A 57082-nucleotide genomic window follows, 5' to 3' on the forward strand; every position below is an offset into this window, starting at 1 on the left:
CGCGCCGGCCCCTAGCGGCCGACGCGGATGAAGCACTGCAGATCAATGCAATTCAATGGGAGGAACCGAGGATGCATAGACGTACACTTCTGGCCCTGGCGCTGTTCACCGGGCTGACCGCGCCTTCGATGGCGCTCGCCGCCGACGACGCGATCAAGATCGGCCTGCTGGCCACCTTCGAAGGGCCGTTCACGGTGCTCGGCGAGGATGGCGAACGCGGCGCCATGACGGCCGTCGCAGAGACCAACGGTACGGTCGCCGGCAAGAAGATCGAGATCGTCAAGGGCTCGTCCGACGCCTCGCCCGACAGCGCCGTGCGCGCGGCGCGCAAGCTCGTCGAGCAGGACGGCGTGAAGGTGCTGGTCGGTCCGCTTTCGGGCGATGAAGGCCTCGCCGTCAAGGATTATGCCAAGACCAAGCCGAACGTGACGTTCATCAATGGCACCTCGGCCGCGCAGGACACGACGCTGCGCAATCCGGCCGAGAACTTCTTCCGCTTCTCGACCGACGGCGCGCAATGGATGGCCGGCCTCGGCACCTATGCCTTCAACGACAAGGGCTACAAGAAGGTCGCCACGGTCGCCGAGGATTACTCTTTCCCCTACACGCAGGTCTTTGGCTTCATGGCCGAGTTCTGCAAGGCCGGCGGCCATGTGCCGTCGAAATCCTGGGTGCCGATCGGCAACAAGGATTTCTCCTCCGTCATCGCGGCGATCCCCGAGGATGTCGACGCCATCTATGTGGCGCTCGGCGGCGCCGATGCCGTCAACTTCCTGACCCAGTACCAGCAGGCCGGCGGCTCGGCTCCGCTGATCGGCGGCTCGATCACCGTCGACCAGACCGTGCTGACCTCGAAAGGCAAGCTGCGCGACGTGCTCAAGGGCACGCCCTCGGCTGGGCCGACGGCCGACACCAATGACGCGCCGGCGTGGAAGGCGTTCGTCGACGCCTACAAGAAGCAGCCGGGCGCTTTCCCCTCGCCCTCGCTCTTCGCCCATGGCTACTATGTGAACATGAAGGCGGCGCTGCTGGCGCTCGACCAGGTCGGCGGCGACCTTTCCGACAGCGGCAAGAAATTGCGCGAGGCCTTGTCGAAACTGTCCTTCGACACGCCGACCGGCAAGGTGTCGCTCGACAAGAACCGCAACGCCGTCGCCGACATCTTTCTGACCGAGGTCACCGAAGGTTCGGACGGCAATCTCCTGAACAAGCTTGTCAAGGTCGTGCCGCAGGTCAACCAGACGCTCGGCATTTCCGAGGACGAGTTCATGAAGCTGGGAGCTGTCAACCGCGACAATCCGAGCTGCCCGTAACGGCACGCGCTAAGAGCATCGTCAGTGACCGAAAACCTGGCCGCGAACCGTCTGCAGAGCTCCGGCGCCTACGCGCTGGAGCTCGATGGCGTAGCGCGGCATTTCGGAGCGCTGGTGGCGCTCTCGGGCGTCGACATGCGGATCGCGGCCGGCGAGCGGCGCGCGGTCCTCGGCTCCAACGGCGCCGGCAAGACCACGCTGTTCAACGCCGTGACAGGCGACTTCCTGCCGACCGCCGGACGCATCCGCTTCTTCGGCGAGGACATCACCGACCTGCCGCCGCATGAGCGCATCCGGCGCGGCCTGCGCCGCACATATCAGATCTCGCAGCTGTTCAAAGGCTTGTCGGTTCTCGATTCCATCTTTCTCGCCTGCCGCGGCGTCTCGCGCCGGCGATTTTCGCTGTTGAGACCCGCCGCCGCCGACGTCAACATGGTGCAGGCGCGGTCGATCCTCGAGGCGGTCCATCTCGAAGCTCATCGCGACGCCCTGGTGGCGACGCTCAGCCACGGCCAGCAGCGCCAGATGGAAATCGCGCTGGCGCTTGCCGGCGCGCCGCGCTTCATCCTGTTCGACGAGCCGGCGGCGGGTCTTTCGCCGACCGAGCGGCGCGATCTCGTCGCTATCCTCAACGCGCTGCCGAAGCATATCGGCTTCATCATCATCGAGCACGATCTCGACGTCGCGCTGCGTGTGGCCGACTACGTGTCGATGATGCACAACGGGCATCTGTTCAAGGAAGGCACGCCGCAGGAAATCGAGGCCGATCCGGAGGTCCAGCAGATCTATCTCGGAGGCAAGCATGGCTGAACGCTCCGCCGGCAAAAGCGCCAGGGCGGTGCTGAAGATAGAAGACCTCCAGGTCTTCTATGGCGAAAGTCATGCGCTGCAGGGGATTTCGCTGACGCTGGAGAGCGGCGTGCTCTCCGTGGTCGGCCGCAACGGCATGGGCAAGTCGACGCTGTGCAACACCATCGTCGGATTGAAGCGGGCGAAGTCCGGCTCGATCCGCGTCGACGGCCGCGAGATCACCGCGCTCGAGCCGCACGAGATCCATCGCCTCGGCATCGGCTATGTCCCGCAAGGACGACGCGTCTGGCCGAGCCTGACGGTCGACGAGCATCTGCGCCTTGCCGCCGGGAACCGGCGCGACGCGAGCTGGACCGTCGAGCGCGTCTACCAGACCTTCCCGCGCCTGGCAGAGCGCCGTCACCACGGCGGATCGCAGCTCTCGGGTGGCGAGCAGCAGATGCTCGCCATCTCGCGCGCCCTGCTCAGCGATCCGAAGCTTCTGGTGATGGACGAGCCGACCGAAGGCCTGGCGCCGATCATCGTCGACCAGGTCGAGAAGATGCTGATCGACCTTGCCGCCGAAGGCGAGATGGCGGTGCTCGTGATCGAGCAGAATATCGGCGTCGCGACCGCCATCTCCAGCCAGGTCGCGATCATGGTCAATGGCCGGATCAACCGGCTGATGGACGCGGCCGCGCTTGCCGCCGACCGCGAGCTGCAGCAACGCCTGCTCGGCGTCGGACGCCACGCCGAGGAAGCGCCAGTCACGCCGACGGAAGCGGCGCAGGCAAAGGAGCAGCTGGCGGCCGTCTATCGCGTCGAACGCGCGGCGGTCGGATCGATCGATCCGCTGGCGCGCGACGGCGTCTACCGGCCTGTCACCCAATTGCCCAACCGCTGGAACGTGCCAGTCACCGAATTGAGGCAGGCGGCCGTCTCGAAGAACCTTCCGCAGGAAGACCCTAAGAAGATCTTTGCCATGCCCTTTGCCGAGCGCATCGGCAGAACGGTGCTGGTCGCGGGCACCTTCGACACCAAAGGCAAGGAGCTGCGTTTCATCGCAGAGCGCCTGAAATCCCTCGGCGTTCCGGTCCGCACGGTCGACCTGTCGACATCGGGGAAGCCGGCGAGCGCGGACGTGCCCGCCATGCAAGTTGCCGGCATGCACCCGCGCGGATCCTCGGCGGTCTTCACCGACGATCGCGGCGGCTCGGTCAGCGCCATGGCGGAGGCTTTCACGCGCTGGATCGAGCGGGAGCCGCGCATCGGCGGCGTCATCTCGGCGGGCGGCTCCGGCGGCACGACACTGGCGACGGCTGGCATGCGGGTCCTGCCTGTCGGCATCCCCAAGCTGATGGTCTCGACGGTGGCGGCAGGCGATGTCGCCAAATATGTCGGCGGCGCCGACATCATGATGTTCCATTCAGTCGCCGATGTTCAGGGGCTGAACTCCATCACCGAGCAGGTGCTTGCCAATGCCGCCCACGCCATGGCCGGCATGGTCGCGCAACTGCCCGGCGCCGAGGCGTGGGAAGCAAAGCGCAAGCTGGCGCGACCGGCCGTCGGCATCACCATGTTCGGCGTCACCACGCCCGCCGTGCAAGCAGTGACGAAGCGGCTCGAAGCCGATTATGACTGCCTCGTCTTTCACGCCACCGGCATCGGCGGCCGCGCCATGGAAAAGCTCGGCGACTCGCGCCTGCTGTCGGCCTTCCTCGATCTCACCACGACCGAAGTGGCCGACATGATCGTCGGCGGCGTCTTCCCCGCCACAGAGGATCGTTTCGGGGCGGCAATCCGCACAAGGCTGCCCTATGTCGGCTCGGCCGGCGCGCTGGACATGGTCAATTTCGGTCCGCGCGAGACGGTGCCGGAAAAGTTCCGCGGCCGCAAATTCGTCATTCACAATCCGAACGTCACGCTGATGCGCACGACCCGCGACGAGAACAGCGCCTTCGGCGAATGGATCGGCGCGCGGCTCAACGCGATGGATGGGCCTGTACGCTTCCTGCTGCCCGAGGGCGGCGTCTCGATGCTCGACGCGCCCGGCCAGCCCTTTCACGACCCGGAAGCCGACAACGCCTTGTTCGAGGCTATCGAGAAGACGGTGCGCCAGACGCCGCTGCGCCATATCGAGCGGGTGCGCGCCAACATCAACGACACGCCTTTCGTCGATGCGGTGATCAGCGCTTTCCACGCGATCGGCCCAAAGCTGCAGAGGCGGGCATGAAGAATTGGACTTTGCCTGACGGCGGACGGATCTTTGAATTGGTGCCGGGCGCCTGGCGCTGACCGGATTGTGTAGGGGAGAATAAATCATGGACGCGCAGAGCTTTGGCGCTTTCCTGTTGTGGCTGATCGTTGCCGCGGTCGTCGTGGTGATCGCCGTCTACATCCTGCGGTGGCTCTATCGCCGCTCGACGAAGGAGACGGCGTTCGTGCGCACCGGCTTCCTGGGCGAGAAGGTGGTGGTGAACGGCGGCGCCTTCGTCATCCCCGTCCTGCACGAGATCACCCCTGTCAATATGGGTGTGCTGCGCATCGAGGTTCGCCGCGAGGACGCGCTGGCGCTGATCACCAGGAACCGCATGCGCGTCGACCTCATCGCCGAGTTCTTCGTCCGCGTCGGCGCGAGCCGCGAGCTCGTTGCCGCCGCGGCGCAGACGCTCGGCCGCCGCACGCTGCAGCCCGACAGCTTGCGCGAATTGCTGGAAGGCAAGTTCGCCGGCGCCATGCGCACCGTCGCCGCGCAGATGACGCTGGAAGAGATGCATGAGCTGCGTGGCGACTATGCCGACAAGGTCCGCGCGCTTGCCTCGGACTCGCTGGCCGCCAACGGGCTCGAGCTGGAGAGCGTCGCCATCGTCGACCTTGACCAGACCAGCCTCGAATATTTCGATCCCTCCAATGCCTTCGATGCCGAAGGCCTGACGCAGCTGACAGAATCCATTGAGACCAGGCGCCGCATGCGCAACGAGATTGAGCAGCGCACCCTGGTCGATATCCGCAACCAGAACCTCGACACGCAGCGCAAGGTGCTGGAGATCGAGCGCGACACGGAATATGCGCGGCTGGAACAGGAGCGCGAAGTGGAGATCCGGCGCGCGGCGCAGCGCTCCGAGCTCGCCAGGGAACGGGCCGTGCGGGACCAGGAGGCCGAACAGGCGCAGCTTTCCGCGCGCGAGGCGGTCGAGAAATCGCGCCTCGCCCAGGAGCGCAGCATCACCGAGGAACGCATCCGCAGCGAGGAAGACACGCAGCGCCGCGAGATCGCGCGCCGCCGCGCGCTCGACGAGGCCGAGATGAAGATGCGCGAACTGACCGAGCGCGAGCAGATCGCTCTCGGACTTTCGCTGGAGAAGGCGCGCATCGAGCGCGAGGGCACGCAGAGCGGGCTTGAGATCGAGCGCAAGAAGTCGCTCGAGATCGCCGAGCTCGAACGCCAGATCGCGCTCGCCGAAAAGGCGCTCGAAGTGACCAGGGCGGAGGCGGAGAAGCGCCGCGCCGAGATCGTCGAGAACCAGGCGACCGAGACCGCGCGGATCGAGCAGGAGCGCGCGGTCGACGAGGTGCGGATCGCCAGGGAGCGCCACCTCGAAGCGCTGCAAATCGCCAAGCGGCAGGCCTTCGAGGAAGCCGAGATCTCGGCCGGCGAAGAGGTCGAGCGGGCCCGCATCACCACCGAGCGCGGCATAGAGGAGGCGCGCCTCATCAAGGAACGGGACCTGCGGCAGCTCAGCGTCGACCGCGACCAGAAGATCGAGATTGCCGAAATCCAGAAGGCTATCGACATCGCCAAGAAGACACAGGAACGCTCCTCGGCAATCGCCGCTTCGGAGGCCGTCCGCGCCAAGGCCATCCAGGCCGAGGAACAGGCCCTGACCGCGCGCGAGCGCGAGATCGCCGAGCGCCGCAAGCTGACCGATCTGATCGGCGCGCAGCGCGAGGCCGAGCGCGAGGCACTGCGCATCACCGCCGCCGCCGATGCCGAGATGAAGGCGGCAAAGAGCCTGGCCGAAGCGCAGAAGATCGCGGCGCTCGCCGCCGCCGAGGCGGAGAAGATCCATGCGCTCGCGGCAGCCCAGCGCTACGAGGTCGACGCAACTGGCCATCGCCAGCTCAACGAAGCGGAAAACCTGTTGTCGAGCGAAGCCCGCGCCGGCCGCCTGCGCAGCAAGCTGCTTGAGCACATGGAAGGCATCATCCGCGAGAGCGTCAAGCCGATGGAGAAGATCGACGGCATCAAGATCCTGCATGTCGACGGCATCAATGGCGGCGCGGGCGGCAACCGCAACGTCACCGATGAAGTGATCGATTCCGCGCTGCGCTACCGGGTACAGGCGCCCATGATCGATAATCTGATGAAGGACATCGGCATCGAGGGCGGCTCGCTCGGCCGCATGACCGACGTGCTGCGCGACGCCAAGGACATTTCCAGCCTGACCCGCGACAAGAAGGGTAAAGGCAAACCCGCCAAGGACGATGATGACGACCGCGATCACTGATGGGATGATCATGCGGCTCGAAATATCGACGGCTTGCCAGAAATGACCAAGGTCTATGTCTCCTCCGTCATCCCGGCGCCGGCGGCGGAGGTGTGGAAGCTGGTGCGTAACTTCAACGGTTTGCCGGGCTGGGCGCCGTTCGTCGGCGAGAGCCGCATCGAGCAGAATGCACAGGCCGACCAGATCGGGTGTATCCGGAATTTCACGCTCAAGGACGGCGGACGCGTCCGTGAGCGATTGCTGGCGCTGTCGGACTACGACCTGTCCTGCAGCTACGCCATCCTGGAAAGCCCGATGGCAGTGGAGAATTATGTCGCCACGTTGTCGCTGACGCCGGTCACCGACGGCAATCTGACCTTGGCCGAATGGCAGGCGGAGTTCGACTGCGCCCCCGACCGCGAGGCGGCTCTGATGCATCAGATCGGCAATGGCGTGTTCCAGACCGCCTTGACCGCGCTAAAACACCGGTTCAGGCGCTGACGCCAGCCGATGGTCAAGCTTTGCCAGAGCACGATCATCGATGCGCCGGTCGACGCCGTCTGGGAGATCCTCCGCGACTTCAACGGCCATGACCGCTGGCATCCGGCAATCGCCTTCAGCGAGATCGTAGGCGGCGAGCCTGTCGATGCCGTCGGCGCGGTGCGTCACTTCCGGCTGAACAATGGCGGCGAATTGCGCGAGCAATTGCTGGCGCTGTCCGACAAGGACCGGCGACTGAGCTATTGCCTGCTCGAAGCGCCGCTGCCGCTGATGGGCTATGTCGCATCGATCCGGTTGAAGCCGGTGACCGACGGCGATGCCACCTTCTGGGAATGGCGGTCCGAGTTCGACCCGCCGGCACATCGCCGCGACGAGCTGGTCAAGCTGGTCAGCGAAGGCATCTATCAGGCCGGCTTCACGGGGGTACGCAATCTTCTGAAACGCCGAAACCCCGGCATGCCGATCGGGCCGTCTCCGGTAATGGCCGTGACGCCCTCGCCCGCCAGCACGCCCCGCATCGCGCCAATGGCTGCCGCAAGCCATGTCGAGACGACCCGCGCGATCCTTGTCAAGCGCTATGGCGGACCGGAAGTGCTGGAGCTCAGGGAAATCGCCCTGCCGCCGCCGGCGTCCGGTGAGGTGCGGGTCCGCCATACAGTGATCGGCGTCAATTTCATCGACGTCTATTGCCGCACCGGCTTTTTCGATCTCCTGCAGTTGCCCGGCGTGCCGGGCATGGAGGCGGCAGGTATCGTCGAAACAATCGGCTCGGCCGTATCGGGCGTCTCGGTCGGCGATCGTGTTGCCTATGCCTGCCCTCCGATCGGCGCTTACTGCGAGCGCCGCAACATGGCGCCGGACCTTCTGGTCAAATTGCCGGATGACATCTCGGACGAAATCGCCGCCGCCGGCCTACTAAAGGGCGTGACCGCCAGCTTTCTCCTGCACGACGTCCACGCTGTTAAACCCGGATCGGTTGTGCTCATTCATGCAGCAGCAGGTGGCGTCGGCCAACTACTGGTGCAATGGGCTTGCCACCTCGGCGCGACGGTGATCGCCACTGTCTCGAACGATGACAAGGCCCAGATCGTGACCCGGCTCGGAGCTCACCACACAATCGTCTATTCTAGAGACAATTTCGCCGAGTCGGTGATGCGGCTGACGGAGGGCAAAGGCGCGGATGTCGCCTATGATGCCGTCGGCAATGACACCTTTGGCGGATCGCTGGCAGCGCTCGGTGTCCGAGGACACCTTGTTAGTTTCGGCCAAGCCTCCGGGCCCGTGGGAAATTGGGATATTGGGCGGTTTTCGTCAAAATCGATTACCATTTCCCGTCCCAACTATGCACACTATACGGATAGCCCAGATAAACTTGATCCCCACATCAAACGGCTTTTCGCAGCTCTGCGACAGGGTGTAATTAGGATTGCGCCTCCCAAGACGTACAATCTGGGGGCGGCGGCACAGGCTCATCGAGATCTGGAATCTCGATTAACAACCGGCGCGCTTGTCATAAAGGCGTAAGCTTAGTTGCCGCTATCGGCCGGTTAGCTTGCTCGCGCTCCCGTTTCGCGTGGTCTACCTATGATTTGCTGCGACGCTATATGCCGACCTCAAAACGCGAAAAACCGTCCCGGTTAGACTGAGACGGTTATTGATTTATGATAGATCTGGTTGCGGGAAGGCGCAGCATTGTATCGTCCATAAGAAAAATAGGCCATCTGTGGGCCGCGGCGACAGTGCCCGAGCCGGGCGGCTTTGCGCCGCCAATCGGAAATAGAGGCACCTCAATGCTTTCCCGGAAACGGACATTTCACCGTGACTGGTGGCGATTGAGATAACGCTCGGCAAATACGATCGGACCATCCTGGTTTGCGGCACCGGCATCGGCGTCTGCATCTCGGCTAACAAGGTGCCGGGCATCCGCGCGGCGCTGACCCACGATACGTATTCGGCCGAACGCGCCGCGCTCTCCAACAACGCCCAGATCATCACCATGGGTGCGCGCGTGATTGGCACGGAATTGGCGAAAGCCATCGCCGATGGGTTCCCCAAGGAGACATTCGATCCGCAGGGCCGGTCGGCCCGGCAATGTCGCCGCGATCGACCAGATCGACGCAAAGTACAACGCCCGATGAGCCCTTCAAGCACCTGATCGAGGGCGTCAGAGCCTCGCTCGGCGGCGCCAGATCGAAGCCGTTCGAGAATCAGAGACAAAACCACCGGATCCTCATTGCCTATAAAGAAGGGTTAGGCGGCTTTCATGGCGTTGCAGATTTCTTCCACCAGCATGGCGGCCGAAATCGAGCCCGGGTCCGGGTGGCCCAAAGAACGCTCGCCGAGACGTGCGGCGCGGCCGACGGTTGCGACCATGTTGCGTGTCGCTTCTGCTCCCTGCTGGGCTGCTGCGACTATGGCATCGGCACTCTGACCGTCCACTGCGGTGTCTGCGGCCGGCCCCCAGGCATCGAGCATTGTCTTCTGGCCGGGTTCGGCCTTGCCACGCTGGGCGATGCCATCGCGCATCGCCACAATAATCGTCCGCAACTCAGCTCTCGGCATGGCTGCGCGTGAACCCGCCGCCTTGCCGGCGCGCAGAAGGGCGGTTGCGTAGAGTGGCCCTGAGGAGGCGCCGACTGCATTGAGAAAGCCCTTGGCAGCGGCATTGAAGACGTCCTGCAGCGTGCCTTCGGCCGCTTGCGCCGCATCGGCCGCAGCCTTCATGCCTTGCTCCATGGCGATGCCGTGATCGGCATCGCCGATCACCCCGTCAAGCGCGCATAGCCTGTCGCGCTCGGCCGCCATCCGCTGCGAGAAGGCGCGAAGAAGGGCTCTCAAATCCCCGATCGTGAACTCCATCTCGCTCAGCTCCGGAACATAGCGCAGTCGCAAGGATGGTCGATCATGCGCTGCAATTCCTCGTCGAGATGCATGATGGTGATCGAGGCTCCGGCCATGTCGAGCGACGTGCAATAGGGGCCGACAAGGGTCTTGTGGACGACTAGCCCGGCGGCCTTCAGGCGTTCCGCGATCCGCGCGTTCAGGATATAGAGTTCCATCAGAGGCGTCGCGCCGAGCGAGTTGACCAGCACCGCGACACGATCGCCGGCCGGCGCCTTCATTTCCGCCAGGATGGCGTCCATGATTTCGTCGGCCACATCGTTGGCCTGACGCAACGGCCCGCGCCGCACGCCAGGCTCGCCATGAATGCCCATGCCGATCTCCATCTCGCCAACGGGAAGATCGAAGCTTGGCTTCCGCGTCTGCGGCAGTGAACAGGACGAGAGCGCCACGCCCATGGTGAAGGTGCGGTCGTTGGCGTGGCGGGCGATTCGCTCCACCTCGTCCAACGGCATCATCATGTCGGCGGCAGCACCAGCGGCCTTGAAGATGAACACGTTGCCGGCCACGCCGCGGCGCTTTTGCCGCTGGTCGCGCGGCGCCGACGCGATGTCGTCGGTGGTCAGCACCGTGCGTGCCTCAATGCCTTCCATCTCCAGCAATTCGGCAGCCATGTCGAAGTTCATCACGTCGCCGGCATAGTTGCCATACATGAACAGGACACCTGCACCGCCGCTCGCAGCCATCGCCGCGTCGACCGCCGGCTGCGGAGGGGGCGAGGCGAAGACGTTGCCGATCGCTGCGGCATCCGCCAGTCCCTTGCCCACATAGCCCAGGAAGGTCGGCTCATGGCCTGAGCCGCCGCCGATGACCAGCGCCACCTTCCCGGTACGCGGACCGTGTTTGGCGACGACCGCGCGCGGCGCGCTGTCCGGACGCCAGAGATGCTCGGGATGCGCGGCCATGATGCCAAGCAGCATTTCGTCGACCGCCGCATTGCCGTCATTGATCAGCTTCTGCGTCAGGCTCATTCGCACCTCCCTGCATCGTCGTCGGTCGTCAGACTAAAGCATGTCTCCCGAAAGTGGGAACCGGTTTCGGGACAAGGCATGTGTAAAATCAAAAAGCTAAAGCGCACGGAGCGAATCCGAGGACGCGACGCGCTTTGGAGCGTTTCGCGGCTGCGGGGAAACGGCCTTTTTCTGATACGGCCAACGGCCGCGAACGCAAGAGTATCGAACGTTCAGCGGGCGTTGTATTTGGCGTCGATCTGGTCGATGGCGGCGACATTGCCGGCCGACCGTCCTTTCGGATCGAATGTCTCCTTGAGGAAGGCATCGGCGATCGACTTTGCCAGTTCAGGTCCGATCACGCGCGCGCCCATGGTGATGATCTGGGCATTGTTCGACAGCGCGGCGCGTTCGGCGGAATAGGTGTCATGGGTGAGTGCCGCGCGGATGCCCGGCACCTTGTTGGCCGAGATGCAGACGCCAATCCCCGTGCCGCAGATCAGGATGGCGCGGTCATATTTGCCGCCCAGCAGGTCGCTCGCAACCCGTTCGGACAGATTGGCGTAGAAGGGGTCAGGACCGTCCTCGGTGCGCGACACTTCCGACACCTCGTGCTTGTCCTTCAGGTAATCGGCCAGAATCTTGGCCAGGCCTTCGCCGGCGCTATCGCCTGCTACCGCGAGCTTCATGATCGTCTCCTTCTAGAGTTTGGCCGCGCATCTGGACAGGATGTCGAGATAGCCCTCGACGGCCCATGCAGCGCGTCCGATGAACAACCCGTCGATATGCGGGCATGCGATGAGTTCGGCGCAATTGTCCGGGTTGACCGAACCGCCATAGAGGCAAGGGATGCGCAGGCCCAGCACATCCTCTGCGGTGGCGATGATCTCCGCCTGGCGGGCGTCGGCGTAGTCCGAGGTTGCCGGAATGCCGTTGATGCCGATCGCCCAGACCGGCTCGTAGGCGAGCAGGATCGGCGCGGTCTTCTGCGCGGCGCCGAGCCCGGAGAGTGCGCCGCGCACCTGCCTGGCAAGCACCTCGCTGGCAAGGCCGGCCTCGCGCTCGGCCAATGTCTCGCCGACGCAGATCAGCGGAATGAGGCCGTGGCGCGTCGCGGCTTCCGTCTTGAGGCCCACGGTTTCGTCGGTCTCGCCGAAATGCTCACGGCGCTCGGAATGGCCGAGCTCGACGATATCAAGATCGCAATCCCGCAGCATCACCGGCGAGATCTCGCCGGTCCATGCCCCTTCGTCGGCCCAATGCATGTTCTGCGCGCCGACTTTCACGGACGTATCCTCAAGCATCGCCTTGACCTCGCGCGCGGCGGTGAAGGGCGGGATGACGAAGCGTTGGATGCGCGGATCGCCTTGCGGATCGGCAAGCAGCCCGCCGGCGAAGGCCCGCGCCTCGGCAAGCGTCTTGTTCATCTTCCAACTCGTGCCGATCCAGATTTGCTTAGGCTGCGTCATGCGATGGTCAGTCCGTTTCGTTCACCAGAGCCCTGGCCGTCGACTCATCGGTGATGAGACCCTTCAACCGCGCGCTGTTGAGCACCGCGCGCACCGCCTCGATCTTCGACGGTCCGCCGGCGATCGCGATGATGCGGCTATCCGCCGGCCCGTCCAGATCGACAGCAAGCGTACGGGCGGTAAGCGTCGTTTCCAGCACCCGGCCGCGCGCATCGAAGAAGTGGCCGAGCATTTCGCCGACGCCGCCGACGGCGGTGATCTCACCAATCTCGCGCGGCTCGATCATGCCGGTCGCCACGAGCTGCGCGTCCGCATCCGCCGTGCCGATGCCGACGAATTTCAGCGTTGCCCGGTTCGACATCTCGAAGATTTCCCGCACGCCGCGCTGCGCCAGGAGCACTTCGCGGTCTTCCGCGGAATTGGCAAAGAAGGGCACCGGCATGACGTAGGCCTGTGCGCCGGTCTTTTCGGCGAGTCGGTGCATGACGTCGTGCGGATTGGCGGCATAGTTGCGGGTCAGTCCGCCGAGCAGCGAGACGAAGCGTACGCCGGCTGCCTCGAAGCGCGGCAACTGATGCACCGCGGCGGCGAGCGTGCGACCATGCCCGATACCGATGACCCCGTCTTCGCCGCGCTCCATCTCGCGACGCAGGAAACTGGCGCCCGCCAGCCCCAGCGCCCGCAGCGGCAAGCCTTCCTCGCCCAGATCCGGCGCAACCTCGCAGAGATCCAGCCCGAACCGATCGCAGAGCTGGTTCTCCAGCAGGACGCATTCGACGATCGCGCCGTCGATCGAGACTTTCACCACGCCGTCGGCCACCGCCCGGGCGATCAGACGATGCGCCTTCACCGAAGGCAACCCGAGCCGCTTGGCCACCTCGGCCTGAGTGAGACCGCCTGCATAGTGCAGCCAAGCGGCGCGGATCGCGAGCGACCCTTCCGCGTCCAGTTGACTAGGTCGTTTCAAAACATGCAGTCCTTTATCGCGCGTTTGGGTGTCATCGGCAGCCGGCTCAGATATTCAGGCTTTGCACGCCGGTATCGATATGCGGCGCCCAGAAAGCTATGCTCTCGGCGATCTGAGCGATGACCTGCCGATCCTCCGGCTCACGCTCCTTGAAACTCAGCTCCAGGCAGATCTCGTTCTCGACGGCGCCGCCTTCGGCCAAGGCCTGCAACAGCGGCTTGGGTTGGATGCGGCCCCTGCTGTTGAACGCGGCGGTGAAGGGGCGGTGTCCACCCTTGTCCATAAGGCTTTGTTTGATATGGATGATCGGCGACACTTTGGGCACCGCGCGCGCCCAGGCATAGGGATCGTAGTCGTCCGGATTGGCGCTGGTCACGTCGCCGTGGTCGATGTCGGCCATCATCCACATCGGCACCGCCATTTCGGCCCTGGTCAGCCTGTCCTGCAACTTGAGGCATTCGGCGATCGTCTGGCCGAACTCTCGCCCGATGCTCATCGGCTCCCAAAAAACGTGACGCAACCCGGCTGCCTTGGCGTGTTCGGCCACCTCCGCCCAGCAGTCGACGGCGATCCGGATCAGGTCCTCGCGACGGGCCGGATCGTCGTAGTCCTTGAAGGTGAAGATGGCGAACTGGGTGCCGACCGAGACGCCGCCCAGGTCGGCGATGATATCGGCGAAGCTCTTGAACCAGTCGACATAGTAACGGCGCACCTCGCCGTCGGGATGGCCAAAATGATTGAGCCGGCCATAGGGGCCGGTCATGCCGCTCGTGACGCGCACGCCGGTACGCCGCAGGGCCGCGACCATCTGCCTGGTCAGGCGCCGGGTCACCGACGCCGGCCAGCTCGGATTGATGAATTCATGCGTCAGCTGCAGGTCGCGCAGCCTGAGGTCGCGCGCGACGGTCTCGATGAGGTCGTCCGGATCGGCGAAACGGTTGACCAGCGGATTGGTGTTCAGGGAAAGCGTCAGCGCCATCACGCGGCCTCGGCCAGGCGCTCGGCGTCAAACCACATGGCGAAGGCGTCCCGTTCGGCCTCGGTGAGATGCAGGTGGTGCTTGGTGCGCCGCAGCAGGATGTCGGCGGGCGTGCGCGCCCATTCCCTGGCGACGAGATAGCGCACCTCCGCCTCGTAGAGCAGGCCGCCGTGATGACGTCCAAGGCCATCGAGCCCGGCCGCGTCTTTGACGAGGTCCCGGGTGCGCGCACCGTAGAGCCGCCCATAGTGATGGACGAGATTGCGCGGCATCCACGGATAGGTCTCGCGCAGACCGTTGGCGAAGGTCTCGTAGTCGGCATTGGGGATTTCGCCGCCGGGCAGCGGCGCGGTCTCGGTCCAGTCCCCGCCCATCTTCGGGAAAATATGCTTCAGCCGGTGCATACCGCGCTCGGCCAATTCGCGGAAAGTGGTGATCTTGCCGCCGAAGACGTTGAGCAGCGGCGCGCCGCCGCTCTCGTCGAGGTCGAAGACATAGTCGCGCGTCACCGCGGAGGGATTGCCCTTGCCGTCGTCGAACAGCGGCCGCACGCCGGAGAAGGAGTAGAGCACGTCCTGGCGCCGCAGCTTCTCCTTGAAATAGCGGTTCACCGCCGCAAGCAAATAGCCGATCTCGGCCTCGTCGGCCCTGACGTCCTCGGCGCGGCCGTCATAGGCGATGTCGGTGGTTCCGATCAGCGCCATGTTCCCCTCATAGGGATTGATGAAGATGACGCGCTTGTCGTGGTTCTGCACCAGATAGGCATTGGCGCCCTGCCAGAACTTAGGCACGATGATGTGGCTGCCTTTGACCAGCCGCACATTGCGCGATGAGTTCGATCCCGCGACACGGCCGATGACATCCGAAACCCACGGACCGGCGGCATTGACGAGGCAGCGGGCGCGAAAGACGCGCGTTTCCCCCGTCATCGCGTTTCTCACCGTCACCATCCAGGCGCCATTCTCGCGGCGAGCTGAGACGGCAGGCGAGCGGGTGAGCACCTCGGCCCCGCGCTCGGCGGCGCCGACAGCGTTGAGCACCACCAGCCGCGCATCGTCCACCCAGCAGTCGGAATATTCGAAGCCGCGCGTATATTGGTCGAGCAACGGCGTTCCTTCCGGATCGCGCTCGAGGTCGAGCGTGCGCGTGCCGGGCAGCCGCTTTCGGCCGCCCAGATGGTCGTAAAGGAACAGGCCGAGCCGCACCAGCCAGGCCGGCCGATCCCGCGGGCTGTGCGGCAGCACGAAGCGCATCGGCCAGATGATATGGGGCGCGGCCTTGAGTAGAACCTCGCGCTCGATCAGCGCCTCGCGCACCAGCCGGAACTCGTAATATTCGAGATAGCGCAGACCGCCATGCACGAGCTTGCCGGAGCGCGAGGACGTGCCCTCGGCAAGGTCGTCCTTTTCGCACAGCACGACCGACAGGCCGCGGCCTGCTGCGTCCCGCGCGATGCCGGCGCCGTTGATGCCGCCGCCGATGACGAAGAGGTCGACCGTTTTCGACTCAGGCCCCATCCTATGCTCCTTGTGGCGTTTCGGCTGCAGCCGTGTTGCGGCGCTGGGCGGCGAGCATGTCCCACGCTGGCCCCAGGGCATGGCGTGCCGCGCCGAATGCGGGAAACAGCCTGTCATAGACGCTGATCAGCGCCGGATCGGGCGCCTCGGCGGGCCCGAGCAGCGGCGTGACCCAATCGGCAATGCAGGCGCCCATGTCGGCGTAGGCGCCGATGGCGACCGCCGCCATCATCGCGCAGCCGGCGGCACCCGCCTCCTGGCGCGATGAGACGCGCACCGGCGCGTGAACCGCCGCCGACAGGATGCCGCGCAAACCTTGCGAGCGGGCCGCGCCGCCCGACAGCCGCAGCTCCGACGGCAGGTCGCCCATGGCAGCGTAGCAGTCGCGCATGGCAAGCCCCAGCCCCTCGATGACGGCACGCACCAAGCTCGGGTAGCGATGGTTGACAGACAGGCCGACGAAGCCGGCGCGGGCGTTGGCGTTGACGAACGGCCCGCGCTCGCCAGCCTCCGAAATATACGGGTGATAGACGATCTGGCCGGGTTGGCTGTCGCCGAGCCAGTGATCGATGCGGGCGACCAGATCGCGATGACCGGCCTCCTGTCCGAATTCCTTCAGCACATCCGCGGCAAGACCGAGAACCCAGTCGATGTTGAGCGTGGTCGCCATGTTGGTCTGGACCTGCGTCACCAGATCCGGAATCGGGAGGGTGATGACGTAACCGGAGCCCTCCTTGTTGAGGTGCACGGCGCCCGTCGGCACGGCACGCATGTGGACGCCGGTCGAGCCCACGATCGAGCAGGCGACATCCCCCTCGCCGCCGCAGACCCCGGCGCCGAGCGCGGTCATGACCATATCGACATAGCCGAGGCTGACGGGAGTGCCGGCTTTCAGTCCGGTCTCGGCCGCTGCGGCTGCCGTCAGCGGATGGGTCACCATGGTGCCGTCGATGATCTCGGGCAACAGCTTGCGCCGCCCGGAAAGGCCGAGCGCCTCGATGACGGCGTCGTCGTAGCGGCGGGTACGGAAATTGCCGAAGGTGAAACTTGACTCCGAAGGATCGGTGGCGCGCACGCCGGTCAGGTTCAGATAGAGCCAGTCCTTGCAGTGCAGCGCCACTTCGGCACGGTCGAGAAGCTCGGGCGCGTGGCGGTCCATATGGGCCATCTGACTGCCTTGCTGGCAGGTGTTGAGCCCGGTTCCCGTCGCCTCGAAACGGGCGCGGCTAAGCGGGCCGGCAGCCAGGCGCTCGACGGTGGGCGCCGCGCGGGCATCGAGCCACAGCCATGCGTCGGCGACCGGCGTGTCTTGCCGACCGACGAGCCAGGTGCCGTCGCCTTGCGCGGTCACCGCGAGCGCCGCGGTGCGCGCCACAAGGCTTTCAACCTTGTCGCCGAGCCCTCGAAGCGCAGCGGTGCAGTCGCGCCAAGTCTGGGAGAGCGACTGCGTCGCCGAACCGTCGGCGCCGGACGCGTACCGGTTCGGAACCGAAGCGGACGCGATCTGGCGGCCGTTCAGCTCGAAGGCGACCGCCTTGATCACCGACGTGCCGGAATCGATACCTATGATTACGTCAGCGCCGGCCACGGATCTCTCCGCTTCCGATGCGACGATGCCTGGATCGGCAACAGGGCAATGTCTGTCTCCTCCTGATTTTCCCGCCCGAAGCCACCGGCGAAGGGTGGCGCCGTTGCGCACTCCTCCGTAACGGCGCCTGCACTTCATTCTAAGTTATCACGGAAATAACACAATGCATGATTTTTTTTGCAGACAACGAAAATTTTTTCAGTTACGCTGATATCAGTCAGGAGGAACTCGACGATCCGCCCTCCGTTGTCTCCGGCAGGCGGACAGGAAAGCAGACAAACGGCGACCGGATGCTTCAGGCTTGTTTTCAACTTGCGCTGCAGCACAGTACGGCGTGCGCAATGGCTATATAAATCAATTGTTTACCTCTGATAAATTGGCCGCCGCGGCATGTTTCTGCCGTCATAGGATCAATCGAATGCGCGAGGCTGTTCCAGAGATGCCGGTTTGAAAATCGTATGGCTAAAAGCCCCTTTCGACGGGCCACTATCGGCACCGAAGCGGAATTCCGATCTATCATACTTGACGCAAAAGATAACACGAATATAACATAGCGGTCGTAGAATGGACGTCGATGCAGCGGGAGGAAGACGCCGCATCGCCGGTCAACGGTGGAGGAAATCGATGCAAGCAAGCGACCCGACCATGCGGCAGGCCTGCGTCGTGCATCCGCGACCATCGTTGCATCCCCTGCCCGCCTCGTTTCATCGTCGGCAAGGCTCTGAATGATGAACGCCATGTCGACCCCGAAGGCCCCCGCCGCGCCGCGCCGCAGTCTCACGATCGCGATCGGTCTCGGCGTCGTGGTCCTTGCCGCGATCGCGCTCGACACGAAGGTGGTCCGGATCGGATCGTCTGCCGACGTCGGCCAGGAGGCGTTTTCGCCCGACCGGTTCGGCGAAAAGGAGTTCCCGCGCATCCAGGCCTTCGTCGTCGAGCACGCCGTCAACGCCGCCACCTTCGGACCGGCGGTGATGGCCGACAAGAACGCGGCCGCCAAGCAATACGGAACCGCTTCGTCGACCGGCGCGATCATCCCGATCAGGCTAACGGCGGTGGCGGGCGAAGCGAAATCCGGCGTCTACGAGCTCAAGGCCGACGGCGTACCGGCCGACATCCATGTTCGGGTGCAGGCCGGCCCGGCCATCAACGGCACCGATCTGCGCGATGTGACCGGTGACATCGTCTTCGGCAAGTTCAAGAACCAGATCGAATACCAGGACGCCGGCTCGGGCATCAACCGCGCCATGAAGAAGGCGACCCTGGACGCTATCGACACCGCCGGCCTCTCCGGCAAGACGCTGGAGATCTTCGGCGTCTTCCGCCTTATCAACCCTAAGAACTGGCTGATCACGCCGGTGAAGGTCACCGTCAAATGAGCGACGCCGCGACCTCCCGGCCGGCCGGCGAAGTGATTCTGGCGGCGCGCAACATCGCCAAGTCCTACAACGGCGTGAGGGCGCTGAAGGGCGTCAATTTCGACATCCACCGCGGTCAGGTGACGACGCTGTTCGGCGAGAACGGCGCCGGCAAGTCGACGCTGATGAAGATCCTCTCCGGCGTGGTGCAGCCGACCTCCGGCGAGATCGTTCTCGACGGCCAGCCCATCGTGTTTTCCTCCTCCACCGACGCGCGGAACCACGGCATCTCGATCATTCATCAGGAGCTCAGCCTCGCGCCCAATCTGTCGGTTCGCGACAACATCTTCATGGGGCGCGAGATCACCGGCCCGACCGGCGTCAACTACGCCGAGGAGGAACGCCAGGTCCGCAGGCTGCTGGCGGAACTCGAGGAGGACATCGATCCACTCACCCCTGTCGAGGAACTGCGCCTCGGACAGCAGCAGATCGTCGAGATCGCCCGCGCGCTTTCGGTCGACAGCCGTATCCTCATCATGGACGAACCGACATCGGCGCTTTCCGCCACCGAGGTCGAGGTGCTCTTCAGCGTGATCCGCGACCTGACCGCCAAGGGGGTGTCGATCGTCTACATCTCGCATCATCTGGAGGAGGCGCTGCAGATCACCGATCATGCCGTGGTGCTGCGGGACGGCAACATGACCGCCTACGCGCCGCGCGCCGATATCGATCTCGAATGGATCGTGCGCAACATGGTCGGCGAGAACTATGATCTGGGCAGTCCGCCGATCGGCCATGATTTCGGTCCGGTCATGCTCTCGATCCGCGAACTGACCGTGCCGGATCCGGCCGGCGGCGGCTACAACGTCGTCGATCGCATGTCGCTCGACGTCAGGGCCGGCGAGATCGTCTGCATCTATGGCCTGATGGGGGCCGGCAGGACGGAACTGCTCGAGACCGTCGCCGGCAAGCTGAGTGCGACGTCCGGCGAGATCGTGCTCGAGGGCAAAGAGATTTCCCACCTCCCCATCGGCGAGCGCATCTCCCGCGGCCTTGCGCTCGTGCCCGAGGATCGCCAGCGCTACGGTCTCGTCCAGACGATGTCGGTCGGGCAGAATCTTTCGCTCGCCTCGATCATGGAATTCACGCGCGGGATCTTCACCTCGGTCAAGCTCGAGCGGGCGCTGGTCCAGAAATCGATCCGGGACGTGACGGTCAAGACCGATGGACCGGACGTGCCGATCGGGTCCCTGTCCGGCGGCAACCAGCAGAAGGTGGTCATCGGCAAGATGCTCGCCACCGGTCCAAAGGTCATCCTGCTGGATGAACCCAGCCGCGGCATCGACATCGGCGCCAAGGCCGAGGTGTTCCGGATTCTGGCTCACCACGCGGCGGCCGGGCAGGCCGTCGTGTTCACGACGTCGGAAGTCAACGAATGCCTGTCGATCGCCCACCGCATCATCATCATGCGGCGCGGGCGGATCTCGGCCGAGTTCACTTCGAACATCACCAAGGAAAAGATCATGGCCGCCTCGGGCGAGGCCGTGGCGGCCTGAGCGGAGCACGGGAAAGAACAATGACGCAACCGAGCGCCAATGGCATCTCTTCCCCGGCCGCGGCCGTGAGGGGGACGACAATCAGCCCTATCAAGCTCTTGCTGAAGGGCCGCGCCTTCTTCGCGCTGATCACCATCATCATCGTCTTCTCGTTTCTGTCGCCGAACTACCTCACCGTCTCAAACCTGCTGATCATGTCTTCGCATGTCGCCATCTACGGCATCCTGGCGATCGGCATGCTGGTGGTGATCCTGAGTGGCGGCATCGACCTGTCGGTGGGCTCGATCTTGGCGCTGTGCGGCGTGGTTGCCGGCGCGCTGATGCAGGGTGTCGAACTGACGCCGCTCGGTGTTATCCTGTTTCCACCTGTATGGGCGGTGGTCGTGCTGACCTGCGCGCTCGGCGCCTTGCTCGGCGCGCTCAACGGCATCCTCATCGCTTGGTTCAGGGTGCCCGCCTTCGTCACCACGCTGGGCGTCATGTACATGGCGCGCGGCATCGCGCTGCTGCAGACCAACGGCCTCACTTACAACAACCTCGCCGGCCGGCCGGAGCTCGGCAACACCGGTTTCGACTGGCTGGGCTTCAATCGGCTCTTCGGGGTGCCGATCAGTGTGCTGGTCCTGGCCGCCCTCGCCGTGCTGACCGGGCTGATGCTCAGCCGCTCCTCCTTCGGCCGCTGGCTCTATGCCGCGGGCGGCAACGAGAACGCAGCCGATCTGTCGGGCGTGCCTGTCAAGCGGGTCAAGATCACGGTTTACACACTCTCCGGGATCCTGTCGGCCATCGCCGGCCTGGTGCTCTGTTCGCAGTTGACGTCGGCCGGGCCGACCGCCGGCACCACCTACGAGCTGACCGCGATCGCGGCGGTCGTCATCGGCGGCGCCGCGCTGACCGGCGGCCGCGGCACGGTGCGCGGCACCATGCTGGGTGCCTTCGTCATCGGCTTTCTTTCGGACGGCCTCGTCATCATCGGCGTGTCTTCCTACTGGCAGACCGTATTCACCGGCGCCGTCATCGTGCTCGCAGTGCTCATGAACACCATCCAATACGGGGCCCGCGGCGTCCGACAGTGACGCCGCGCCCCGCCCAAGAGCTTCTCCGGGACCGCAAGGAGACTGTGCCGGAAAGAAGGCCGAGACAAATCGGCAACCGCAATCCGAAACCGCAATCTGTAGAGGGAGTGAGAGAAATGATCGATAAGACCAGAAGGATCCTGTTGGTCGCCGCCGCGGCGCTGCCGTTGATGGCAAGCCAATCCTGGGCGGCCGGCTTGATCAGCATCATCGTGACCGATCCGGCCAATCCCTATTGGCTCACCGAAGGCCAGGTCGCCAAGGCCACGGCCGAGAGCCTCGGCTACACCGCCAATGTCAGCGCCCACAAGGGCGACACCAACACCGAAAGCACGATGATCGACACCGCCATCACCAACAAGTCGGTGGCGATCATCCTCGACCCGGCCAATGCCGACGGTTCGATCGGCGCGGTCAAGAAGGCAATCGCCGCCAACATCCCGGTCTTCCTGGTCAACGCCGAGATCAACCAGGACGGTCTCGCCAAGGCGCAGCTCGTCTCCAACAACGCCCAGGGCGCCGCGATCGGCGCGCAGCAGTGGGTCGAGGCGATCGGTGACAAGGGCAACTATGTCGAGCTGTTCGGCAACCCGGCCGACAACAACGCGGCGACGCGCTCGAACGGCTACGAAACCGTGCTCACCCAGTATCCGGATCTCAAGAAGGTCGGCAAGGAAGTGGCCAACTGGGACCGCACCCAGGGCTACCAGAAAATGCAGTCATTGCTGCAGGCCCATCCGGACATCGTCGGCGTCATTTCCGGCAATGACGAGATGGCCCTCGGCGCCATAGCGGCGCTGAAAGAAGCCGGCAAGCTCTCCCAGGTGAAGGTCGGCGGCTTCGACGGCTCGCCGGACGCGGTCGCCGCCGTCAAGGCGGGCGAGATGCAGTACACGGTGCTGCAGCCGGTGGCGGTCTTCTCCGCCGAAGCCGTGAAGCAGGCCGACAAGTTCATCAAGACCGGCTCCACAGGTGCTGCCTCCGAGAAGCAGCTTTTCGACTGCGCCTTGATCACCAAGGACAATGTGGACAAGTACACCGGGCCGTTCACGCTCTCCCAGTGAACCTGCGGACTAGGGCGCGCGGCGTTGCGCGCCCCTTTTCCTGCCGCGCAAAGGCATTCGATGCGCAAAACCCTGCCCGCCCCCGAGGTGCCCGCTTGCCATCGGCGCCAGATATGCGAATGGCATCGGCAGGAGAGGCTTGGATGACAGATCGCGAGATTCGGCACGAGCAGGCCTTGAAGACCCTTGCCGGGGATCAGGTGCCCGCCGACAGCCGCCACGCGCGCCAGCTGGCGCGCCGCCGGATGATTGCCGAGGCCGTCATGGCCGAGGGCACGATGCGCATCGAGGATCTCACCGAGCGCTTCGGCATCAGCCTGATGACCGCGCATCGCGACTTGGACGAACTGGTCGAGAAGGGATTGCTGCGCAAGACGCGCGGCATCGTCTCAGCCGCCCCGACCAGCCTCATCGAATCGAGCGATGCCTACCGCTCGTCGCGCCAGGCGGCGGAGAAGCGCGCGATCGCGCAGGCAGCCGCGGCCTTCCTGGAACCTGGCCAGGCGATCTTTTTCGACGATTCCACCACCGTACTGCAGCTCGTCCCGCACCTTGCCGCGCGCGTGCCGCTGACGGCGATCACCAATTCCATCACCCTGATGAACGCGCTCAAGGACACGCGCGACCTGACGCTGCTCGGGCTCGGCGGCCAGTTCTACAACTGGTGCAATGCCTTCATGGGGCCGGTGACGGTCACGGAGATCCGGCGGCTGCGGGCCGATCGCGTCTTCATGTCAATGTCGGCCATCACCGACGGCATGGTGTTCCACCAGTCGCCCGAAATGGTCGAGACCAAGCGCGCCATGTTCGACAGCGCCGCCATGCGCATCCTGCTGGCCGATCACACCAAATTCGAGCGCCGGGCGCTGCATGCCATGTGCGCGCTGAACGAGTTCGACGTCATCATCGTCGATGAGGGAACCCCACCCCGGCAGGTCGAGGAGATGAAGGCTGGCGGCATGACGGTCGTCGTCGCCGCCGCGCGAAAAGAAGATGTTACAGTCGCCTGACTGTAACATCCGTTGATGTTAATTTCACATGATGCTATGCGAGAACCTCGGGAGATGTACGCGACGTGCATGGCGAGGAACGCATGCCCTGTCTGCTGGGGATCGATAGCGGCCTGACCGTCACCAAGGCGGTGGTTTTCGACGAGGCCGGCGCGCCGCTGGCCGTGGCCCGCCGCCGCTTGCCGCAGATCATCTCCGAACCGCGTCATGTCGAGCGCGACATGGACGAGCTGTGGCGCGCCGCTGCCGAGGCGATCGCCGAAGCGCTCTCCGGCTGCGGCAGACCGGCCTCGGACATTGCCGCCGTCGCCGCCACCGCGCATGGCGACGGGCTCTATATGCTGGGTCGCAACCGCCGGCCGCTCGGACACGGCATCCTGTCGCTGGACAGCCGGGCCGGAGACGTCGCCGCCCGCTGGCAGACCGACGGTACGGCCGCCAAGGCATTGTCGCGGACCGGCCAGACGCCGCACGCCTCGGCGCCATCTTCGCTGCTGGCCTGGATGCGCGAGCGCGAGCCGCAGCGCTTTGCCCGCATCGGCCATGTGCTTGCCTGCAAGGACTGGCTGCGCTTCTGCCTTACGGGAAGCCTGGGCACCGACCTCACCGAGGCCAGCACCTCGTTCACAGCCGTCGACAGCCAGGCCTACGCGCCGGACATCCTGCAGATCTTCGGTCTCGAAGCGCTCGGCGATGCGCTGCCGCCGGCGGCGCGGCCGGACGAGATCGTCGGAGCCGTCACGGCGCAGGCGGCCCGATCCACTGGCCTGCTTGCCGGCACCCCGGTCGTGGCCGGCCTGCACGACGTGACCGCTTCGGCGCTCGGCATCGGCGGCTATGGCGAAGGTGTAGTCGCGATAGTTGCCGGCACCTATTCGATCAACGAGACGGTCTCCACCGCGCCGCGCATCGACGCCCGCTGGTTCTGCCGCAACGGCTTGAAGCTCGGCGAATGGAACAACATGTCGATCTCGCCCGCATCGGCGGCGAATTACGACTGGTTTCTCGACACGCTGTGCGGTTCCGAGCGGGCGGCGGCCGAAACCGACGGACGCTCGATCCACACCATCGTCGGTCCGGAAATCGAGGCGGCGTTGGCGCGGCCCTCGACGCTGCTCTTCCATCCCTATCTGTTCGGCTCGCCGCATGGCCCGGCCGCCAGCGCCGGCTTCCTCGGGCTGCGCGGCTGGCATGACCGCGGCGACATGCTGCGTGCGGTGATCGAGGGCATCGCCTTCAACCATCGCGTCCACGTCGATGCGCTGCGCGAAGGTTTTGCCCCGCGCGAGGCGCGGCTGACCGGCGGCATTTCCCGCAACCCGGTCTTCGCGCACATCTTTGCCGATGTGCTCGGCATGTCGATCACGGTGACCGAGACGGAAGAAGCCGCCGCATGGGGTGCTGCGCTCTGTGCCGGCGCCGGCGTCGGCCTGTTCGCCTCGCCGCGGCACGATCCGCGCGACGTCGCAGCGCTTGGCCGCACCTACCGGCCCTCCCCCGAGCGCAGCGCTGCCATGGACAAGCGCTACCGGCTGCACTGCGACATCGCTGACCGGCTGGCGCAAGCCTGGCCGTCGATCGAAGCGCTGGCGGAAGGGGGGGAGCGATGAACGCGGACAATCGCCGGCAGGACATTGCCGACTATGTCATCCAGCATGGCGAGGCGCGCATCGACGAACTCGTGACGGCATTCGGCGTCTCGCGCATGACCATCCATCGCCACGTCGACGAGCTGGCGCGCCAGGGTGTGCTGCGCAAGCTGCACGGCGCGGTGAGCGCGCAGCCGTCCGGCGTCTATGAAAGCCTCTTCCGTTTCCGCGAGACGCATGCGGCGGCGGCCAAGCGGGCGCTTGCCCGCGCGGCCCTGGCCGAGATCGAGCCGGGTCAGGTCGTGCTGCTCGACGACTCGACCACCGCCAACGCGCTCGGCCCGCTGCTGCCGCAGATCGCGCCGCTGACCGTCGTCACCAACAGCCTGTCGCTGGCGGAGCAGCTGGTGGACAAGGACGAGCTGAAGCTGATCCTGCTCGGCGGCGAATACCATCCGACCTACAATGCCTTCATTGGCCATATCTGCGAGAACGCGCTGCAGAAGATCAGGGTCAATCTGCTCATCTGTTCCGCTTCGGCGATCGACAAGACGGCGACGCTGATCCAGGACCCGCAGGTAGTGCGCGTGAAGCAGGCGATGGCCGCGGCGGCCTCGCGCAGCGTGCTGCTCATCGATTCCTCCAAGTTCGGCAAGGTAGCGCTGCACCTGTTTGCGGACCTCACCGACTTCGACCTGGTGCTCAGCGACGACGGTCTTCCCGAAGAGGTCGCCGGCAACCTGAAGGCGGCCGGGGTCAATCTCAAGATCGTGCCGGTGCAATGACCGGGACGACACGCGATGTTGATGTCCTCATCATCGGCGCCGGCATCAACGGCGCCGGCCTGTTTCGCGATCTATGCGAACAGGGTCTCAAGGTCGCGATCGTCGACAAGGCGGATTTCGGTTCCGGCACCAGCGCCGCGCCGTCGCGGCTGATCCATGGCGGCATCAAATATCTCGAAACGGGTGAGCTGGGCCTCGTCGCGCAATCGACGCTGGAGCGCAACCTTTTGCTGCGCAATGCCCCGCATGCCGTGCGCCCGCTGCCGACCGTCATCCCGATCTTTTCCTGGTTGACCGGCATCGGAGCCGCGCTGCGCACCCTTTTCGGCAGCACGACCGCGCCGCGCAGCCGTGGCGCGCTGCTGATCAAGATCGGCCTTGCCATGTATGACTTCTACGGCGCCCGCCGCCGCGTCATGCCCCGGCACAGCATGTGGTCGAAGGCGCGGGCGCTGAGCGAGATACCGCCTTTGACACCGGGCATCGTCGCCGCCGGCACCTATTATGACGCCACCGTCCGTCATCCCGAGCGGCTGGTGCTTGAACTTCTCCAGGATGGCGTCAGGGCCAGCCCTCAATCTATGGCTCTCAACTACGCGCAGCTGCTGGGCAGCGACGGCAGCGTTGTGCGCTTCGCACTGCCCGATGGCGGCGAGTTTGGTTTCCGGCCACGCATCGTCGTCAATGCGGCTGGGCCATGGATCGACCATGTCAACGCGGCGCTCGGCGCGCCGTCTCGGCTGATCGGCGGCACCAAGGGCTCGCACATCGTGCTCGACCATCCCGAGCTGCTGGAGGCGCTGAACGGCCGCATGATTTATTTCGAGGCCAATGACGGCCGCATATGCCTGGTGTTCGACTATCTCGGCCGGGCACTGGTCGGCTCGACCGACACCCGCGCCGCCGATCCCGACGCGGTACGCTGCGAGGATGATGAAATCGACTATTTCCTGGCAAGCTTGCGCGAGCTCCTGCCCGGCCTTGCCTTTGGGCGCGAGCAGATCGTCTATGCCTATTCCGGCATCCGCCCGCTGCCGGCATCGGACGGCACTGCGCCGGGCCTGATCAGCCGTGACCACTCGGCGCCCGTCATGGAAAGCGAGGGCGACCGGACCTGGCCGATCATCTCATTGGTAGGTGGCAAGTGGACGACCTTCCGCGGTTTCGCCGAGGAGGTGGCGGACATGCTCTTGTCCAGGCTTGGCCAGCCCAGGCGGGTGAGCACGCAAAGCCTCGCCATCGGCGGTGGCCGCGACTTTCCGGCCGATGCAGCCGCGCATGCCCGCTGGATCTCCGCCGTCACGGCTGAGACAGGCGCGTCGCCGGCCCGCGCGGAAGCAATGCTCGACCGCTATGGAACGACGGCCCATGTCATTCTAGCGCACGAAGCTGGACGGCAGGCCGAACCGCTTGACGGCTCATTCGAATACACGCAGGCGGAAATTGATTGGTTGGCGCGCAACGAACGCGTCGTCCATCTGGCAGACATTGTCATGCGACGAACGGCGCTGGCGATCACGGGCCGGCTCAATCGCAGCAGCCTTGCACAAATTGCCGACACGGCAGCGGCCGCGCTGAAGTGGAACGCCGAACGGCTTGAGAGGGAGCTGGAAGCGACTTCAAAGGAACTCACGGAGCGGCACCGATTTTGCTTTGAATAGCCGAGTTTCCATTGACATTTGATTTCGGCGGTTGAGCCGGCTCTGACAGACGACGCTTAAATGTTCAACTAGCGCGGTGAGGACGAGACGGAAGGTCTGCCACTCGGCGGCGTACTCGGAGGGGCCGATCTCAACCAGGGTCACTCGCGCCTCTCAAAGCAAAAACCGTCCCTTAGACCGGGACGGTTATTGATTTATGATAGATTGGTTGCGGGAAGCGCGACCACCGGCATCGACATTCGCCAATCGTGTCGTGTCTGTCCTCTGTTTGAGTGCAGCCGTCCTCACCGTCGGACGAATTTGTCGCCAGTGCCACTTTCGCGCTGAGGCCGCACACCGGTACCAAGGGATCGAAGGTCTCGATTGGGGCCGAAGAACGAAACCCGCTGCCGGGAGGGCGACTGCGGTTGAGGTGCCATCAAGAACTGGTCGTCGCCCCCGCATTGAGCGGGATTCCGCAGGGGACAGAGCATCTCAGCAAAAATGCTGGAAACGGCTTCGTCCCTAGGACGGTGCCTGGCAAATTTTGACGACGCCAAACCGAAAGAATTGGCTATTGGCCGCCCCCGCTTCTCCCCCAATGCCGCTATCAGCGCCTGAAATTTCGAATATGAAACTGCTTTCCCGTAAGATCTCCGATTTCTGCCGCCTCCGTATCGCAGCGTTCTGCCGCCTCGTAAGGCTGAGCGCGTTCGGGAGTATATGCTGGATCTGATTGCACAGCATCGGCAGCCGCCCCGCAAGGTCCGTGTCTACGATTGGAATGAAATCGCCTCTCACTGCGCCGTCGACACAGACGCATTGGCCCACGCACGGAAAGCTATCGAGCCGGGGCTTGACGCTATTGCGCGCGCCCTGAAAGATCTGCCAATCCCTCCCCCCGATTGCCTCTGCACAAGTGCCCGGTCGGGCTCGAAGCGATAGGGCTAAACGATCACCCGGCCAGCCATCGATTGCTCAGCGCAGCGAGGCGCCGAAACAGGCGCCAGCTTCGCAAAAAGGCAATCGACAGAGCCTGGGTTGAAGCCACGCGTCATCGAGGGATTTCCGACGCCCCTCTTCGATCAATGGACAGGCAAGCCGCCGTCAACGATGACCATATAGACGGCGCCAATGAGATCGAAGCCACCTCATTTACCGATCCCGACCTGATCTCGGGCATGATCGACGCGCCGGCGATGCTCGCCATGGAAATGGTCGATCTGATCCGGTTTAAGACGGCAACCTTGACCGCCTTCGACCTTCAACGAAACGGCGTTTGGGGCGAAGAAACCGCGTCGCAGAAGATCGAGCATCTGGGTCTTGTGTTTGGAGCCTTGGCAGCTCATCCGCGAGGCGATGTTCGCGGCTACGGCGTCCCTACGCAACATCTCACATTCGGCCTACTGGTCTTTCCATCGGTCTGGGATTGGTACGTACAATGGCGGGAACGGCGGCGCCGATTCTACACCGCCTGGGAAATCGACATGCTGCGCACCTCGCTTGCTCTCACCCGCAAGGACACCGGTTGGCTTCGCCAGCATTCAAATCTCGCAGCGTGGCTCCATCCCATTGCCGGTCTAATCTCCCGCATGGACATCGATAGGGCCAAGGCTGACTGGGACGACGCTTGCGACGTCTATTTCAAACACGCTTTGTCACGTGTGAAAGAAATTCAGCGCGTTGCGCGAGTCCATCGCGATCCTTTTGAACCCATCATGCCGGTCCTGGAGGACCACAGCCCGGTCGGCGAGTATCGCAAGATCACTGAGGAGATTCTGCAGCTGATACCTGACGAACGCCTTCACCGGCGCCAGCTGCTGAAGCTGTGCGCTCGTTCTTGATGCTACGCTTGGGATTGCATTTAGGGGTTCGTCAAAGGAATCTTCGGCAGCTCATGGTTTGCGAGCGGGGCCATTTGCCGCGACCGGAACGCCAGCTCACCGACATGAAGTGCGGTAAAATCCGTTGGAGCGAACGCGACAAGGGCTGGGAGGTTTGATCCCGTCGGTTGCGCTCAAGAACGCCAGCTCATCCTATTTCGGCAACAAGCCATTCCGCCTGATCCTACCCAACCTTGGCGGCCTCTACGAAAAGATCCAAACCTATATCGATCGACACCGACGCGTGCTCCTCGCAGGAACCGATGACCCGGGCACTTCTTCGTCAAGACGGTGAGACGACGAGCAGGGATGCCAGCTACGATCAGAACACCTTCTACGAGGCTTGGCGGCTGACGATCCAGCGCTATGGGATTTACAATCCTTACACGAAGCGAGGCGCCATCGCCTGGCTTTTGCCACACGCACCTCATAATGTGCGCGACGCCCTGGCGACCCATATTCTAAAGCAGACGGGCTCCTACGAGCAGGCCAACTATGCCATCCAAGACACGCCCGACATGGTCGCTCAACACTACGGGCGCTTTCTACCCCAAGACAAGGCAGCACTCGCTGCGCGAATTCTGAACCAGGTTTGGAAAGCGGCGTGAGTCAGCCCGGACTCTTCGACCCGACGCCTCACGGACAGCTCTATTCGTACGCCTTCGCCGCACCCCACCGCACCTATCGATCAAAGCACTGTTCGGTCCAGAAGCTCTGAGTTAAGTGTTGCTGGTGCAATTGACAGAAGAAGGAAACTGGACAACCGGCACGACAATCGAGCAGGCCTGCCGAGCTAACCACCTGCTATGGCACACTAAAATCTGAGGATTTAACCCATTGATATTTATAATATGGTGGGCCCGGAGGGACTCGAACCCCCAACCAAGCGGTTATGAGCCGCCGGCTCTAACCATTGAGCTACAGGCCCCACGCGGGCTGGCTTAGTGTTTTTCTTGTCGTCGCACAAGGCTTTCGAAAGCTCTGGCGCAAAACGCCAAAATCAGCCCATATTCGCGCCGTAGAGCGGCCTGCGCCCATATGGCGCGAGAAAGGTCCAGCCCTTGCACCGCACTGCAGGAATCGGCGCCCTTTGCGGGTCGAGGCAGATGCGGCACGGGGGGGCGGACCGCAGACTTCGAGGAGTTTCATGACCAGACAACTTTTGCCCATCGCGCTCGCTGCCGCGGTCGCGTTCCCGGCGCTGGCGAGCGCCGCCGACATCCAGCCTCCGCCACGCATCATCGTGTCCGGCGAAGGCGAAGCGACCGTGGCGCCGGACATGGCGATCCTTTCGCTCAGCGTGATGCGCGAGGCCAAAAGCGCGCGCGAAGCGCTCGACGCCAACAACGACGCCATGGCGGCGGTGATCGCGGCGATGAAATCCGCCGGCATTGCGGAACGCGACCTGCAGACCGCCGGCATCCAGATCAACCCGCGCTACAACTACACCAACAAGGCCGACGGCAGCCAGGAAGCCGAGCTCGTCGCCTATCAGGTGACCAACACGCTGTCGGTGCGCGTGCGCGACGTCGACAAGACCGGCGAGATTCTGGACAAGGCGGTGTCGCTCGGCGTCAACCAGAGCGGCGGCATTGCTTTTACCAACGATAATCCGAAGGCCACGATCACCGAGGCGCGCAAGAAGGCCGTCGCCGACGCGATGGCCAAGGCAAAGACCCTCGCCGAAGCGGCGGGCGTCAGTCTGGGCAAGGTGCTCGAGATCGCCGACCAGAATGTCGCGCCGGTGCCGATGCCGATGGCGGCCAAGTCGTTCGATGCGGCCCGTTCGGCCGTCCCCGTGCAGGCCGGCGAGAATTCCTACAACGTCCAGGTCACGGTCACCTTCGAGCTGAGGTGACATCCGGCCCAGCCGCGGACATGCCGTTAGCAAAACGCCCCGCAGGATCATCCTGCGGGGCGTTTTCGAGCCGCGCCTCATCTTGAGGGGCTCAGCTACTCATAGGCGATCCTCGCAGAGGATCGTCCGCATAAGCGATCCTCGAACGGGATCGCCCTTTCAGCCTCAGCGATAGATGATCGGGCAGCCGCGCTCGTTGGCGAACACCACCACGACACGGTCGCCATACTGGCGACCTGCCACCTTCACTGTACGCCGGCTGATGTCGACGATGCGGGCGCGGTGCAGACCCATGCGCTCGGCCTTGTCGAGGGCGCGGTCCGGCGAACAGCCGCGCCAGTCGCGGTCGCGGCGCCAGTCGCGGCGATAACCGTCATCGTCGCCGGTGTAGATGCCGAAACGCGGGTCGTGCCTGTCCCCGAAACCGAGATAGAGGCTGTCCGCATGTGCCGGAATGGCGGTCAAAGTGCCAAGCCCGACAAGGGCCGAAAGGGCTGCCGTCCTGATCGTGTTGAACATCGTCTTCTCTCCTTATTGTGGGCTGTCGCCCGTAGAACCGATGATTGGAAAATGCCCTTTTGCGTCTGAACCTTCCGCGAACCGGCCATTCATGTCTGGTTCATATAAGCGCGAACCCGCCAGGGTTCGTCGCTCGTAAGTGCGTAAAAGCGAGGCCCCTCAGGTTTCTAAACGCGAACCCGCAGGTTTCGTCGTTCCTCGTCAAAAGCGCCTCGTCAGCGTTCGTCATCTAGAGGCGAACCCGTCAGGGTTCGTCGTCCAGACGCGAACTGCTAAGGTTCGTCGTCCAATATATAATCAAAATAATCGTCCGGGTCGGCCAGATCGGTCTCCTTGGCCTTCACCCGGCCCCGGATCGAGATGCCGGCCTCGTGCACGGTCTCAGCGCTTCCCGAAACAAGTCTGTGCCACCAGTAGAGATCATGGCCCTCGGCGATAAGCCGGTAGGCACAGGTTTTTGGCAGCCAGGTGATGGTGCGCACATTCTGTGGCGTCAGGCCGACGCAATCGGGCACCCGCGCCAGGCGGTTTGCATAGTCGGAGCAGCGGCAGTTCTCGGCGTCGAACAGCCTGCAGCCCACGCTTGTCCAGAAGATCTCGCCCGTATCCTCATCCTCGAGCTTGGACAGGCAGCATTTGCCGCAGCCGTCGCAAAGCGATTCCCATTCGGCCGGGGTCATCGCCTCAAGCGTCTTGGTTTTCCAGAATGGCGCGGTCATTTGGCTGGATTTGGCCCTCCGCGGTCTTCCGGTCAAGCGCTGTGTGGCGGCGACCCAGTATCAACATTAGAAAAACACGAAATTGCCTTCAAAAGGCCGGCCAGGCATCCTTGGTTGGCGCCAATGCCTGACGGAACCAATTATGGTTGATGAAAGTTTGGGCAGGGATGGGACCCCATTAGGAGAAATCGATATGAAACGCCAACCACGGATTCTGGCGGGCACGGCAATCGGCCTGCTTATGGCATCCGCGCCGTTGGGCGCGTACCCGCTGCAGGGGGGTGTCGCTTCCGGCGGCCTGCACGGAGCGCCGCTCGTGCTGGCTCAGGCCGCTTGCGCCGAAGGCCAGTCGGCCGAAGAATGCGCGCAAGGCGGAGCCGAACAGCCGCGGAGAAAGAAGCGCGAGCAGCAGCAAAGCGAATCTGCGCCGGCCGAACAGGCCGCGCCCGCCGAATCCGAGCAACAGCCGCGCAAGAAGCGGCACGAGCAGCAGCAGACGGAGGGCGCCCAGTCCGGGGAAGCTGCACCGGCCGAGCAGCAGTTCAAGCCACGCAAGAAGCGCGACCAACAGCAGCAGATCGAGGCGGCACCCGCCGACCAGGGCGGCCAGCCTGCGGCCGACGAGCAGCAATTCAAGCCGCGCAAGAAGCGCGATCAACAGCAGCAGATCCAGGCAGCACCCGCCGACCAGGGCGGCCAGCCGGCGGCCGACGAGCAGCAATTCAAGCCGCGCAAGAAGCGTGACCAGCAGCAGCAGATCGAGGCTGCACCCGCCGACCAGGGCGGCCAGCCCGCGGCCGAGGAACAGCAGCCGCGCAAGAAGAAGCGCAACCAGCAGCAGATCGAAGCGGCGCCAGCCGACCAGCAGCCGGCGGAACAGGTCGCGCCTGCCGCCGGCGACCAGCAGCAAGGCAACCTGGGTCGCAAGAAGCGCAAGCACGATCAGCAGCAGACTGAGGGTGCGCCCGCAGGCCAAGCCGGCGAGCAGGTTGCCCCGACCGAACAGACTGCTCCCGCCAACGACAACCAGCAAGGCGGCAATCAGCTCAGGAAGAAGCTTAAGCAGAACCAGCAGGGTGAGACCGCCCCGGCCGAGCAGACGCAGACCAACGAGCCGGCCAAGAAGCGGGCGCCGGCAGGTGAGCCCATGCCGCAGGCCCAGCCGCTGCAGAATGGCGAGCAGCCAGCCCAGGGCGAACAGGCCCAGGACAACAAGAAGCGTGGCAAGAAGCCGAACGCGGAACAGCCCGCGACGGGTGAACAGCCCTCGACAGGTGAACAACCCGCGACCGGCGAACAGCCACAGACCGGAGAGCAGACAAAGACCGGCCGCAAGCCCCTCACCGGCGAGCAGCAACCCGCAACCGGCGAGCAGCCGGCCAATGGCAATCAGCCGGCGACCAACAACCAGCCTGCCAATGGCAACGCCGCGCAGGGCGAAACCGCCAATCCGAACGAGGCGCCCGTCCTGGACAGCCAGAAAGATGCCATGCGCAAGCACCGGGGCCGCAACGACAACGGCCAGAGCGGCGGGGCCCAGACCGGTGGCGCTCAAATCGAAAATGGCCAGGCCGGCAACGGCCAGAACGCCAATCAGGCCAGACAGCAGCAAGGTGGCGAGCAGGCGCAGAGGCCGGCTCCGGTCGATCAGGGGCCGCCGCCCACCGACGACAAGTCGGCGCAGCAGGCGATCAAGTCCGAAAAGATCGTCCCAGTGGACCAGGAGAAAGGCAAGCGGATCGAGCTTACGCCCGAGCAGGTTGTCCGTGAGCGCCGCCGGCCGCAGGGTGCCGACGTGGTGAAGCAGTTCGGCGACCGGGTGATCCTTCAGTTCAACAACCAAACATTCGTGGAAAGCAACGAAGCTCCTCGCATCACCCGCGGCGCCAGGGATGTTTACTACGAGGATCTTTCGGGCGGCCGCACCCGCGAAATCGTGGAGCGCGACAACGGCGTCAGGATCATCACCATCCGCAACCGTAATGGCGACGTCATCCGGCGATCTCGCGTTACATCGGATGGCCGCGAATACGTGCTGAGCTATGTCGACGAGCGCTACTATAACGACGTCGACGAGTGGCGCGATCCCGGCGACGACCTGCCACCGATGCGGCTCGACATCCCGCGCCGGGACTACATCCTGGATTCGGAGGAAGTCGAGGATCCGGACGAATATTATACCTTCCTCGAGCAGCCACCTGTGGAAAGGGTGCAGCGTCTCTACTCGATCGACGAGGTCAAGCGCTCGGCCCGCGTGCGCGACATCGCCCGGCGTATCGACCTCGACACGCTGAACTTCGATTTCGGCTCGGCCACCATCTCCGACACCGAGGTGCAGAAGCTCGAAGGCGTGGCCACCGCCATGGAAAAGCTTCTGAAGAAGAACCCGGCCGAGACCTTCCTGATCGAAGGCCACACCGATGCCGTCGGCACGCCGGACGCGAACCTCGCTCTGTCGGATCGCCGCGCCGAGGCGGTGGCCGAGGCGCTCACCAACGCCTTCGGCATCCCGGCCGAGAACCTCACCACGCAGGGCTATGGCGAGGAGTATCTCAAGGTGAACACGCCCGGTCCGAACCGCGAGAACCGGCGTGTCGCCATCCGCCGCATCACCTCGCTGGTGGCGCCGGTGGCGAGCAACAGCGAGCAACAATGAGCGTTTGATTTCAAGATCCTGCCCGGATCTGCAGAATCAGCGCGCAAGACGGGCCCGTCCCCTTCGGACGGGCCTTTTTTCCTTACCGGCTCAAGAAGAATTGTCCTGCCTGGCCCGGCTGCTCATTGAATCGCCGTATTGCGGCACCCAGATTCCAAACAGGGCGTTCCCTGCCCTGTCCCGACTCCAGCGGGACACGTTGAGCCCCGCCGGGCCCCTCCCCGGCGGGGTTTTTTGCCTTGAAAACCTGTGTCACCTGGCCGAAATACGTCCAGAGCAATTCCAGGAACAGTGTGAGCGGTTAGGCTCGGCGCCTTCGCCGTAGCCTTCCGTCCGGACTTGCGTCAAAACAAAAGATAGAGCAGTTCGCCGTTTTCGTGAACGGTGAAACGCTCTATCGCAATTGACCGGAGCCTTCATGAAGCGTCTCGAACTCGCCATCGAATCCGTCATCCTGGCCTCGCGCTGGCTGCTGGTCGCCTTCTATCTCGGGCTCGGCGTCGCGCTGGCGATCTACGCGCTGTCCTTCGGCAAGAAGCTCTATGAGTTCGTCATGAGCGCCTTCACGCTCGGCGATACCGACACGATCCTGAAGATGCTCGGCCTGATCGACGCGGCGCTTGTCGCCTCGCTCGTGGTGATGGTTATCATCTCGGGCTACGAGAATTTCGTCAGCCGCTTCGACGAGCAGGATGGCGAGGTCCATTGGCTGGGAACGATCGATGTCGGCTCGCTGAAGGTCAAGGTCGCCTCGACCATCGTCGCCATCTCCTCCATCCACCTTTTGCAGGTGTTCCTGAATTCGGTGTCCTACACGACCGACCAGCTGATGTGGCTGACCATCATCCACCTCGCCTTCGTCGTCTCGGCGCTGATGCTGGCCTATATCGACCGCGTCATGGCGCTCGCCAAGGGCAAGAAGGCCGAGAGGATTGAGGCGGACCCGGTCCGTCAGTAGATCCTTTTTACCTTCGTCTGCGAGTTCGCGAACACCTCGTCGGGAACGAAGAAGTCGCCCGCCAGCTGATCGGCCGCGCCTGGCGCATAGATCGAAAAGTCCGTCACGCCTTCGGCGCGCAGCACCTCTTCGTCGATGTAGAAATTGCCGGTCGCCTCGCGCGACGGGCGCATGAAGATCGCATGCGCCGCGTCGGCCATGATGTCGGGCGAGCGGCTCATCGCGGCCACTGTTGCACCGCCCAGAAGATTGCGCACGGCCGCGGTATCGATGGTGGAGATCGGCCATAGCGAATTGACCGCGATACCGTCCTTGGCGAATTCGGCGCTCATGCCCAGCGTGCACATCGACATGCCGAACTTGGCCATTGTGTAGGCGACATGGTTCTTGAACCATTTGGCCTTCATGTCGAGCGGCGGCGCCAGATTCAGGATGTGAGGATTCTTTGCCAACTTAAGGTGGGGAATGCACATTTTGGAGACGAGGAAGGTGCCGCGCGTATTGATCTGGTGCATCAGATCGTAGCGCTTCATGTCGGTCTCCAGCGTGCCGGTGAGCTGGATGGCGCTGGCATTGTTGACGCAGATATCGATGCCGCCGAACCGTTCGACGGTTCTTGCCACCGCATCGGCGACCTGCGCCTCGTCGCGAATGTCGCAAAGCACCGGCAGCGCCTTGCCGCCGGCCCGCTCGATCTCTTCCGCCGCGCTGTAAATGGTGCCTGGCAACTTCGGATGCGGCTCAGCGGTCTTGGCAGCGATCGTCACATTGGCGCCGTCGCGCGCTGCGCGCAACGCGATCGCCAACCCGATGCCGCGCGATCCGCCCGAGATGAACAGCGTCTTTCCGTTGAGCGACATTTTTTGCCTCCCTCTTCAATTGGGAAGGCAACTTGCGCGGGCGACACACTTGGCGCAAGAGCCGAAGGGGACGGGCCGAGATTACGCAACGTCGTGCGGAAAGGGTCAGACCAATACCAGCCCCTGCCGCATCGCGATCGCGATGGCGTCGGTGCGGTTGGCGGCGCCGAGCTTGATCAGGATGGCGGCCACATGGAACTTCGCCGTGTGGACGGAAATGTTGAGCCGCCGGGCGATGACCTTGTTTGGCGCGCCTTCGGCCAGCAGAGCCAGCACCTCCGCCTCGCGCGGCGACAAAGCCGGGCGGGGCTGGTTGTCGTCAGGCGTCTCTTCCTCGGCAGGCTCGTCATCGTGGAAATCGCCATGCCCGGCCTCCGACGGTGCCGCCCTGCCAACGCGATAGCCTGAGGCCGCCAACCGCGCTGCGGCGGCGATCAGCAGGCCATCTGCGGAGGCAGGCAGCACGGCCAGCACATTGTCTGCCACCTGCTCGCTGCCCGCACGCCGCGAAAGCAGGACGATTGGGGTGGCCGAACTGACGACCCGGCTTTCCAGGCCGGCCTCATCGGCAATGGCGACATCCGCCATTTGGCCGACGCCGCTTCCAGCCAAGGCCGGCGCCAGATCGTCGCTCGCTGCCAGCACATCGGCAAGTAGCTCGGCGCGCCGGGCATCGGCGAGCGCGACCAGCACCGTCAGCCGGTGAATCGCCGGCTCCGGTCTCGCGATCGCCGGTCTCGCGACTGCTTGTGCTGCGCTGTTTGCCATAGACCCTCTCAGCTCAGCGGCTTCTCGCCGATGGTGATCGAGACATCGCGCTCAGCGCCGCCGCTTGAAACACCGAGCGTGACGGTGGTGCCGGCGCTGTCCGGCCCGAGCTTGCGGATAAGCTCGCGCGGACCATGCACCGCCTCGCCGTTCCAGGCGACGATGATGTCGCCGACATGCAGGCCGGCGGCCTTGGCCGGGCCGTTATCGTCGAGGCTCATCACCATGGCGCCTTTCGTGTCGCCATTGCGGATCGGATGCAGCCCAGCGCCGAGATAGCCGCGCGCGACATGACCCTTCTCGCGCAGCGTCGCCACCGCGCGCTCGATCGTCTCATAGGGCATCACCAGCGCCCGCCGGCGCGGCCCGAACAAGAGCATGCCGATCACGCCGCCCTTGGCGTCGAGCACCGGCCCGCCCTCGAAGCGCCCGCCGGTGTTGATGGCAAGGTTGATGCGCCGGTCGATCGTGCCGCCGCGCATCGAGCGCCAGGCCGGCCCGACCTCGCCGACCGTGCCGAGCACCGCAAGCGCGGCGCCGTCGCTGTTGCCGGCCGCAATAGCGATATGGCCGGGCCGCACGGCGCCGGCCTGAGCCAGTTGCGGCAACGCGGCAGCGCTGGAAGCAGGCCTCAACAGGGCAACGCCCGTCGAAGGATCGCGTCCGACGAGCTCGGCCTTGACGGTTTCGCCGGAAGCCAGCGTCAATTCGATCTCCTCGCCGGCTTCGACCGCTTCCTCGGCGGTGACAAAATAGCCGTCGCGCCAATGGAAGGCGCTCGCGGTGCGGTGATGGTGCGTGACGAAACTCGCCAGCGCGGGGGCGGCGGTGGCCGCGACATCGGCGATCGCGTCGGAAAAGGCACTGAGGTTGAAGTCGCTCATAAGACTGTCTCCTGGGTTCGGTGACCCAGATATCGCTCGGTAACACCGCCGCGGGTACTCGCCTGACGGCTAGTCGGCGGCCGGACTGGCCATCTGGTCAGGTCGCGGCAATTGCGGCTGCTCCGCACATATAGTCATCATTCTACGAGGGAACACGCCGATGGCTTTCGCAGCCGAAATACTTCCATCCGACGACAGTCTGCTCGATGCTTATTCGGCATCCGTTGCCGACGCCGTCGACCGGATCGGCCCAGCCGTCTGCCGCATCGAACGCATCGGCGCCGGCGGCCACGGCTCCGGCTTCGTCATCGCGCAGGACGGGCTGGTCGTCACCAACTTCCATGTCGTCGGCGATGCGCGCGCCGTGCGGGTGACCATGCCGGACGGCGCTTCGCGCGAAGGTCATGTGCTTGGCCGCGATCCCGACACCGACATCGCGCTGGTGCGCGCCGACGGCAGCTTCGCCGACGTCGCGCCGCTCGGCGATTCCAAGCGCCTGCGCCGCGGCCAGATCGCGATTGCGATCGGCAATCCGCTCGGTTTCGAATGGACCGTCACCGCCGGCGTCGTCTCGGCGCTCGGCCGCTCGATGCGCGCCTCGACCGGCCGGCTGATCGACGACGTCATCCAGACCGATGCCGCGCTCAATCCCGGCAATTCGGGTGGACCGCTAGTGTCGTCGGCGGGCGAGGTGATCGGCGTCAACACCGCCATGATCCACGGCGCGCAGGGCATAGCCTTCGCGGTCGCCTCCAACACCGCCAATTTCGTCATCTCGGAAATCATCCGCTTCGGCCGCGTGCGTCGCGCCTTCATCGGCGTTTCCGCCGACACGACCAACCTGCCGCGCCGGGCGGCACTTCTGTCGCAGGTGACCACGAACACAGCGGTGCGCCTGCGCAGCGTCGAGAAGAACGGTCCCGCCGCCAAGGCCGGCCTGAAGGAAGGCGACATCATCGCCGCTATCGACGGACGGCCGGTCACCGGCGTCGACGACCTCGTGCGCATGCTCGACGCTGAGCGCATCGGCCGCGAGACGCTCTGCACCGTCGTGCGCCGCACCGGCGTCAGCCAGGTGACGGTGACGCCGGTGGCGCGGACGAGCTGAGATCGCCCAGCCGGTCTAACTCCCGGCCGCCCCCTCCGCATATTGCGCCAAGAACTCCTCGCTTGGCGGGATCGGCTTGATGACGTCGATCAGCACGCCGTTGGGGTCCCTAGTGATGAAATGGCGCTGGCCGAAGGGCTCGTCGCGCAAGCTGCGCAGGATCGGCAGGCCAGCGGCGACAATCCGCTCATAGACCGCGTCGGGATCGCGGACCTCGAAATTGATCAGCAGCCCCGACGTTCGCCCCCGCCCCTCTTGCGGGATCGTCTCGTGGTCGCCCTGGACGATGCCAAGGTTGACGCGCCTGTCCTCACTGGAGCGCAGATGCACATACCAGTCGCTCTCGAAGAGCGGCTCGAAGCGGAAATGCTCGACATAAAAATCCGCAGTGCCTGCGACATCGTCCGTCATCAGCACGGGATAATAGCTTGTCGTCCTCATCTTTCCTTCTCCTCTCATCCAACATACAATCTGTATGTAAATGCAAATAACATACAGGCTGCATGTATGCAACAAGAGTCCGGACGCCGCTCCAATCGCGACCGCACCGAGGCGACGCGCGCCGATCTGATCCGCGTGGCGCGAAAGCTGTTTACGGAAAAATCCTATGCCGAGACCGGCACGCCGGAGATCGTCGCCGAAGCCGGCGTGACGCGCGGCGCGCTCTACCATCACTTCGCCGACAAGCAGGCGCTGTTCGCGGCGGTCGTCGAGCAGGAAGCAGCGGCCGTGGCGGCCGAGATCGACCATGCCTCGCCGCCTTCGCTGTCCGCACGTGACGCGCTGGTCGCCGGTTCGGACGCCTATCTCGAGGCAATGCGAGTGCCCGGCCGCACGCGGCTTCTGCTGCTCGACGGGCCGGCCGTGCTCGGGCGCGCGGCCATGGACGAGATCGACAACCGCCACGGCAACCGCTCGCTGCGCGAAGGCCTGGTCGCCGCGATGCGTGCGCAAGCAATGATCAGATTGCCGGTCGAGGCGCTGACGGGTTTGCTGGCGGCCGCCTTCGATCGGGCCGCTTTAGCCATCGAGGCCGGCGCGTCCGACGAGGATTACCGCGCGGTGATGATCGCGCTCATGGACGGCTTGTCTCCGGCTCCTCCTCCGTCCAAACGCCCGGCTCCATCTCGTTGAAGCAGCCGAGCTGCCGCTTGAACTCGTCGATCAGCCAGGATGCCGCCGGCTTGGGGCTGCGGTCGTTGCGGTGCATGGCGTACATCGGCGAACGGACTTCGCGGTAAGGCTCGAGATCGAGCTCGACCAGCCGTCCGCTGGCTAGGTCGTCGGCGATCAGCCAGCGCGGCAGGCCGCCCCAGCCAAGCCCCTCGCGCATCAGCGCGTGCTTGGTGCGCAGGTCCGTAAGCCGCCAAGTGCGATAGGCAAACACGCCATAGTCGCGGCCGCGCGTCCGCTCCGACTGGTCGGTGACGACAAGCTGGATGTGCTCGCGCAGATCCTCGATCCCGACCGGCTTCGGCAGTTTCGCCAGCGGATGATCGGGTGCGGCAGCCGGCACCAGCGAGATGAAGCCGACGCGCAGCAGATTGACATCGGCATCGCCTTGCAGACCGCCGAAGCCGAGATCCGCCTGGCCGTTGACCACCTGGTCGACAATGAGGCCGAGCGAGCCGATATAAAGCCGCAGCATGACCGCCGGGAATTGCGCCTCGAAGGCTTTGAGCACGCGCACCAGCGCCGGTGAGGGCAGCGCCACGTCGACCGATATCGCCACTTCCGCTTCCAGCCCTTGCCGGTAGCCGTCGGCACGCGAACGGATGCGCTGCAGCACGCCGATCATGCGCCGCGCATCTTCCAGCATCGCCTTGCCGACGTCGGTCAGTTGCGGCTCGCGCACGCCTTCGCGTTCGAACAATTTCAGTCCGAGCTGCGCTTCGAGATTGGCGATGCCGTAGCTTACCACCGACTGCGCCCGGTTGAGCTTGCGGCCCGCGGCAGAGAAGCTGCCGGTGTCGGCCACCGCCACTAGAATTTGGAGCTGATCCAATGTCGGGTTCGGCTGCATGCTTCCCATCCATTTTGTTGATGGATTGTATGCATATTATACCAATTATCCTGATGAGGCAGCAATCCCATATTAGCGGGGAAGTTTCAATCCAACCCCAAGGGGACACCGCCATGTCTATTCTTCTCGTTACCTCCAGCCCGCGCGGCGCCGCTTCGCACTCGACCCGCGTCGCCACCGATCTTGCCCACAAGCTCGCTGCCGCCGATCCGTCCAACACGCTCGTCGTGCGCGATCTCGTCGCCAATCCGCTGCCGCATATCGACCCTGACTACGCCACCGGCATCTACACGCCGGCCGAAGCACGCACGCCGCGCCAGGCCGAGGTCGTCGGTGTTTCCGACGCCGTGCTCGACGAGCTTTTCGCTGCCGACACCGTGATCCTCGCGACAGGCTTCATCAACTTCAACATCTCCTCGACGCTGAAGTCCTGGGTCGACCACGTCGCCCGCTCCGGCAAGACCTTTGCTTATGGCGAAGGCGGTCCGAAGGGCCTCGTGAATGGCAAGAAGGTCTATATCGTGCTCGCGTCCGGCGGCATCTATTCGGAAGGCGCCGCAGTGCAGATGGACCATGCCGTTCCCTATCTGCGCAGCGTGCTCGGCTTCCTCGGCATGACCGATATCGAAGTCATCCGCGTCGAAGGCGTCGGCATGGGCGCCGATGCCGTCACGGCGGCGCTTGCCAAGGCCACCGCCAAGGTCGACGCGATCGCCGCCGCCACGGCTGACCAGGTCGCCGCCGCGGCCTGACCGCCGATGCCGGAAATAAAAGAGGCAGGCGCCCGCCAGCGCCCGCCTCTTTTTTTGCATTTTCGCCCCCTACGGCGGCGGCAGCACCACGGCTGGATGGCGGTCCTCGCGCAGGACCAGCCTCACGGCGCCGAGCGCGATCCGATATCTTGCTCTGCCGACAGCGATCCGCCCGCCGCCAGCGCAAACAGCTGGAACGACTTTTTCTTCCCCCTGGTCCTGACCACCTCCGACAATTTGAAGACACTGCCGCAAGGGTTGACCGTGTTCGTCGGCGAATTCACCACCGACTAGGGGTGCTGTTCACCGGGCTGACACTGGCGGCACCGCCGATTAGCTTGCTCGACATCGTGCTGTCGAAGCAGTTCATTTCCGGCATCAAAGTAAGGCGCGGTTAAATAGGCGCAGTCCAACAACGAAGTCAGGGCACCAAAAGTGGCGAACCAGAACAAGATCATCATCACCTGCGCGGTCACAGGCTCGATCCATACGCCGTCAATGTCGCCGCATCTGCCGGTGACGGCGCAAGAGATCGCGACCGCGGCCATCGAGGCGGCCGAGGCAGGCGCGGCGATCGTCCACCTCCACGCCCGCAACCCGGTCGACGGGCGCCCAGACCAGTCGACCGAGGCCTTCGCCCCGTTCCTGCGGGTCATCAAGCAGCGCTCCAACTGCGTGGTCAACATCACCACCGGGGGTGCGGCGACGATGAGCGTGGAGGAGCGCGTCAGGCCGGCCAAGATGTTCGCGCCCGAAGTCGCGTCGCTCAACATGGGCTCGATGAATTTCGCGCTGTTCCCGATGCTGGAGCGCTTCAAGACATTCGAGCATGACTGGGAGCGGCCCTATCTGGAATCCTCGCGCGACCGCATCTTCCGCAACACTTTCGGCGACATCGAGCACATATTGCGCACTTGCGCCGACAACGGGACGCGCTTCGAGATCGAATGCTACGACATCGGCCATCTCTACACGCTGGCGCATTTCGTCGAGCGCGGCCTGGTCAAGGCGCCGTTCTTCGTCCAGAGCGTGTTCGGCATCCTCGGCGGCATCGGCACCCACCCGGAAGACGTTGCCCATATGAAGCGCACGGCCGACCGCCTGTTCGGCAACGACTATCACTGGTCGGTGCTGGGCGCCGGCCGCCACCAACTGCCGATCGCCACGCAGGCGATTGCGTTGGGCGGCAATGTGCGGGTCGGCCTGGAGGACTCTCTATGGATCGGCAAGGGCAAGCTCGCCCGCTCCAGCGCCGAACAGGTGACCAAGGTGCGCCAGATCATCGAAGGCCTCGGCGCCTCGATCGCCACACCCGACGAAGCGCGGCAGATCCTCCAGCTCAAGGGCGGCGACAAGGTCTCGTTCTGAGCGAGGAGAAGCTGGCGGGCGCAGCCGAAGTACTGCTTACCCGAACATCCGCTCGCCCTGCTCGTCGACGAGCTGGATGCCCTTCTTGATCGAGATGTCGACGGCGTCGTCCAGCCCGGCGAAGCGGTCGGCGCGGATGAAGCGGTGCTCCTTCATCACGCCGTCCACTTCCTTCGAGACGACGCCGCAGGTCTGGTATTGGCCCTCGGCCTTGTAGGGCGTTGCGCTGATCAGAAATCCCTTGTGCTCGACCTGCTTTGCCGGCTTGGCGGTGCCGGCCTCCGTTGCCTCACCGCCGCCGCCGAAAAGCTTCTTCAGAAAAGACATTTTTTCAAAACTCCTATTCACGCGGGCACCAAGGATTCGCGGCGCCCTGGTTACGCAGGCTTTGCGTCAGCATGCGCGAATGCGCCGCCGTGTTCCAGCCCCTTGACGAAAACGCCGACCAGAAGCTCGATCTGATGCCAGATCTCCTCGGCCTGCCTGCTGTCCGAATTCGCCACATAGCCGCTGGTCACAATGCCATGCACGCTTGACCACAATGTCCGGGCCGCAAGCGCGCGGCGGTCGTCGTCGAGGCCGAAATCGCCTGCCTTGAGCACGCCGGCGACGATGTCGAAGAGTGCGTCGAGCAGCGCGTCATAGGCATCAGGGCCCGGCCGCGTCGCGCGGCGGCGGTTGAAGGCAAGCACCGCCGGCCAACTGCCGGGATGCGCCTCGACGAAGCGCACATAGGCCGCCGCCATCGCCAGGATGCGGTGCTGGACATCGGTCACCCCTTGCCTTTCGAGATCGGCCATGGCCGCCAGGCCCGTCGCGCCGAGTCGGTCAAGCAGCCGCATGTTGACGGCGCGGTGCACCTCGTCGAGATCGGCAAAGAGGTTATAGACGGATCCGACGGAGATGCCGGCCTGCTCGGCGATCGTGCGCGCCTTCAGATTGTCGGCCCCGCCCTCGTTGAGCAGCGCCTCGGCAATGGCGAGCACCTTCTCGCTCATCTCTTCCTTGTCCAGCGCCATGCTTCTTTCTTGTCCTTATGTCCGAAGTCGGCAAGCCCGGCCCGGGATTCATTCCGTTGCTTGGATTTACCATGTCCGGCGCTTCATGAACAGCGTTCAAAATAATTCTTGAACAATGTTCATTTCCTATTATGTTGAGCTTGTGAACAACGTTCACGAAAACAGGGAGAAGAAGACCATGCTTAGCCTGATCAAGACATTGCTGGACGGCGCCAGCGCGCGGGCCGAGGACAATCTGAAGGATCGTTTTGCGATCGGCCTTCTGGCCCAGCGCATCCGCGACGCAGAGGCGGGCCTAGCCGCCGCCAAGCAGACGCTCGCCTCGCTGATCGTGCGCCAGCGCGCCGAGCAGACCAGCCTCGACCAGCTCGACCGCCGCATCGCCGATCTGGAAACCCGCACGCTCAGCGCGCTTTCCGCCAACAACCAGGCGCTTGCCGAAGGCGGCGCCTCCGCAATCGCCGAACTCGAGAACGAGCGCGAGGTTCGTCGCGCCACGGTCAAGAGCCTGGGCGAGAAGACCTTGCGGATGCGTCTGTCCGTGGAACAGGCGCATCGCCGCATCATCGATCTCAACCAAGGCATGATCTCAGCCCGGGCGATCGATGCCGAACGCAAGGCGCAGTCGCGCCTCAACCGCTCGATCGGCCGCACCGCAAGCATTAACGAAGCGGAGGAATTGCTGGCCCGCATCAAGGACAGCTCCGACCCGTTCGAGGAGGCCGGCATCCTCGACGAGATCGACGGCGAGCTGCGTCACGAGGCGATCCGCGAACGCCTCGCCGAAGCAGGCCATGGACCGGCCACCAAGGTGCGTGCTGAGGATGTTCTGGCACGCCTCAAATCCCTGAACTGAACCCGCAATTTCCCGTGACGGATCAAATCCAAGGAACACGACGATGAACGGCAATCAGACATATATCCTGTTCAACACCATATCGGTGGGCGCTGCCTATTTCATGCTCGGCCTGTCGCTGTGGCTTGCTCCCGTCGACCTCTCGACCAAAGGTTACTGGGCAATGGGCGTGCTGCTGCTCACCGGCAGCCTGGTGAACCTGGTCAAGTACCGCACCGACGAGCGGATTGCGGCCGAGACCACTGCCAAGATCGAGAAGGCGCGCAACGAGAAGCTGATCAGCGAATATGTCGGCAAGGAATAATCCCTTGCCGATCGCTGACTGAATACAAAAGCCCGGAGCGATCCGGGCTTTTGGTTTTCCCTATGAGAATGTCTTAGCGGCGAGCCAAGGCTTCGATCGCCTCGGCGGCGTCTTCTAGGATGCTGATCGCCTCGGCCTGCTTGTCTTCCGGCGCGTCGGCGATGTCGCCGAGCGCGGCGCGCAGCCGGTGTCGCAGCGCGCGGAACCGGTCGCGCGTTTCCGAACGGCCGCGGCGCCCCTCGTCCTTGTCGTCGCCCCAGCCGAACCATTCGCGCGCCGCGGCCATCTTGCGGCCGAAACGCTCGAGATGGTCGAGCACGCTGTCGATCATCTCGCGGTTCTCGTCCAGATGCGCCTTGCCGGCCTCGGTGATCGAAAACACCTTCTTGTTGCCTTCGCTCGAGGATACCGCGTAGCCCGCCTCCTCCAGGAAGGTCAGCGTCGGATAAACCACGCCCGGGCTCGGGCTGTAGATGCCGCTGGTGCGCTCTTCCAGAGCCTTGATGATGTCGTAGCCGTGGCGCGGCGCGTCGGCCAGCAGCGACAGCGTGATCAGCTTGAGATCGCCGTCGGCCAGCATGCGCCCGGCGCGGAACATGTCGCCCGGGCCGCCGCGTCCGCCGCCCCTGCCGCCATGGCCGAACGGGCCGAAACCGCCGCCCCCTCTCCCACCAAATTTGCCGGCCATATGCATGAACATGCGCTCGCCGAAATGGCTGTGCCCGAAGTGACCGTGTTTGTGCATGGATTGCTCCTTTGAATTATATCTTACGATACATCTTACGTAAGGCTGACCACGTTAGGAGTCAAGATATATCTTAAGATGTATCGCAGCCTTAGCGAAGAGCTGCCGTCAGGCACGGAGCGGGTCGGAGCAAGCTGCCTACCAATGGCCCTTGCGGCGGTTCCAGGCATAGAGAAGGTCGGCGAAGCGGTCATAGGCAAAGCGCGTCAGGGGCAGCGCGATGGGGTTGCCGAACAAGCTCGCCAGCCATTCCTCGCCCGGCGTGAGCCGCCAGACCGCGATCGCCACATCGGCGCCGACCAGCAGCCGTCCTTCGGCATCGGTCGCATGCAAACGCCGGCGGATATCCTCCAGCGAGGCGCCGAAGGCGGAGAGCGCCTCAGGTTCGAAATTGATGTCGCGGAATTCGACGCGGCCCGCTTTGACCGCCTCGGTGAGCCGCCGCTTCTGCCGGTTGATGCCGGCGTCGCACACCGGACAGCGTGTGTTGTACCAGACGGTCAGCAACGGCTCGGGCATGGCGCGACTATCGGGAATGCGGCGCGGCTTCGCAACAGCCACGCCGCTCCCTTCAGCCAGCTACCCGAGCGAGCTGATGATCTCGCGGTAGGCGAATTCCGGAAACGCCTTCATCGTCCGCGTCTTGACATTGCCGCCTGACGCCAACATCAGCGCGAAGCGGGCAAGCACCGCATCGTCCGGCGCTTCGACGACGGCTACCATGTCGCATTCGCCCATGGTCAGGTAGAACGCCTTGAACGAACCGCCCATTTCCCCCAGCAGCTTCTTGGCCGCATCGAGCCGCTTCGGCGATTCCCGCACATTCTTGGCGCCGAGCTCAGTCCAGTTGATAAGCACGATATAGGTTGTCATGGCACACCTCCCATCGGGAGCCACGGAGCGCGACACCTGGCCGCTGCGACCGGCGCCGGGGCGGGCATCCGGCTTGTCGCCCATAAATGCATCCGACGCCCGATTATCCTCCTGTCGGGCAAACCCGACAAGGCGGCATGAGATGTAGCCGGAAAAGCAAAAAGGGCGCCCGAGGCGCCCTTTCGATTTCGTGTGATTGTATTCCCGCTCAGCTGTCGAGGAAGCTTCTGAGCTTGCGCGACCTGCTCGGATGCTTGAGCTTGCGCAGCGCCTTGGCCTCGATCTGGCGGATGCGCTCGCGCGTCACCGAGAACTGCTGGCCGACTTCCTCCAGCGTATGATCGGTGTTCATGCCGATGCCGAAGCGCATTCTGAGCACGCGCTCCTCGCGCGGTGTCAGCGAGGCAAGCACGCGCGTCGTCGTCTCGCGCAGGTTGGCCTGGATCGCCGCGTCGATCGGCAGGATCGCCATCTTGTCCTCGATGAAGTCGCCGAGATGCGAATCCTCCTCGTCGCCGACAGGCGTTTCGAGCGAGATCGGCTCTTTGGCGATCTTCAGCACCTTGCGCACTTTTTCCAGCGGCATGGCGAGCTTTTCCGCCAGTTCCTCCGGCGTCGGCTCGCGGCCGATCTCGTGCAGCATCTGGCGCGAGGTGCGCACGATCTTGTTGATCGTCTCGATCATGTGCACCGGAATGCGGATGGTGCGCGCCTGGTCGGCGATCGAGCGGGTGATGGCCTGCCGGATCCACCAGGTGGCGTAGGTCGAGAACTTGTAGCCGCGACGGTACTCGAACTTGTCGACCGCCTTCATCAGGCCGATATTGCCTTCCTGAATGAGATCCAGGAACTGCAGGCCGCGGTTGGTGTATTTCTTGGCGATGGAGATGACCAGGCGAAGATTCGCCTCGACCATTTCCTTCTTGGCGATCGCGGCCTCGCGCTCGCCCTTTTGCACCTGGTTGACGATCTTGCGGAATTCCAGGATCGAGATCGCCGTTTCGGTGGCGAGGTTCTGGATCTCGGCGCGCAGCTCCTTGATCGCATCCTTCTCGTTCTTGGTGAACTCCTTCCAGCCGCGCGACGTCAGGTTGGCGATCGAGCGCGTCCAGTTCGGATCGAGCTCCGAGCCCTGATACTCCCGCAGGAATTCCTCGCGGCGCACGCCATAGCTTTCGGCGAGGCGCAAAAGCTTGCCCTCGTTCTGCACCAGGCGCTTGTTGATGTCGTAGAGCTGCTCCACCAGCGCCTCGATGCGCGCGGCGTTGAGCGACAGCGACTTCACCGCCTTGATCAATTGGTCCTTCAGCTCCTTCAGGCGGCGGTCCTGGCTGGGCGACAGCGTGCCGGCCGCGGCCAGGCGGTTCTCGACCTGCTGGTCCTGCAGCTTGCGCAGCTTCTTGTAGGTATCGGCGATGACGTCGAGCGTCTCCATCACCTGCGGGCGCAGTTCCGCTTCCATCGCGGCCAGCGACAGGCTCGCCTCGTCCTCGTCGTCTTCCTCTTCCTCCAGCCCGCGCGTGTCGCCGCCGACATTGGTGATGTCGTCTTCTTCCTCGCGTGCCGCCGAACGGCCGCGCGGCTTCTCCTCGGGCTTGGGCGCTTCCTCGATGCGTTCGACGACGGGCGCCTGCTTGGCTTCGGGGCCGGCATAGGTCGCCTCGAGGTCGATGATCTCGCGCAGCAGGATCTTCGATTCGTTGAGCTCGTCGCGCCAGATGATGATGGCCTGGAACGTCAGCGGGCTTTCGCACAGCCCCGCGATCATCGTTTCGCGGCCGGCCTCGATGCGCTTGGCGATCGCAATTTCGCCCTCGCGCGACAGAAGCTCGACCGAGCCCATCTCGCGCAGATACATGCGCACCGGGTCGTCGGTGCGATCGGTAGGCTCTTTCTTGGTGGTCGTGGCGGCGACAGCGGTGCCGGTCTGCTCGGCGAGCTCGTTGGCGTCTTCCTCGGCGTCGGCGGCCGGCTCGGCTTCCGCCTCCTCGCCCACCTCGTCGTCCTCGACGACGTTGATGCCCATGTCACTGAGCATCGCATTGATATCTTCGATGCGGTCCGGATCCGTCTCTTCCGAGGGAAGCACCGCGTTGAGCTCGTCAAGCGTGACATAGCCGCGTTTCTTCGCGGCCTTGATCATCTTCTTGACAGCATCGTCGGAAAGGTCGAGCAGGGGGCCATCAGTGGCGCCTTCGCGTTCGGTCTCGACCTCTTCCTTTTCCTTTGTCGCCATTCTTTGTCGTCTCCAAGCGGCCGAATATCGAGGCCGCGTAACTGCCGTACCGGTTATGTTGGACGCGCTCGCGCGGGAACGCTTTTCACCGGCCCAGCAACCGTGTCATCTCTTTTGTTTTGTGCATGTCTCTGTCCCAAACCGGTTTCCACTTTTGGGCGACATGCATTAAGTCCAGATTAACCCTGATATCTGGAGCGGGCACTTTGCCTGTCCAGTCGCCACCGGTGCCTCACATCGCTCGAATTCCCGCCGATGCCGTGGCACGGTTAACGTTTCGAATCGTCCTGATTCCGCCAATCTGCCAGAAGGTCAAGCGCCTCTGGCATGATTCGCATGAAAAAAGCGAATCAATTACCCGACTTAGAGGCGTCGATTCGACGCGCCGCGCATTTCCACTTCACTTCCAATGGGTGGTGTTCGGCCTAAACGCGGCCAACCCTGCCCGAGGAGACGCCGAATCCTTCGATCAGCGCTTCCGTTGCCTGCACATCGTTGAATTGCGCTTGAATCTCGACGAGATGCCGGAAGTTTTCATCCGAAGGGTCTGCATCGAGTGCCGCCTGCGCCTGTTTCAGCTCTCTATGTAATGTGCGGGCGCTGCGCTGCAAGTGCAGCGCCTGGTTGAAGGCGTCGCGGGCATCGTCGAGCGCCGCCGTTTCCAGCGCCGGCCATTGCCGCGCGCGCTTGATCAACTCGACAGCCCGCTCCCAGATGCCGCCGCAGCCGGCGCGCTCGATGGTGGCGATGACCGCGCCGCGCTCGTCGGCCGCTTCATGCGCCATGGCGTCGAGAATGGCCGCGTGCAGCTTGCGCAAATCCGAATTGGCGAGGTCGAGGAATTCGACATGCGCGAAATTCTCGTCGATCAGCGCCGGATGATTGACCAGCGCCACGATAATCGTCGCCTCGCGCACCGACATGCCCTCGCCGGCCCGCTTGATCAGCGCCGAGCGACCCAGGCTCTCGGTGATCGCGGCGCGCCCGCCGGCCGCCCCACCTTTCGCGAACTGCCCACCGGGCACGGGCGTCTTGCCCTGCCCCGGCTTCCAATCCTGACGGCCTTGCCGAACATTCCGCTGGGCGCCAAAGAAGCTCCGCTCCCGCTCGTCCATTGTCTGCTGATAGTAATAACGCACGCTCTCGTCGCGGATGCGGCTGGTCAACTCCCGTAGCCTTTTCCGCAACTCTGCTCGCCGCTCCGGCGTGTCGAAGACACCGCCCGCCGTCTCGCGCATCCATAATAGTTCGTCCAGCGGCCGCGCATCGGCAATCACGGCGCGGAACGCGTCCGGCCCTTCGGCCTTGACCAGGTCGTCCGGATCCTTGCCTTCCGGCAACAACGCAAAGCGCGCCCGGCGGTCAGTCTGCGCCGACGGGAGAGCGAGATCGGCCGCCCGCCATGCCGCCTTCAGCCCGGCCTGGTCGCCGTCGAAGCACAGCACCGGCTCGGGCGCCATGCGCCACAGAAGCTCGAGCTGGTTTTCGGTGAGCGCAGTGCCGAGCGGCGCCACGGCATTCTCGAAGCCTGCCTGCGCCAGCGCGATCACGTCCATATAGCCTTCGACGGCGATCACCGTGCCGCCTTTGGCCAACGCCTTGCGGGCGCGCGCGAAATTGTAGAGCACGTTGCCCTTGTGGAAGAGCTCCGTCTCCGGCGAATTCATGTATTTGGCGAGCGCGTCGGGCGCCAGCGCGCGCCCGCCGAAGGCGATGATCTTGCCGCGCGAATCTGGGATTGGAAACATGATGCGGTCGCGGAACCAGTCATAGGAGACCGGGATGTCGTCGCCGTGCCGCACCAGGCCGCAGGCCTCGATATCGGCCTTCGGCACGCCCTTGGCGGCAAGATGTTCCTTGAGCGCGTTGCGGCTGTCGGGCGCATAGCCCAGACGAAAGGATTGCTGCGTTGCCGGCGTCAGCCCGCGGTCGCGCAGATACGCGCGGGCTTTGGCGCCGTCGGCGCTCTGCAGCCGCTCCTGGAAGAAGGCGGTCGCCATTTCCATGACGTCGGTCAGGCTGGCGCGTTCCTTCTCGCGCCGCTCTTCCTGTTCGTCGCGCACCGGCATCGGCACGCCGGCCATCTCGGCGATCTTCTCGACGGCTTCGGGGAAGTTCATGCCGTCTAGCTCGGTGAGGAACTTGAAATGGTCGCCCGAAACCGAGCAACCGAAGCAGTGATAGCGGCCCTTCTTGTCCTCGCAATGGAAGGACGGGCTCTTCTCGCCGTGGAAGGGACAGCAGGCCCAGTAGTCGCCGCGCGACGCGTTGGTCTTCTTCCTGTCCCATGCGACGCGCGTGCCGATGACCTGCGAAATCGGCACGCGGTCGCGTATCTCGTCGAGGAAGGCGGGCGGAAAGCGCATCGGGGAACTCGTTTGCCCTCCATATAATCAGCCCGCCCGGGCACGGCGACCCCATCCGGCCCATCGTACCCGCTTTTCACAGACGAAAAGAAGGCGGCCGGGGGTGGCCGCCTTCCGAATTTCGCGATTGTCGGGGATTACCGCGCGGCGATCGCGCCGAAGACGATGCCGGAGAGGATGCTGACCAGCAAATAGTCGTTGCCGACGCGGATCCATTCTTGGCCGGGACCAGGGCGGCGCAGGCCGTAGCGGTTCCAGTCGCGGACTGGCTGGTGACGCTTCCAGTCGGAATATCTCTGGCCGTTGCGCCAATGGCTGCGCCTTACCACCTTGTTCTTGACGATGACCCGCTTGTCGACATGCCTGCCGGGCTTCTGCCAGTCGACCTGGGTGTAGCTCGACTGCGGCGTGCTCGGCTGGGCGAGCGGCGCGGCCTGGCCGGAGACGGCCGAGGCGGCCAGCAACGAGGCGGTGACGGCGCAAAGTATGAGACGCTTCATGGTCGGTATTCCTTGTTGTCGATAGGCAGAGGAATAGCCGCCAATGGATGAACCGAAACTGAATGCCAGAATTACAATTCTGCAATGTTTTCCAAGACTTGCACCGGCCGCTTGAACAACGCTTCGGATCATGCGGCCGAGCGTCGGGCGGTATGAGGCGAAGCGCTGCCGCTAGGCGCATGCAACCAATGCTTCCTGCAGTCATTTCCGACATGCGCCGTCGAGCCGAGACGATCATCGCATCAGAAAAATCTATTATTCGGCTAATTTTAACTGGTATATTTCGACTCGTTGAAATGACTAAGATTCGTACCCCTCTCCGCGCCCCTGATGCTAGCTCGCGAGTTTGGCTGTGAGCGGCTCTGTCGTCCTCCTGCACCTTGCCGGCGCCGTGGCGCTGATGCTGTTCGCCACCCGCATGGTGAAGACGGGCGTCGAGCGCGCCTATGGCGACGTGCTGCGCCACCGGCTGCGTGCCACCATGCGCAATCCGGTCATGGCGGTGCTGGCCGGCTGCGGGCTGGCGATCGCGCTGCAGAGCTCGACCGCGGTGACGCTGCTGGTCGGCTCCTTCGCCGGCGCCGGCATCGTTTCGGGCGCCGCCGGGCAATTGGCAGTGCGCGGCGCCGAGATCGGTTCGGCGCTGGTGGCCAAGCTGCTCACCTTCGATCTGACGCTTCTGGTGCCGCTCTGCCTGATCGCCGGCACGGTCATGTTCATGGCCACCGAGCGGCGCGATTGGCGGCAGATAGGCCGCATCCTGATTGGCGTCGGCCTGCTGATCCTGTCGCTGGAGATGATCGGTCAGGCGTCGGAACCGCTGCGCAACAGCCAGTTGATGCCGCTGATCGTCAACTATTTCTCCGGCGACTATGTCACCGCTTACCTGCTCGCCGCGCTGGTTACCTGGCTGTTCCATTCCTCGATCGCCGCCGTGCTGCTCCTGGTGACGCTGGCCGGGCGCGGCTTTATCCCTCCCGAGCTCGGCATCGTGCTGGTGCTCGGCGTCAATCTCGGCTCCTCGATCATCGCGCCCCTGCTTACCCGCAATGCCGATCCGGGCGTCCGCGTCGTGCCGATCGGGAACCTTTTGATGCGCGGCATGGGCTCGCTGGTGATGCTGATCCTGTTCATGACGCTGAAGCCGCCTATCGGCTTCCTCGGCGCCACCGTTCCGGACCAGATCGTCAACGCCCACATCCTGTTCAATGTGATCATCCTGCTCGCCGGACTGCCACTCGCGGGCCTCGTCTACCGCGTCTCGGAGAAGATCGTTGCGCTCGGAGCCGTGCCGGAGCCGACCGCCACGCTGGATGTCGTCGAACTGTCGGCGCTCAATGAAAGCGCGTTGGACACGCCGAGCCAGGCGCTGGCCAATGCGACGCGCGAGGTGGTGCGGGTCTGCGAGACGGTCGAGATCATGCTGAAGCGCATCATCGAGCTTTATGAGAACGCCGACACCGACAAGATCAAGGCGCTGGCCGCGCTCGACGACCGCGTCGACAGGAAGCACGCGGCGATAAAACTCTATCTCGCCAAGATCACCAGGAACCCGCTGACCGAGGATGAGGCATTGCGGTGCCAGGAGCTGATCGGCGCCTGCGTCAAGCTGGAGCAGGTCGGCGACATCATCGTGCGCAACATGCTGGTGCATGTCAGGAAGAAGCTGGAGCGCGGCCTGGAATTCACACCGGAAGGCTGGCAGGAGCTCTGCGCCTTCCATTCCTCGGTGCTCGCCAATGCGCGGCTTGCCTTCAACGTGCTGGTCTCGCGCGATCCGGAAACCGCGCGCCAGCTGGTGCTGGAAAAGGATCTCTTGCGCGAACGCGAGAAGGAAACCAGCGCCAGCCATTTTCAGCGCCTGCGCGAAGGCACCGCCAAGAGCGTCGAGACGAGCTCGATCCACCTCGACACCATCCGCGACTTGAAGCAGATCAACTCGCTGCTCGCCTCGATCGCCTATCCGGTGCTTGAGGAGCGCGGCCTGCTCGGCGGTTCGCGGCTGAAGGCCAGCTGAGGCGATCGGGACCTGCCAAAAAATTAGTCTTTGCTCATCCTCGCTTCCGTCGGCTAAGGAACGCCAGTGGACCTGTTGGGAGGACGATCCGTCGATGGACACGCATTCGCGCAGCTTCGCCAAGGCGCTTTCATGGCGCGCCACCGGCACGATCGACACGATGATCATCTCCCTGGTGGTCACCGGCAGCATCAAGCTCGCCGCCACGATCGGGCTCACCGAGGTCGTCACCAAGTCGCTGCTTTACTACCTGCACGAACGGGCCTGGCTGAAGATCCCTTACGGGCGCAAAACGGCAGCGTAGCAGCAAGCGACAGGCCGGCTTTGATGCGTCCCGTCAAGAAAAGCTAAAGCGCCATCACCAATTTCTGCATTGCCGCGCCCGCGCAGGCATGGTTTGAGACGTGCATTCCTCGCCTATGTTTTGAACCATGCTGCCGCTGATTGCCCTTTTCCTTGCCGCCTTCGCCTTCGGCACCACCGAATTCGTCATCGCCGGCGTGCTGCCGGAGGTGGCGCAGGGCCTCGGCGTTTCGGTGCCGACCGCCGGCTATCTCGTCTCCGGTTATGCCTGCGGCATTGCCATCGGCGGCCCGCTGCTGGCTTTGGCCACCGGCAAGGTTTCGCGCAAGACGCTGCTGATTGGGCTCACGATCGCTTTCACCCTTGGCCAGGCGGCTTGCGCGCTCGCGCCCGATTTCACCTCGATGCTTCTGCTGCGTGTCGCGACTGCCGTGGCGCATGGCTGTTATTTCGGTGTCGCCATGGTGGTTGCGGTCAGCCTGGTGCGCGAGGACCAGCGCGGCCGGGCAGTCGCGGTCATTCTCTCGGGGCTGACGGTTTCCAATATCATTGGCGTGCCCGCCGGCACCGCGATCGGCAGCCTGTGGGGCTGGCGCGCGACCTTCTGGGTGATGGGCGCGCTGGGCCTCGTCGCGATCCTCGCCATGCTGGCGCTGCTGCCGCGCACGGCGGGCGCCGCCAACCGGCCAGCAGGGCTGGCGCGCGAAGTTCGCGTGCTCGGCCGCCAGCAGGTCTGGACCTCGCTGATCCTGATGCTGATGCTGATGATCGGCCAGTTTGCGCTGTTCACCTACATCACGCCGATGCTGCTCGAGGTCACGGGCCTCGACGAGGGCCTGATCCCCTTTGTGCTTTTGCTCAACGGCGTCGGCGCCACGATCGGCGTCCTGGTCGGCGGCAAGCTCGCCGACTGGAAGCTGATGCCGTCGCTGATCGTCATGCTTGCCCTGCAGGCGGTGACGCTTGGCGTCATCTATCTCGTCAGCCCCTATCCGTTGCCGATGGTCGCGGCAATCGTCATCTGGGGCGGTCTCAACTTCGCCATCGGCGCGCCGATCCAGACGCGCATCCTCGCCTGGACGGCCGATGCCTCCAACCTCGCCTCCTCGCTGATCCCGTCCGGCTTCAATGTCGGCATCGCGCTGGCTGCCTCGCTGGGCGCGGCGATGCTCAATGCCGGCCTGGGCTATCGCAGCCTGCCGCTGGCCGGCGTGCTCGCCATGCTGGTGGCGGTCGTGGTGGCTTTTGCCTCGCAGACCTGGGAATGGCGCAGCCGCGCGACGCCGCCGCTGCCGGCGGCCGCGGAATAATTTAATGCATGTCGCCCAGAAGTGTGCAGCGGTTCTGGGACAACGACATGCATCAGAACAAAGATTTAAAGCGCGTCGCCTGAATCCGTTTTAGCGCGACGCGCTTTAAAGATCGATCCGGAACCTCAGGCTCTCTGCGCCGCCATAGGCTGCAAGTTTGGCAAACCGCCCGACCAGCCTGCCGCCATTGGCAAGCACCACTTTGTGCGAGGCAGGATTGTCGAGATCACTGGTGATCTCGACTTGGTCGAGCCCGACCGCTCTCGCCTCGTCCAGCATCAGCCGCAGCGCTTCGGTGGCGTAGCCGCGGTTGCGCTTCCACGGCACCACCGCATAGCCGATATGGCCAAGCACATGCGAGGGCAGCTCCGACGTGCCCTTCTGCCAGCGAAAGCCGATCGAGCCGGCGGCCTCGCCATCCCAGATCCAGCGCCGGAATCCAGGCAGCCGCGGGACCTCGGTGCCGTCGGGCAAAGCGATGGGCGGCCCTTTCGCTTCGGGGTCGTCAAGGCCGGCGAGAAATTCAACGGGATCTTTCTCGATCGCCTCGAGTTGCTCGCGCGTCGCCTCGAGGAGCCGCACATTGTCGGGCGACCAGCCGCGCTCGAGCGCCGCCTTGTAGGACGGCAAATGTTCAAGCGCGGGTTTGACGATTTCG

General features: G+C 64.2%; 52 protein-coding genes, 1 tRNA gene and 2 pseudogenes (2 of these 55 only partly in view). 30 read left to right on the forward strand and 25 right to left on the reverse strand.

Going from position 1 to position 57082, the window contains the following annotated elements:
- From LB535_RS00485 to LB535_RS00520, 8 genes and pseudogenes are all read left to right on the forward strand, one after another.
- Positions 1-15, forward strand: the 3' end of a protein-coding gene (locus tag LB535_RS00485; RefSeq protein ID WP_224630792.1) for a branched-chain amino acid ABC transporter permease. 1014 nt of this gene lie to the left of the window's left edge; 15 of the gene's 1029 nt are visible here — the last part of the coding sequence; the start codon falls outside the window, past its left edge; the stop codon is at positions 13-15.
- Positions 16-71: 56 nt separating this feature from the next.
- Positions 72-1313, forward strand: a complete 1242-nt coding sequence (locus tag LB535_RS00490; protein WP_224630793.1) for an ABC transporter substrate-binding protein — start codon at positions 72-74, stop codon at positions 1311-1313.
- 24 nt (positions 1314-1337) lie between these two features.
- Entirely contained in the window at positions 1338-2123 is a 786-nt protein-coding gene (locus tag LB535_RS00495; protein ID WP_224630794.1) for an ABC transporter ATP-binding protein, read from the forward strand.
- Positions 2116-4335, forward strand: coding sequence for an ABC transporter permease (locus tag LB535_RS00500; RefSeq protein WP_224630795.1), 2220 nt, complete (start codon positions 2116-2118; stop codon positions 4333-4335). Before LB535_RS00495 ends, LB535_RS00500 begins: the two co-directional genes overlap by 8 nt.
- 88 nt (positions 4336-4423) lie before the next feature.
- Positions 4424-6610, forward strand: coding sequence for a flotillin family protein (locus LB535_RS00505; protein WP_224630796.1), 2187 nt, complete (start codon positions 4424-4426; stop codon positions 6608-6610).
- Between the two features lie 42 nt (positions 6611-6652).
- Positions 6653-7090, forward strand: a complete 438-nt coding sequence (locus LB535_RS00510; RefSeq protein WP_224630797.1) for an SRPBCC family protein — start codon at positions 6653-6655, stop codon at positions 7088-7090.
- 9 nt (positions 7091-7099) lie between these two features.
- On the forward strand, positions 7100-8614 hold the full coding sequence (locus LB535_RS00515) for an SRPBCC family protein (RefSeq protein WP_224630798.1): 1515 nt from the start codon (positions 7100-7102) through the stop codon (positions 8612-8614).
- Positions 8615-8936: 322 nt separating this feature from the next.
- A pseudogene (locus LB535_RS00520) lies at positions 8937-9228 on the forward strand (RpiB/LacA/LacB family sugar-phosphate isomerase); the annotation flags it as partial.
- Between the two features lie 112 nt (positions 9229-9340).
- Here LB535_RS00520 and dhaL read toward each other — a convergent pair.
- The 8 genes from dhaL to LB535_RS00560 all read right to left on the reverse strand — a co-directional run bounded on the left by dhaL (position 9341) and on the right by LB535_RS00560 (position 17461).
- Positions 9341-9949, reverse strand: coding sequence for a dihydroxyacetone kinase subunit DhaL (dhaL, locus tag LB535_RS00525; RefSeq protein ID WP_224629263.1), 609 nt, complete (start codon positions 9947-9949; stop codon positions 9341-9343).
- A 5-nt stretch (positions 9950-9954) separates the two neighbouring features.
- Entirely contained in the window at positions 9955-10962 is a 1008-nt protein-coding gene (locus LB535_RS00530) for a dihydroxyacetone kinase subunit DhaK (RefSeq protein WP_224630799.1), read from the reverse strand.
- Between the two features lie 212 nt (positions 10963-11174).
- Positions 11175-11630, reverse strand: a complete 456-nt coding sequence (locus LB535_RS00535; RefSeq protein ID WP_224528619.1) for an RpiB/LacA/LacB family sugar-phosphate isomerase — start codon at positions 11628-11630, stop codon at positions 11175-11177.
- Positions 11631-11642: 12 nt separating this feature from the next.
- A complete protein-coding gene (locus LB535_RS00540) occupies positions 11643-12410 on the reverse strand; it encodes a triose-phosphate isomerase (protein WP_224630800.1) in 768 nt (255 codons plus the stop codon).
- Between the two features lie 7 nt (positions 12411-12417).
- Positions 12418-13359: a sugar-binding transcriptional regulator gene (locus tag LB535_RS00545; protein WP_224631172.1), complete on the reverse strand. Its 942-nt coding sequence runs from the start codon at positions 13357-13359 to the stop codon at positions 12418-12420.
- 64 nt (positions 13360-13423) lie between these two features.
- Positions 13424-14356, reverse strand: a complete 933-nt coding sequence (locus LB535_RS00550) for a sugar phosphate isomerase/epimerase family protein (protein WP_224630801.1) — start codon at positions 14354-14356, stop codon at positions 13424-13426.
- Positions 14356-15873, reverse strand: coding sequence for a glycerol-3-phosphate dehydrogenase (locus LB535_RS00555; protein ID WP_224630802.1), 1518 nt, complete (start codon positions 15871-15873; stop codon positions 14356-14358). Before LB535_RS00555 ends, LB535_RS00550 begins: the two co-directional genes overlap by 1 nt.
- A gap of 1 nt (position 15874) precedes the next feature.
- Complete coding sequence (locus LB535_RS00560; protein ID WP_224630803.1) at positions 15875-17461, reverse strand: FGGY-family carbohydrate kinase; 1587 nt, start codon at positions 17459-17461, stop codon at positions 15875-15877.
- A 728-nt stretch (positions 17462-18189) separates the two neighbouring features.
- On the opposite strand from LB535_RS00560, the gene LB535_RS00565 reads away from it, so the two are divergent.
- From LB535_RS00565 to LB535_RS29020, 9 genes and pseudogenes are all read left to right on the forward strand, one after another.
- Positions 18190-18840 (forward strand): DUF2291 family protein, encoded by a 651-nt coding sequence (locus tag LB535_RS00565; protein WP_411969518.1) that lies wholly within the window; start codon positions 18190-18192, stop codon positions 18838-18840.
- Complete coding sequence (locus LB535_RS00570; protein WP_224630805.1) at positions 18837-20375, forward strand: sugar ABC transporter ATP-binding protein; 1539 nt, start codon at positions 18837-18839, stop codon at positions 20373-20375. Before LB535_RS00565 ends, LB535_RS00570 begins: the two co-directional genes overlap by 4 nt.
- Positions 20376-20395: 20 nt before the next feature.
- Positions 20396-21451, forward strand: coding sequence for an ABC transporter permease (locus LB535_RS00575; protein ID WP_224630806.1), 1056 nt, complete (start codon positions 20396-20398; stop codon positions 21449-21451).
- Positions 21452-21567: 116 nt separating this feature from the next.
- Positions 21568-22515 carry a D-ribose ABC transporter substrate-binding protein gene (locus tag LB535_RS00580; RefSeq protein ID WP_224517250.1) on the forward strand — a complete coding sequence of 316 codons (948 nt, stop codon included), beginning with the start codon at positions 21568-21570 and terminating at the stop codon, positions 22513-22515.
- A gap of 143 nt (positions 22516-22658) precedes the next feature.
- On the forward strand, positions 22659-23525 hold the full coding sequence (locus tag LB535_RS00585) for a DeoR/GlpR family DNA-binding transcription regulator (RefSeq protein WP_224630807.1): 867 nt from the start codon (positions 22659-22661) through the stop codon (positions 23523-23525).
- Between the two features lie 83 nt (positions 23526-23608).
- Positions 23609-25135, forward strand: coding sequence for an FGGY-family carbohydrate kinase (locus LB535_RS00590; protein ID WP_224630808.1), 1527 nt, complete (start codon positions 23609-23611; stop codon positions 25133-25135).
- Positions 25132-25899: a DeoR/GlpR family DNA-binding transcription regulator gene (locus tag LB535_RS00595; protein ID WP_224630809.1), complete on the forward strand. Its 768-nt coding sequence runs from the start codon at positions 25132-25134 to the stop codon at positions 25897-25899. The genes LB535_RS00590 and LB535_RS00595 overlap by 4 nt, the downstream gene beginning before the upstream one ends.
- Positions 25896-27560 carry a glycerol-3-phosphate dehydrogenase/oxidase gene (locus LB535_RS00600; protein ID WP_224630810.1) on the forward strand — a complete coding sequence of 555 codons (1665 nt, stop codon included), beginning with the start codon at positions 25896-25898 and terminating at the stop codon, positions 27558-27560. Before LB535_RS00595 ends, LB535_RS00600 begins: the two co-directional genes overlap by 4 nt.
- 1127 nt (positions 27561-28687) lie before the next feature.
- Positions 28688-30030: pseudogene (locus LB535_RS29020) on the forward strand (hypothetical protein); the annotation flags it as partial.
- A 244-nt stretch (positions 30031-30274) separates the two neighbouring features.
- On the opposite strand, the gene LB535_RS00610 reads toward LB535_RS29020, so the two are convergent.
- Positions 30275-30350 (reverse strand) — tRNA-Ile (locus LB535_RS00610).
- A gap of 219 nt (positions 30351-30569) precedes the next feature.
- Here LB535_RS00610 and LB535_RS00615 point away from each other — a divergent pair.
- A complete protein-coding gene (locus LB535_RS00615) occupies positions 30570-31280 on the forward strand; it encodes an SIMPL domain-containing protein (RefSeq protein ID WP_224630811.1) in 711 nt (236 codons plus the stop codon).
- A 165-nt stretch (positions 31281-31445) separates the two neighbouring features.
- Here LB535_RS00615 and LB535_RS00620 read toward each other — a convergent pair whose 3' ends face one another.
- Both LB535_RS00620 and LB535_RS00625 read right to left on the reverse strand, forming a co-directional pair.
- Complete coding sequence (locus LB535_RS00620; protein WP_095766645.1) at positions 31446-31799, reverse strand: hypothetical protein; 354 nt, start codon at positions 31797-31799, stop codon at positions 31446-31448.
- 272 nt (positions 31800-32071) lie between these two features.
- Positions 32072-32518 (reverse strand): YcgN family cysteine cluster protein, encoded by a 447-nt coding sequence (locus LB535_RS00625; RefSeq protein ID WP_095766643.1) that lies wholly within the window; start codon positions 32516-32518, stop codon positions 32072-32074.
- Between the two features lie 82 nt (positions 32519-32600).
- On the opposite strand from LB535_RS00625, the gene LB535_RS00630 reads away from it, so the two are divergent.
- Complete coding sequence (locus LB535_RS00630) at positions 32601-35174, forward strand: OmpA family protein (RefSeq protein ID WP_224630812.1); 2574 nt, start codon at positions 32601-32603, stop codon at positions 35172-35174.
- 418 nt (positions 35175-35592) lie between these two features.
- Positions 35593-36132 (forward strand): TIGR00645 family protein, encoded by a 540-nt coding sequence (locus LB535_RS00635; RefSeq protein WP_140838469.1) that lies wholly within the window; start codon positions 35593-35595, stop codon positions 36130-36132.
- Here LB535_RS00635 and LB535_RS00640 read toward each other — a convergent pair.
- The 3 genes from LB535_RS00640 to LB535_RS00650 form a co-directional block, all read right to left on the reverse strand.
- A complete protein-coding gene (locus LB535_RS00640) occupies positions 36126-36992 on the reverse strand; it encodes an SDR family oxidoreductase (RefSeq protein ID WP_224630813.1) in 867 nt (288 codons plus the stop codon). The two genes, LB535_RS00635 and LB535_RS00640, sit on opposite strands and share 7 nt — an antisense overlap.
- Positions 36993-37097: 105 nt before the next feature.
- Positions 37098-37760, reverse strand: a complete 663-nt coding sequence (locus LB535_RS00645) for a response regulator transcription factor (RefSeq protein ID WP_411969511.1) — start codon at positions 37758-37760, stop codon at positions 37098-37100.
- An 8-nt stretch (positions 37761-37768) separates the two neighbouring features.
- Positions 37769-38644: a S1C family serine protease gene (locus tag LB535_RS00650; RefSeq protein ID WP_224630815.1), complete on the reverse strand. Its 876-nt coding sequence runs from the start codon at positions 38642-38644 to the stop codon at positions 37769-37771.
- A gap of 160 nt (positions 38645-38804) precedes the next feature.
- Between LB535_RS00650 and LB535_RS00655 the strand changes: the two genes are divergently transcribed.
- Positions 38805-39752: a S1C family serine protease gene (locus LB535_RS00655; protein WP_224630816.1), complete on the forward strand. Its 948-nt coding sequence runs from the start codon at positions 38805-38807 to the stop codon at positions 39750-39752.
- 15 nt (positions 39753-39767) lie between these two features.
- Here LB535_RS00655 and LB535_RS00660 read toward each other — a convergent pair whose 3' ends face one another.
- Entirely contained in the window at positions 39768-40193 is a 426-nt protein-coding gene (locus tag LB535_RS00660; RefSeq protein WP_224543085.1) for a VOC family protein, read from the reverse strand.
- Between the two features lie 66 nt (positions 40194-40259).
- Between LB535_RS00660 and LB535_RS00665 the strand changes: the two genes are divergently transcribed.
- Positions 40260-40886 carry a TetR/AcrR family transcriptional regulator gene (locus LB535_RS00665; RefSeq protein ID WP_224630817.1) on the forward strand — a complete coding sequence of 209 codons (627 nt, stop codon included), beginning with the start codon at positions 40260-40262 and terminating at the stop codon, positions 40884-40886.
- Here the strand turns inward: LB535_RS00665 and LB535_RS00670 are convergent.
- Positions 40828-41775 carry a LysR family transcriptional regulator gene (locus tag LB535_RS00670; protein ID WP_224630818.1) on the reverse strand — a complete coding sequence of 316 codons (948 nt, stop codon included), beginning with the start codon at positions 41773-41775 and terminating at the stop codon, positions 40828-40830. The two genes, LB535_RS00665 and LB535_RS00670, sit on opposite strands and share 59 nt — an antisense overlap.
- A gap of 113 nt (positions 41776-41888) precedes the next feature.
- On the opposite strand from LB535_RS00670, the gene LB535_RS00675 reads away from it, so the two are divergent.
- From LB535_RS00675 to LB535_RS00685, 3 genes are all read left to right on the forward strand, one after another.
- Positions 41889-42527 carry an FMN-dependent NADH-azoreductase gene (locus LB535_RS00675; RefSeq protein ID WP_224630819.1) on the forward strand — a complete coding sequence of 213 codons (639 nt, stop codon included), beginning with the start codon at positions 41889-41891 and terminating at the stop codon, positions 42525-42527.
- Positions 42528-42533: 6 nt separating this feature from the next.
- The gene (locus LB535_RS00680) at positions 42534-42821 is read left to right on the forward strand and encodes a hypothetical protein (RefSeq protein WP_224630820.1); all 288 of its coding nucleotides are present in this window, start codon (positions 42534-42536) and stop codon (positions 42819-42821) included.
- A 141-nt stretch (positions 42822-42962) separates the two neighbouring features.
- On the forward strand, positions 42963-43895 hold the full coding sequence (locus tag LB535_RS00685; RefSeq protein WP_224630821.1) for a 3-keto-5-aminohexanoate cleavage protein: 933 nt from the start codon (positions 42963-42965) through the stop codon (positions 43893-43895).
- Between the two features lie 36 nt (positions 43896-43931).
- On the opposite strand, the gene LB535_RS00690 is transcribed toward LB535_RS00685, so the two are convergent.
- Together LB535_RS00690 and LB535_RS00695 are read right to left on the reverse strand one after the other, a co-directional pair.
- Complete coding sequence (locus LB535_RS00690; RefSeq protein WP_095766632.1) at positions 43932-44222, reverse strand: HlyU family transcriptional regulator; 291 nt, start codon at positions 44220-44222, stop codon at positions 43932-43934.
- 50 nt (positions 44223-44272) lie between these two features.
- Positions 44273-44914: a TetR/AcrR family transcriptional regulator gene (locus LB535_RS00695; protein WP_140838490.1), complete on the reverse strand. Its 642-nt coding sequence runs from the start codon at positions 44912-44914 to the stop codon at positions 44273-44275.
- A 178-nt stretch (positions 44915-45092) separates the two neighbouring features.
- On the opposite strand from LB535_RS00695, the gene LB535_RS00700 reads away from it, so the two are divergent.
- The gene (locus LB535_RS00700; RefSeq protein WP_224630822.1) at positions 45093-45770 is read left to right on the forward strand and encodes a PspA/IM30 family protein; all 678 of its coding nucleotides are present in this window, start codon (positions 45093-45095) and stop codon (positions 45768-45770) included.
- Positions 45771-45813: 43 nt separating this feature from the next.
- A complete protein-coding gene (locus LB535_RS00705; RefSeq protein ID WP_095766630.1) occupies positions 45814-46074 on the forward strand; it encodes a YiaA/YiaB family inner membrane protein in 261 nt (86 codons plus the stop codon).
- A gap of 73 nt (positions 46075-46147) precedes the next feature.
- Here the strand turns inward: LB535_RS00705 and LB535_RS00710 are convergent, their stop codons facing one another.
- The 6 genes from LB535_RS00710 to LB535_RS00735 all read right to left on the reverse strand — a co-directional run bounded on the left by LB535_RS00710 (position 46148) and on the right by LB535_RS00735 (position 52794).
- Entirely contained in the window at positions 46148-46819 is a 672-nt protein-coding gene (locus LB535_RS00710) for a PadR family transcriptional regulator (protein ID WP_224630823.1), read from the reverse strand.
- A gap of 138 nt (positions 46820-46957) precedes the next feature.
- Positions 46958-47338 carry a thiol-disulfide oxidoreductase DCC family protein gene (locus LB535_RS00715; RefSeq protein ID WP_224631173.1) on the reverse strand — a complete coding sequence of 127 codons (381 nt, stop codon included), beginning with the start codon at positions 47336-47338 and terminating at the stop codon, positions 46958-46960.
- Positions 47339-47398: 60 nt separating this feature from the next.
- The gene (locus LB535_RS00720; protein ID WP_224630824.1) at positions 47399-47692 is read right to left on the reverse strand and encodes a GYD domain-containing protein; all 294 of its coding nucleotides are present in this window, start codon (positions 47690-47692) and stop codon (positions 47399-47401) included.
- A 208-nt stretch (positions 47693-47900) separates the two neighbouring features.
- Positions 47901-49928: an RNA polymerase sigma factor RpoD gene (gene rpoD, locus LB535_RS00725; RefSeq protein WP_095766628.1), complete on the reverse strand. Its 2028-nt coding sequence runs from the start codon at positions 49926-49928 to the stop codon at positions 47901-47903.
- A gap of 425 nt (positions 49929-50353) precedes the next feature.
- A complete protein-coding gene (dnaG, locus tag LB535_RS00730) occupies positions 50354-52294 on the reverse strand; it encodes a DNA primase (protein ID WP_224630825.1) in 1941 nt (646 codons plus the stop codon).
- A 137-nt stretch (positions 52295-52431) separates the two neighbouring features.
- Positions 52432-52794, reverse strand: a complete 363-nt coding sequence (locus LB535_RS00735; RefSeq protein ID WP_224630826.1) for an RcnB family protein — start codon at positions 52792-52794, stop codon at positions 52432-52434.
- Positions 52795-53146: 352 nt separating this feature from the next.
- On the opposite strand from LB535_RS00735, the gene LB535_RS00740 reads away from it, so the two are divergent.
- From LB535_RS00740 to LB535_RS00750, 3 genes are all read left to right on the forward strand, one after another.
- Entirely contained in the window at positions 53147-54811 is a 1665-nt protein-coding gene (locus LB535_RS00740) for a Na/Pi cotransporter family protein (RefSeq protein WP_224630827.1), read from the forward strand.
- 94 nt (positions 54812-54905) lie between these two features.
- Positions 54906-55115, forward strand: coding sequence for a DUF2061 domain-containing protein (locus LB535_RS00745; RefSeq protein ID WP_095766624.1), 210 nt, complete (start codon positions 54906-54908; stop codon positions 55113-55115).
- Positions 55116-55242: 127 nt separating this feature from the next.
- On the forward strand, positions 55243-56424 hold the full coding sequence (locus LB535_RS00750; protein WP_140838840.1) for an MFS transporter: 1182 nt from the start codon (positions 55243-55245) through the stop codon (positions 56422-56424).
- Positions 56425-56529: 105 nt separating this feature from the next.
- Here LB535_RS00750 and LB535_RS00755 read toward each other — a convergent pair whose 3' ends face one another.
- Positions 56530-57082, reverse strand: the 3' portion of a protein-coding gene (locus tag LB535_RS00755) for a GNAT family N-acetyltransferase (RefSeq protein WP_224630828.1). The gene runs 5 nt beyond the window's last position; only the last 553 of its 558 coding nucleotides appear in the window; its start codon lies off the right edge, out of view; its stop codon occupies positions 56530-56532.

Origin of the sequence: Mesorhizobium sp. CA10, assembly GCF_020165285.1 — a bacterium.
Lineage (GTDB): Bacteria > Pseudomonadota > Alphaproteobacteria > Rhizobiales > Rhizobiaceae > Mesorhizobium.

Coding starts and splice junctions, on each gene's coding strand:
- LB535_RS00570 (WP_224630805.1), top strand. CDS start 18,837: ATGAGCGACGCCGCGACCTCCCGGCCGGCCGGCGAAGTGATTCTGGCG.
- LB535_RS00540 (WP_224630800.1), bottom strand. CDS start 12,410: ATGACGCAGCCTAAGCAAATCTGGATCGGCACGAGTTGGAAGATGAAC.
- LB535_RS00670 (WP_224630818.1), bottom strand. CDS start 41,775: ATGCAGCCGAACCCGACATTGGATCAGCTCCAAATTCTAGTGGCGGTG.
- LB535_RS00700 (WP_224630822.1), top strand. CDS start 45,093: ATGCTTAGCCTGATCAAGACATTGCTGGACGGCGCCAGCGCGCGGGCC.
- LB535_RS00650 (WP_224630815.1), bottom strand. CDS start 38,644: ATGAGCGACTTCAACCTCAGTGCCTTTTCCGACGCGATCGCCGATGTC.
- LB535_RS00490 (WP_224630793.1), top strand. CDS start 72: ATGCATAGACGTACACTTCTGGCCCTGGCGCTGTTCACCGGGCTGACC.
- LB535_RS00550 (WP_224630801.1), bottom strand. CDS start 14,356: ATGGCGCTGACGCTTTCCCTGAACACCAATCCGCTGGTCAACCGTTTC.
- LB535_RS00690 (WP_095766632.1), bottom strand. CDS start 44,222: ATGTCTTTTCTGAAGAAGCTTTTCGGCGGCGGCGGTGAGGCAACGGAG.
- LB535_RS00640 (WP_224630813.1), bottom strand. CDS start 36,992: ATGTCGCTCAACGGAAAGACGCTGTTCATCTCGGGCGGATCGCGCGGC.
- LB535_RS00735 (WP_224630826.1), bottom strand. CDS start 52,794: ATGAAGCGTCTCATACTTTGCGCCGTCACCGCCTCGTTGCTGGCCGCC.
- LB535_RS00505 (WP_224630796.1), top strand. CDS start 4,424: ATGGACGCGCAGAGCTTTGGCGCTTTCCTGTTGTGGCTGATCGTTGCC.
- LB535_RS00615 (WP_224630811.1), top strand. CDS start 30,570: ATGACCAGACAACTTTTGCCCATCGCGCTCGCTGCCGCGGTCGCGTTC.
- LB535_RS00720 (WP_224630824.1), bottom strand. CDS start 47,692: ATGACAACCTATATCGTGCTTATCAACTGGACTGAGCTCGGCGCCAAG.
- LB535_RS00590 (WP_224630808.1), top strand. CDS start 23,609: ATGCCCTGTCTGCTGGGGATCGATAGCGGCCTGACCGTCACCAAGGCG.
- LB535_RS00750 (WP_140838840.1), top strand. CDS start 55,243: ATGCTGCCGCTGATTGCCCTTTTCCTTGCCGCCTTCGCCTTCGGCACC.
- LB535_RS00705 (WP_095766630.1), top strand. CDS start 45,814: ATGAACGGCAATCAGACATATATCCTGTTCAACACCATATCGGTGGGC.
- LB535_RS00695 (WP_140838490.1), bottom strand. CDS start 44,914: ATGGCGCTGGACAAGGAAGAGATGAGCGAGAAGGTGCTCGCCATTGCC.
- LB535_RS00645 (WP_411969511.1), bottom strand. CDS start 37,760: ATGGCAAACAGCGCAGCACAAGCAGTCGCGAGACCGGCGATCGCGAGA.
- LB535_RS00595 (WP_224630809.1), top strand. CDS start 25,132: ATGAACGCGGACAATCGCCGGCAGGACATTGCCGACTATGTCATCCAG.
- LB535_RS00500 (WP_224630795.1), top strand. CDS start 2,116: ATGGCTGAACGCTCCGCCGGCAAAAGCGCCAGGGCGGTGCTGAAGATA.
- LB535_RS00585 (WP_224630807.1), top strand. CDS start 22,659: ATGACAGATCGCGAGATTCGGCACGAGCAGGCCTTGAAGACCCTTGCC.
- LB535_RS00715 (WP_224631173.1), bottom strand. CDS start 47,338: ATGCCCGAGCCGTTGCTGACCGTCTGGTACAACACACGCTGTCCGGTG.
- LB535_RS00665 (WP_224630817.1), top strand. CDS start 40,260: ATGCAACAAGAGTCCGGACGCCGCTCCAATCGCGACCGCACCGAGGCG.
- LB535_RS00530 (WP_224630799.1), bottom strand. CDS start 10,962: ATGAGCCTGACGCAGAAGCTGATCAATGACGGCAATGCGGCGGTCGAC.
- rpoD (WP_095766628.1), bottom strand. CDS start 49,928: ATGGCGACAAAGGAAAAGGAAGAGGTCGAGACCGAACGCGAAGGCGCC.
- LB535_RS00555 (WP_224630802.1), bottom strand. CDS start 15,873: ATGGGGCCTGAGTCGAAAACGGTCGACCTCTTCGTCATCGGCGGCGGC.
- LB535_RS00510 (WP_224630797.1), top strand. CDS start 6,653: ATGACCAAGGTCTATGTCTCCTCCGTCATCCCGGCGCCGGCGGCGGAG.
- LB535_RS00655 (WP_224630816.1), top strand. CDS start 38,805: ATGGCTTTCGCAGCCGAAATACTTCCATCCGACGACAGTCTGCTCGAT.
- LB535_RS00580 (WP_224517250.1), top strand. CDS start 21,568: ATGATCGATAAGACCAGAAGGATCCTGTTGGTCGCCGCCGCGGCGCTG.
- LB535_RS00535 (WP_224528619.1), bottom strand. CDS start 11,630: ATGAAGCTCGCGGTAGCAGGCGATAGCGCCGGCGAAGGCCTGGCCAAG.
- LB535_RS00710 (WP_224630823.1), bottom strand. CDS start 46,819: ATGCACAAACACGGTCACTTCGGGCACAGCCATTTCGGCGAGCGCATG.
- LB535_RS00680 (WP_224630820.1), top strand. CDS start 42,534: ATGCCGGAAATAAAAGAGGCAGGCGCCCGCCAGCGCCCGCCTCTTTTT.
- LB535_RS00625 (WP_095766643.1), bottom strand. CDS start 32,518: ATGACCGCGCCATTCTGGAAAACCAAGACGCTTGAGGCGATGACCCCG.
- LB535_RS00675 (WP_224630819.1), top strand. CDS start 41,889: ATGTCTATTCTTCTCGTTACCTCCAGCCCGCGCGGCGCCGCTTCGCAC.
- LB535_RS00620 (WP_095766645.1), bottom strand. CDS start 31,799: ATGTTCAACACGATCAGGACGGCAGCCCTTTCGGCCCTTGTCGGGCTT.
- LB535_RS00600 (WP_224630810.1), top strand. CDS start 25,896: ATGACCGGGACGACACGCGATGTTGATGTCCTCATCATCGGCGCCGGC.
- LB535_RS00660 (WP_224543085.1), bottom strand. CDS start 40,193: ATGAGGACGACAAGCTATTATCCCGTGCTGATGACGGACGATGTCGCA.
- LB535_RS00575 (WP_224630806.1), top strand. CDS start 20,396: ATGACGCAACCGAGCGCCAATGGCATCTCTTCCCCGGCCGCGGCCGTG.
- LB535_RS00565 (WP_411969518.1), top strand. CDS start 18,190: ATGAACGCCATGTCGACCCCGAAGGCCCCCGCCGCGCCGCGCCGCAGT.
- dhaL (WP_224629263.1), bottom strand. CDS start 9,949: ATGGAGTTCACGATCGGGGATTTGAGAGCCCTTCTTCGCGCCTTCTCG.
- LB535_RS00635 (WP_140838469.1), top strand. CDS start 35,593: ATGAAGCGTCTCGAACTCGCCATCGAATCCGTCATCCTGGCCTCGCGC.
- dnaG (WP_224630825.1), bottom strand. CDS start 52,294: ATGCGCTTTCCGCCCGCCTTCCTCGACGAGATACGCGACCGCGTGCCG.
- LB535_RS00515 (WP_224630798.1), top strand. CDS start 7,100: ATGGTCAAGCTTTGCCAGAGCACGATCATCGATGCGCCGGTCGACGCC.
- LB535_RS00745 (WP_095766624.1), top strand. CDS start 54,906: ATGGACACGCATTCGCGCAGCTTCGCCAAGGCGCTTTCATGGCGCGCC.